This window comes from Neobacillus sp. S1227, assembly GCF_055385255.1.
Genome location: NZ_AP038276.1, coordinates 1,407,843 through 1,464,317, shown reverse-complemented (window position 1 = coordinate 1,464,317; position 56,475 = coordinate 1,407,843). Strand labels below are relative to the sequence as shown.

General features: G+C 36.6%; 67 protein-coding genes, 2 pseudogenes and 1 riboswitch (2 of these 70 running past the window's edge). Of the genes and pseudogenes, 31 read left to right on the top strand and 38 right to left on the bottom strand.

Annotated features, from left to right (window positions below; genetic code table 11):
• From ACZ5AE_RS07445 to thiT, 4 genes are all read right to left on the bottom strand, one after another.
• A protein-coding gene (locus tag ACZ5AE_RS07445) for a FeoB-associated Cys-rich membrane protein (RefSeq protein WP_464570910.1) crosses the window boundary here: on the bottom strand, positions 1-24 show its beginning. The gene continues 135 nt to the left of window position 1, outside the view; only the first 24 of its 159 coding nucleotides appear in the window; its start codon is at positions 22-24; its stop codon lies off the left edge, out of view.
• A gap of 19 nt (positions 25-43) precedes the next feature.
• Complete coding sequence (feoB, locus tag ACZ5AE_RS07440; protein WP_464570908.1) at positions 44-2,047, bottom strand: ferrous iron transport protein B; 2,004 nt, start codon at positions 2,045-2,047, stop codon at positions 44-46.
• Positions 2,048-2,272 (bottom strand): FeoA family protein, encoded by a 225-nt coding sequence (locus ACZ5AE_RS07435; protein ID WP_464570906.1) that lies wholly within the window; start codon positions 2,270-2,272, stop codon positions 2,048-2,050.
• A 138-nt stretch (positions 2,273-2,410) separates the two neighbouring features.
• Positions 2,411-2,998 carry an energy-coupled thiamine transporter ThiT gene (gene thiT / locus ACZ5AE_RS07430; RefSeq protein ID WP_464570904.1) on the bottom strand — a complete coding sequence of 196 codons (588 nt, stop codon included), beginning with the start codon at positions 2,996-2,998 and terminating at the stop codon, positions 2,411-2,413.
• A 71-nt stretch (positions 2,999-3,069) separates the two neighbouring features.
• Positions 3,070-3,177: riboswitch (TPP riboswitch) on the bottom strand.
• 148 nt (positions 3,178-3,325) lie between these two features.
• Between thiT and ACZ5AE_RS07425 the strand changes: the two genes are divergently transcribed.
• The 5 genes from ACZ5AE_RS07425 (at position 3,326) to ACZ5AE_RS07405 (ending at position 7,664) form a co-directional block, all read left to right on the top strand.
• Entirely contained in the window at positions 3,326-3,880 is a 555-nt protein-coding gene (locus tag ACZ5AE_RS07425) for a GNAT family N-acetyltransferase (protein ID WP_464570902.1), read from the top strand.
• Between the two features lie 171 nt (positions 3,881-4,051).
• Entirely contained in the window at positions 4,052-5,359 is a 1,308-nt protein-coding gene (locus ACZ5AE_RS07420; RefSeq protein WP_464570900.1) for a hemolysin family protein, read from the top strand.
• A 149-nt stretch (positions 5,360-5,508) separates the two neighbouring features.
• The gene (locus ACZ5AE_RS07415; protein ID WP_464570898.1) at positions 5,509-5,946 is read left to right on the top strand and encodes a MerR family transcriptional regulator; all 438 of its coding nucleotides are present in this window, start codon (positions 5,509-5,511) and stop codon (positions 5,944-5,946) included.
• A 62-nt stretch (positions 5,947-6,008) separates the two neighbouring features.
• Positions 6,009-7,364: a hemolysin family protein gene (locus ACZ5AE_RS07410; protein ID WP_464570893.1), complete on the top strand. Its 1,356-nt coding sequence runs from the start codon at positions 6,009-6,011 to the stop codon at positions 7,362-7,364.
• Positions 7,365-7,478: 114 nt separating this feature from the next.
• Positions 7,479-7,664, top strand: a complete 186-nt coding sequence (locus ACZ5AE_RS07405) for a hypothetical protein (RefSeq protein ID WP_464570891.1) — start codon at positions 7,479-7,481, stop codon at positions 7,662-7,664.
• 48 nt (positions 7,665-7,712) lie between these two features.
• Here the strand turns inward: ACZ5AE_RS07405 and ACZ5AE_RS07400 are convergent, their stop codons facing one another.
• Positions 7,713-8,009 carry a hypothetical protein gene (locus ACZ5AE_RS07400; protein WP_464570889.1) on the bottom strand — a complete coding sequence of 99 codons (297 nt, stop codon included), beginning with the start codon at positions 8,007-8,009 and terminating at the stop codon, positions 7,713-7,715.
• 233 nt (positions 8,010-8,242) lie between these two features.
• Here ACZ5AE_RS07400 and ACZ5AE_RS07395 point away from each other — a divergent pair, with 233 nt between their 5' ends.
• The 4 genes from ACZ5AE_RS07395 to ACZ5AE_RS07380 all read left to right on the top strand — a co-directional run bounded on the left by ACZ5AE_RS07395 (position 8,243) and on the right by ACZ5AE_RS07380 (position 11,177).
• Positions 8,243-8,548, top strand: coding sequence for a HesB/YadR/YfhF family protein (locus ACZ5AE_RS07395; protein WP_464570887.1), 306 nt, complete (start codon positions 8,243-8,245; stop codon positions 8,546-8,548).
• A gap of 156 nt (positions 8,549-8,704) precedes the next feature.
• Entirely contained in the window at positions 8,705-9,274 is a 570-nt protein-coding gene (locus ACZ5AE_RS07390; protein ID WP_464570885.1) for a DUF3939 domain-containing protein, read from the top strand.
• A 130-nt stretch (positions 9,275-9,404) separates the two neighbouring features.
• Positions 9,405-10,661 (top strand): DUF445 domain-containing protein, encoded by a 1,257-nt coding sequence (locus tag ACZ5AE_RS07385; RefSeq protein ID WP_464570883.1) that lies wholly within the window; start codon positions 9,405-9,407, stop codon positions 10,659-10,661.
• 147 nt (positions 10,662-10,808) lie between these two features.
• On the top strand, positions 10,809-11,177 hold the full coding sequence (locus ACZ5AE_RS07380) for a cytochrome-c oxidase (protein ID WP_464570881.1): 369 nt from the start codon (positions 10,809-10,811) through the stop codon (positions 11,175-11,177).
• Positions 11,178-11,294: 117 nt separating this feature from the next.
• Here ACZ5AE_RS07380 and ACZ5AE_RS07375 read toward each other — a convergent pair whose 3' ends face one another.
• On the bottom strand, positions 11,295-12,113 hold the full coding sequence (locus ACZ5AE_RS07375; RefSeq protein ID WP_464570879.1) for a 5'-nucleotidase, lipoprotein e(P4) family: 819 nt from the start codon (positions 12,111-12,113) through the stop codon (positions 11,295-11,297).
• Between the two features lie 138 nt (positions 12,114-12,251).
• Between ACZ5AE_RS07375 and ACZ5AE_RS07370 the strand changes: the two genes are divergently transcribed.
• Together ACZ5AE_RS07370 and ald are read left to right on the top strand one after the other, a co-directional pair.
• On the top strand, positions 12,252-13,490 hold the full coding sequence (locus tag ACZ5AE_RS07370; RefSeq protein WP_464570877.1) for a PucR family transcriptional regulator: 1,239 nt from the start codon (positions 12,252-12,254) through the stop codon (positions 13,488-13,490).
• A 126-nt stretch (positions 13,491-13,616) separates the two neighbouring features.
• Positions 13,617-14,750: an alanine dehydrogenase gene (gene ald / locus ACZ5AE_RS07365; protein ID WP_464570875.1), complete on the top strand. Its 1,134-nt coding sequence runs from the start codon at positions 13,617-13,619 to the stop codon at positions 14,748-14,750.
• 38 nt (positions 14,751-14,788) lie between these two features.
• On the opposite strand, the gene ACZ5AE_RS07360 is transcribed toward ald, so the two are convergent.
• The 12 genes and pseudogenes from ACZ5AE_RS07360 to ACZ5AE_RS07305 form a co-directional block, all read right to left on the bottom strand.
• Complete coding sequence (locus ACZ5AE_RS07360) at positions 14,789-16,123, bottom strand: UDP-glucose dehydrogenase family protein (RefSeq protein WP_464570873.1); 1,335 nt, start codon at positions 16,121-16,123, stop codon at positions 14,789-14,791.
• 26 nt (positions 16,124-16,149) lie between these two features.
• A complete protein-coding gene (locus tag ACZ5AE_RS07355) occupies positions 16,150-17,619 on the bottom strand; it encodes a hypothetical protein (RefSeq protein WP_464570871.1) in 1,470 nt (489 codons plus the stop codon).
• A 68-nt stretch (positions 17,620-17,687) separates the two neighbouring features.
• Positions 17,688-18,611 (bottom strand): FTR1 family iron permease, encoded by a 924-nt coding sequence (locus tag ACZ5AE_RS07350; protein ID WP_464570869.1) that lies wholly within the window; start codon positions 18,609-18,611, stop codon positions 17,688-17,690.
• Between the two features lie 37 nt (positions 18,612-18,648).
• Positions 18,649-19,404, bottom strand: a complete 756-nt coding sequence (locus ACZ5AE_RS07345; protein WP_464570867.1) for a hypothetical protein — start codon at positions 19,402-19,404, stop codon at positions 18,649-18,651.
• A gap of 100 nt (positions 19,405-19,504) precedes the next feature.
• Positions 19,505-20,266 carry a glycosyltransferase family 2 protein gene (locus ACZ5AE_RS07340; RefSeq protein WP_464570865.1) on the bottom strand — a complete coding sequence of 254 codons (762 nt, stop codon included), beginning with the start codon at positions 20,264-20,266 and terminating at the stop codon, positions 19,505-19,507.
• Positions 20,226-21,719 (bottom strand): alkaline phosphatase family protein, encoded by a 1,494-nt coding sequence (locus tag ACZ5AE_RS07335; RefSeq protein WP_464570863.1) that lies wholly within the window; start codon positions 21,717-21,719, stop codon positions 20,226-20,228. Before ACZ5AE_RS07335 ends, ACZ5AE_RS07340 begins: the two co-directional genes overlap by 41 nt.
• Positions 21,720-21,721: 2 nt before the next feature.
• Positions 21,722-22,654, bottom strand: coding sequence for a lysylphosphatidylglycerol synthase transmembrane domain-containing protein (locus ACZ5AE_RS07330; RefSeq protein WP_464570861.1), 933 nt, complete (start codon positions 22,652-22,654; stop codon positions 21,722-21,724).
• Positions 22,638-23,591, bottom strand: coding sequence for an NAD-dependent epimerase/dehydratase family protein (locus ACZ5AE_RS07325; protein ID WP_464570859.1), 954 nt, complete (start codon positions 23,589-23,591; stop codon positions 22,638-22,640). Before ACZ5AE_RS07325 ends, ACZ5AE_RS07330 begins: the two co-directional genes overlap by 17 nt.
• A 97-nt stretch (positions 23,592-23,688) precedes the next feature.
• Entirely contained in the window at positions 23,689-24,864 is a 1,176-nt protein-coding gene (locus ACZ5AE_RS07320; protein WP_464570857.1) for a hypothetical protein, read from the bottom strand.
• Positions 24,865-25,047: 183 nt separating this feature from the next.
• Positions 25,048-26,142, bottom strand: coding sequence for a bifunctional diaminohydroxyphosphoribosylaminopyrimidine deaminase/5-amino-6-(5-phosphoribosylamino)uracil reductase RibD (ribD, locus tag ACZ5AE_RS07315; RefSeq protein WP_464570855.1), 1,095 nt, complete (start codon positions 26,140-26,142; stop codon positions 25,048-25,050).
• Positions 26,135-26,890 carry a GTP cyclohydrolase II gene (locus ACZ5AE_RS07310; RefSeq protein WP_464570853.1) on the bottom strand — a complete coding sequence of 252 codons (756 nt, stop codon included), beginning with the start codon at positions 26,888-26,890 and terminating at the stop codon, positions 26,135-26,137. The genes ribD and ACZ5AE_RS07310 overlap by 8 nt, the downstream gene beginning before the upstream one ends.
• Before the next feature lie 122 nt (positions 26,891-27,012).
• Positions 27,013-27,660: pseudogene (locus tag ACZ5AE_RS07305) on the bottom strand (SpoVR family protein); the annotation flags it as partial.
• A 192-nt stretch (positions 27,661-27,852) separates the two neighbouring features.
• On the opposite strand from ACZ5AE_RS07305, the gene ACZ5AE_RS07300 reads away from it, so the two are divergent.
• Both ACZ5AE_RS07300 and ACZ5AE_RS07295 read left to right on the top strand, forming a co-directional pair.
• A complete protein-coding gene (locus tag ACZ5AE_RS07300; protein WP_464570851.1) occupies positions 27,853-28,965 on the top strand; it encodes a hypothetical protein in 1,113 nt (370 codons plus the stop codon).
• Between the two features lie 52 nt (positions 28,966-29,017).
• A complete protein-coding gene (locus tag ACZ5AE_RS07295; RefSeq protein ID WP_464570849.1) occupies positions 29,018-29,200 on the top strand; it encodes a hypothetical protein in 183 nt (60 codons plus the stop codon).
• Here the strand turns inward: ACZ5AE_RS07295 and ACZ5AE_RS07290 are convergent.
• On the bottom strand, positions 29,172-29,393 hold the full coding sequence (locus tag ACZ5AE_RS07290; RefSeq protein WP_464570847.1) for a hypothetical protein: 222 nt from the start codon (positions 29,391-29,393) through the stop codon (positions 29,172-29,174). The genes ACZ5AE_RS07295 and ACZ5AE_RS07290 overlap by 29 nt on opposite strands.
• A gap of 594 nt (positions 29,394-29,987) precedes the next feature.
• Between ACZ5AE_RS07290 and ACZ5AE_RS07285 the strand changes: the two genes are divergently transcribed.
• From ACZ5AE_RS07285 to ACZ5AE_RS07275, 3 genes are all read left to right on the top strand, one after another.
• Positions 29,988-30,236, top strand: coding sequence for a hypothetical protein (locus ACZ5AE_RS07285; RefSeq protein WP_464570845.1), 249 nt, complete (start codon positions 29,988-29,990; stop codon positions 30,234-30,236).
• A gap of 248 nt (positions 30,237-30,484) precedes the next feature.
• Positions 30,485-30,730: a hypothetical protein gene (locus ACZ5AE_RS07280; protein WP_464570843.1), complete on the top strand. Its 246-nt coding sequence runs from the start codon at positions 30,485-30,487 to the stop codon at positions 30,728-30,730.
• A 36-nt stretch (positions 30,731-30,766) separates the two neighbouring features.
• On the top strand, positions 30,767-30,916 hold the full coding sequence (locus tag ACZ5AE_RS07275; protein ID WP_464570841.1) for a hypothetical protein: 150 nt from the start codon (positions 30,767-30,769) through the stop codon (positions 30,914-30,916).
• Between the two features lie 319 nt (positions 30,917-31,235).
• Here ACZ5AE_RS07275 and ACZ5AE_RS07270 read toward each other — a convergent pair whose 3' ends face one another.
• Together ACZ5AE_RS07270 and ACZ5AE_RS07265 are read right to left on the bottom strand one after the other, a co-directional pair.
• Positions 31,236-31,844, bottom strand: a complete 609-nt coding sequence (locus tag ACZ5AE_RS07270) for a hypothetical protein (protein ID WP_464570839.1) — start codon at positions 31,842-31,844, stop codon at positions 31,236-31,238.
• Between the two features lie 41 nt (positions 31,845-31,885).
• Positions 31,886-32,401: a hypothetical protein gene (locus tag ACZ5AE_RS07265; RefSeq protein ID WP_464570837.1), complete on the bottom strand. Its 516-nt coding sequence runs from the start codon at positions 32,399-32,401 to the stop codon at positions 31,886-31,888.
• Between the two features lie 155 nt (positions 32,402-32,556).
• On the opposite strand from ACZ5AE_RS07265, the gene ACZ5AE_RS07260 reads away from it, so the two are divergent.
• Positions 32,557-33,153 carry a hypothetical protein gene (locus tag ACZ5AE_RS07260; protein ID WP_464570835.1) on the top strand — a complete coding sequence of 199 codons (597 nt, stop codon included), beginning with the start codon at positions 32,557-32,559 and terminating at the stop codon, positions 33,151-33,153.
• 81 nt (positions 33,154-33,234) lie between these two features.
• Here the strand turns inward: ACZ5AE_RS07260 and ACZ5AE_RS07255 are convergent, their stop codons facing one another.
• Entirely contained in the window at positions 33,235-34,065 is an 831-nt protein-coding gene (locus tag ACZ5AE_RS07255; protein WP_464570833.1) for a hypothetical protein, read from the bottom strand.
• A gap of 492 nt (positions 34,066-34,557) precedes the next feature.
• On the opposite strand from ACZ5AE_RS07255, the gene ACZ5AE_RS07250 reads away from it, so the two are divergent.
• Positions 34,558-35,259, top strand: coding sequence for a hypothetical protein (locus tag ACZ5AE_RS07250; RefSeq protein ID WP_464570831.1), 702 nt, complete (start codon positions 34,558-34,560; stop codon positions 35,257-35,259).
• Positions 35,260-35,352: 93 nt separating this feature from the next.
• Here ACZ5AE_RS07250 and ACZ5AE_RS07245 read toward each other — a convergent pair whose 3' ends face one another.
• A complete protein-coding gene (locus ACZ5AE_RS07245; RefSeq protein WP_464570829.1) occupies positions 35,353-35,694 on the bottom strand; it encodes a hypothetical protein in 342 nt (113 codons plus the stop codon).
• A 197-nt stretch (positions 35,695-35,891) separates the two neighbouring features.
• Between ACZ5AE_RS07245 and ACZ5AE_RS07240 the strand changes: the two are divergent.
• Positions 35,892-36,083: pseudogene (locus tag ACZ5AE_RS07240) on the top strand (IS1595 family transposase); the annotation flags it as partial.
• A gap of 32 nt (positions 36,084-36,115) precedes the next feature.
• On the opposite strand, the gene ACZ5AE_RS07235 reads toward ACZ5AE_RS07240, so the two are convergent.
• Positions 36,116-36,457, bottom strand: a complete 342-nt coding sequence (locus ACZ5AE_RS07235) for a PH domain-containing protein (RefSeq protein ID WP_464570827.1) — start codon at positions 36,455-36,457, stop codon at positions 36,116-36,118.
• A gap of 352 nt (positions 36,458-36,809) precedes the next feature.
• Positions 36,810-37,094 (bottom strand): hypothetical protein, encoded by a 285-nt coding sequence (locus tag ACZ5AE_RS07230; protein ID WP_464570825.1) that lies wholly within the window; start codon positions 37,092-37,094, stop codon positions 36,810-36,812.
• 172 nt (positions 37,095-37,266) lie between these two features.
• On the opposite strand from ACZ5AE_RS07230, the gene ACZ5AE_RS07225 reads away from it, so the two are divergent.
• Positions 37,267-38,676, top strand: coding sequence for a SpoVR family protein (locus tag ACZ5AE_RS07225; protein ID WP_464570823.1), 1,410 nt, complete (start codon positions 37,267-37,269; stop codon positions 38,674-38,676).
• Between the two features lie 307 nt (positions 38,677-38,983).
• Here the strand turns inward: ACZ5AE_RS07225 and ACZ5AE_RS07220 are convergent, their stop codons facing one another.
• From ACZ5AE_RS07220 to ACZ5AE_RS07210, 3 genes are all read right to left on the bottom strand, one after another.
• Entirely contained in the window at positions 38,984-39,364 is a 381-nt protein-coding gene (locus ACZ5AE_RS07220) for a hypothetical protein (RefSeq protein ID WP_464570821.1), read from the bottom strand.
• A gap of 41 nt (positions 39,365-39,405) precedes the next feature.
• Complete coding sequence (locus tag ACZ5AE_RS07215; protein ID WP_464570819.1) at positions 39,406-39,963, bottom strand: hypothetical protein; 558 nt, start codon at positions 39,961-39,963, stop codon at positions 39,406-39,408.
• A 940-nt stretch (positions 39,964-40,903) separates the two neighbouring features.
• Positions 40,904-41,089 (bottom strand): hypothetical protein, encoded by a 186-nt coding sequence (locus ACZ5AE_RS07210; protein WP_464570817.1) that lies wholly within the window; start codon positions 41,087-41,089, stop codon positions 40,904-40,906.
• A gap of 514 nt (positions 41,090-41,603) precedes the next feature.
• On the opposite strand from ACZ5AE_RS07210, the gene ACZ5AE_RS07205 reads away from it, so the two are divergent.
• Entirely contained in the window at positions 41,604-41,921 is a 318-nt protein-coding gene (locus ACZ5AE_RS07205; RefSeq protein ID WP_464570815.1) for a hypothetical protein, read from the top strand.
• 644 nt (positions 41,922-42,565) lie between these two features.
• Here ACZ5AE_RS07205 and ACZ5AE_RS07200 read toward each other — a convergent pair.
• Positions 42,566-43,336: a hypothetical protein gene (locus ACZ5AE_RS07200; RefSeq protein ID WP_464570813.1), complete on the bottom strand. Its 771-nt coding sequence runs from the start codon at positions 43,334-43,336 to the stop codon at positions 42,566-42,568.
• A 130-nt stretch (positions 43,337-43,466) separates the two neighbouring features.
• Here ACZ5AE_RS07200 and ACZ5AE_RS07195 point away from each other — a divergent pair, with 130 nt between their 5' ends.
• The gene (locus tag ACZ5AE_RS07195; protein ID WP_464570811.1) at positions 43,467-43,925 is read left to right on the top strand and encodes a DUF4367 domain-containing protein; all 459 of its coding nucleotides are present in this window, start codon (positions 43,467-43,469) and stop codon (positions 43,923-43,925) included.
• 36 nt (positions 43,926-43,961) lie between these two features.
• Positions 43,962-44,453, top strand: coding sequence for a hypothetical protein (locus tag ACZ5AE_RS07190; RefSeq protein WP_464570809.1), 492 nt, complete (start codon positions 43,962-43,964; stop codon positions 44,451-44,453).
• A 200-nt stretch (positions 44,454-44,653) separates the two neighbouring features.
• Here the strand turns inward: ACZ5AE_RS07190 and ACZ5AE_RS07185 are convergent, their stop codons facing one another.
• Positions 44,654-45,118 (bottom strand): hypothetical protein, encoded by a 465-nt coding sequence (locus ACZ5AE_RS07185; RefSeq protein WP_464570807.1) that lies wholly within the window; start codon positions 45,116-45,118, stop codon positions 44,654-44,656.
• A 259-nt stretch (positions 45,119-45,377) separates the two neighbouring features.
• On the opposite strand from ACZ5AE_RS07185, the gene ACZ5AE_RS07180 reads away from it, so the two are divergent.
• Positions 45,378-45,782 carry a hypothetical protein gene (locus ACZ5AE_RS07180; protein WP_464570805.1) on the top strand — a complete coding sequence of 135 codons (405 nt, stop codon included), beginning with the start codon at positions 45,378-45,380 and terminating at the stop codon, positions 45,780-45,782.
• A 183-nt stretch (positions 45,783-45,965) separates the two neighbouring features.
• On the opposite strand, the gene ACZ5AE_RS07175 is transcribed toward ACZ5AE_RS07180, so the two are convergent.
• Entirely contained in the window at positions 45,966-46,211 is a 246-nt protein-coding gene (locus ACZ5AE_RS07175; protein WP_464570803.1) for a hypothetical protein, read from the bottom strand.
• Between the two features lie 295 nt (positions 46,212-46,506).
• On the opposite strand from ACZ5AE_RS07175, the gene ACZ5AE_RS07170 reads away from it, so the two are divergent.
• Both ACZ5AE_RS07170 and ACZ5AE_RS07165 read left to right on the top strand, forming a co-directional pair.
• Positions 46,507-46,980 carry a hypothetical protein gene (locus tag ACZ5AE_RS07170; protein WP_464570801.1) on the top strand — a complete coding sequence of 158 codons (474 nt, stop codon included), beginning with the start codon at positions 46,507-46,509 and terminating at the stop codon, positions 46,978-46,980.
• Positions 46,981-47,010: 30 nt separating this feature from the next.
• Entirely contained in the window at positions 47,011-47,334 is a 324-nt protein-coding gene (locus tag ACZ5AE_RS07165) for a hypothetical protein (RefSeq protein WP_464570799.1), read from the top strand.
• A 190-nt stretch (positions 47,335-47,524) separates the two neighbouring features.
• Here ACZ5AE_RS07165 and ACZ5AE_RS07160 read toward each other — a convergent pair whose 3' ends face one another.
• Entirely contained in the window at positions 47,525-48,346 is an 822-nt protein-coding gene (locus ACZ5AE_RS07160) for a permease prefix domain 1-containing protein (RefSeq protein WP_464570797.1), read from the bottom strand.
• Positions 48,333-48,683, bottom strand: coding sequence for a PadR family transcriptional regulator (locus ACZ5AE_RS07155; protein WP_464570795.1), 351 nt, complete (start codon positions 48,681-48,683; stop codon positions 48,333-48,335). Before ACZ5AE_RS07155 ends, ACZ5AE_RS07160 begins: the two co-directional genes overlap by 14 nt.
• 385 nt (positions 48,684-49,068) lie before the next feature.
• Between ACZ5AE_RS07155 and ACZ5AE_RS07150 the strand changes: the two genes are divergently transcribed.
• Entirely contained in the window at positions 49,069-49,887 is an 819-nt protein-coding gene (locus ACZ5AE_RS07150; protein ID WP_464570793.1) for a DUF3888 domain-containing protein, read from the top strand.
• A 4-nt stretch (positions 49,888-49,891) separates the two neighbouring features.
• Here the strand turns inward: ACZ5AE_RS07150 and ACZ5AE_RS07145 are convergent, their stop codons facing one another.
• On the bottom strand, positions 49,892-50,107 hold the full coding sequence (locus ACZ5AE_RS07145) for an RNA polymerase sigma factor (RefSeq protein ID WP_464573568.1): 216 nt from the start codon (positions 50,105-50,107) through the stop codon (positions 49,892-49,894).
• A 53-nt stretch (positions 50,108-50,160) separates the two neighbouring features.
• Between ACZ5AE_RS07145 and ACZ5AE_RS07140 the strand changes: the two genes are divergently transcribed.
• Positions 50,161-50,478: a hypothetical protein gene (locus ACZ5AE_RS07140; protein WP_464570791.1), complete on the top strand. Its 318-nt coding sequence runs from the start codon at positions 50,161-50,163 to the stop codon at positions 50,476-50,478.
• Positions 50,479-50,516: 38 nt separating this feature from the next.
• Positions 50,517-50,756: a hypothetical protein gene (locus tag ACZ5AE_RS07135; RefSeq protein WP_464570789.1), complete on the top strand. Its 240-nt coding sequence runs from the start codon at positions 50,517-50,519 to the stop codon at positions 50,754-50,756.
• Between the two features lie 330 nt (positions 50,757-51,086).
• Here the strand turns inward: ACZ5AE_RS07135 and ACZ5AE_RS07130 are convergent, their stop codons facing one another.
• The 3 genes from ACZ5AE_RS07130 to ACZ5AE_RS07120 form a co-directional block, all read right to left on the bottom strand.
• Positions 51,087-51,482, bottom strand: coding sequence for a DUF3888 domain-containing protein (locus tag ACZ5AE_RS07130; RefSeq protein ID WP_464570787.1), 396 nt, complete (start codon positions 51,480-51,482; stop codon positions 51,087-51,089).
• A gap of 582 nt (positions 51,483-52,064) precedes the next feature.
• Positions 52,065-52,580, bottom strand: a complete 516-nt coding sequence (locus tag ACZ5AE_RS07125; protein WP_464570785.1) for a ParB N-terminal domain-containing protein — start codon at positions 52,578-52,580, stop codon at positions 52,065-52,067.
• A gap of 856 nt (positions 52,581-53,436) precedes the next feature.
• A complete protein-coding gene (locus tag ACZ5AE_RS07120) occupies positions 53,437-53,649 on the bottom strand; it encodes a hypothetical protein (RefSeq protein ID WP_464570783.1) in 213 nt (70 codons plus the stop codon).
• A 370-nt stretch (positions 53,650-54,019) separates the two neighbouring features.
• On the opposite strand from ACZ5AE_RS07120, the gene ACZ5AE_RS07115 reads away from it, so the two are divergent.
• Together ACZ5AE_RS07115 and ACZ5AE_RS07110 are read left to right on the top strand one after the other, a co-directional pair.
• Entirely contained in the window at positions 54,020-55,375 is a 1,356-nt protein-coding gene (locus ACZ5AE_RS07115; RefSeq protein WP_464570781.1) for a hypothetical protein, read from the top strand.
• 94 nt (positions 55,376-55,469) lie between these two features.
• Positions 55,470-55,913: a hypothetical protein gene (locus tag ACZ5AE_RS07110; protein WP_464570779.1), complete on the top strand. Its 444-nt coding sequence runs from the start codon at positions 55,470-55,472 to the stop codon at positions 55,911-55,913.
• 344 nt (positions 55,914-56,257) lie between these two features.
• On the opposite strand, the gene ACZ5AE_RS07105 is transcribed toward ACZ5AE_RS07110, so the two are convergent.
• Positions 56,258-56,475: the end of a Cthe_2314 family HEPN domain-containing protein gene (locus ACZ5AE_RS07105; RefSeq protein ID WP_464570777.1), read on the bottom strand. 541 nt of this gene lie beyond the right edge of the window; only the last 218 of its 759 coding nucleotides appear in the window; its start codon lies beyond the right edge, outside the window; it ends in the stop codon at positions 56,258-56,260.

Here is a 56,475-nt window from a genome sequence, read left to right as displayed (position 1 = left end):
TCCAATTACAATGCTAGCAATCATAGAATTTCACTCCTTTTGTTTAAACCAAACCAAACAGCTTGCCGCCCTGATAAACAATCAGCGATAAAACATAAGCGATGACTAATGCATAGCCAATCGTGAAGGCTGTCCATTTTTTTGAACCTGTTTCTTTATAAATGGTTGCGGTAGTGGCTAAGCATGGAATGTACAATAAAATAAAGACCATAAAGCTGTAAGCAGCAAGTGGTGTATAGTAATTGGCCAGCAGTCCCTGCAGACTTGAATCATTCGGGACAAAATAAATAATGTTCATCGTCGAAATGATCGCTTCTTTGGCAAGGAAGCCGGTAATTAAGGATGCCGCCGCCTGCCATGTTCCAAATCCAATCGGTGCTAAAATCGGTGCAATGACGCCGCCGATTGCCGCAAGGAAACTGTCATCCATTTCCACCTTCAAGCCGCCAGGCCCTGCATAGGATAGAATCCAAATGAAAACAGAGCCGGCAAATATGAATGTACCTGCTTTCCGTACAAATCCCTTGCCTTTATCCCATGTGCTTCTCCATAAGGATTGAAACTGCGGCAGCCGATATGGCGGCAATTCAATGACAAATAAGGATGTCTGAGATTTTAACATGGTCGATGAAAATATTTTTGCTAAAATTAACGCGACTACAATCCCTAATACATATAAGCTTAAAACAATGAAAGCTTTATGGGCTGCAAAAAATGCCCCGACAAATAAGGCATACACAGGCAGACGTGCTGAGCAAGACATTAGCGGAGTCAGCAAGATTGTTAACAGTCGTTCGCGCGGTGTTTCGATTGTTCTTGCCGCCATGATGCCCGGAACATTGCAGCCAAACCCAATCATCATTGGGATAAATGCTTTCCCGTTCAAACCAACCGATTCCATAATTCTGTCCATGACCAACGCGACGCGCGCCATATAGCCGGAATCCTCTAATACCGATATGAAAAAGAACAAAATAAAAATCTGCGGTACAAACACAAGAACACCGCCGACCCCGGCAACTAACCCTTCAATAATCAGCGCGTGAATAAAGGCGGACGCATGGACAGCCGTCAGAGCTTTTTCAATACCGGACGCAACCGGTCCAGTCAATAACCCATCAAGTGCATCGGATAACGGAGTCCCCAGCCAATCAAATGTCAGCATAAACATTAAATACATAAGCAATAAGAAGATTGGCATCCCAAGGTATTTATTGGTGACAATGCTGTCAATTTTTTCAGATAATGGCACTACGCCATCACGTTTAGTTGTTGTTTCAGCGATAATACTCTCAATCGCTGCTTTTCTTTTCATATAAATAAAGTTTGGTAATGTCTTCACGTCATACGAATTCTTGATGGACTCTTCCAATTTTCCAGAAATAGCTTGGAGCTTTTTGGTGTCAACAATTTGCGTTAAGTAATTTTTTACGTATTCATTTCCTTCTAAATATTGAATTGCCAGGAAGCGTTTTGAATGCTCCGTTTTACCAGCCATTTCATTGGATAGGTCGGCAATTGCCTTTTCCACTTCGGCACCATAGTTTACAAGGTTCTTTTTCACCGACGTGTACGATTTTGTGGAAATAGTATCAACTAATTGGTCACAGCCCTTCCCGCTTCTGGCGACAACAGGAACAACCGGAACACCCAATTTTTTCGAAAGCTTTTCGGCATCAATCATGATCCCGCGCGAGCTTGCAACATCGACCATATTTAAACCAATTAACAGCGGCTTTTCAAACTCCAGCAACTGCATGGTTAAATGTAAATTCCGTTCTAATTGAGATGCATCCAAGATATTCAATAGCCGGTCCACGGAATCATTGAGGAAGAAGGAAGTGACGACTCCCTCATCTCGTGAAAGTGGATTTAGTGTATATACACCCGGCAAATCTATTAATCTGCCAATATTATTCTTAAAAACGCCGACTTTCTTTTCAACCGTTACTCCGCTCCAGTTGCCGACATACTCATAGGATCCTGTGAGGTTATTAAACAATGAAGTTTTTCCAGTATTCGGGTTTCCAATTAGAGCAATTTCCATTTATATTCTCTCCACTTCGATCTGGACGGCTTCCTTGCTGCGAATTCCGACGCACTGGCCGCAGGACTCAATCATAATAGGACCGCCAAAAGGCATAACGCATTTCACAGATATTTCCGATCCTTCGGTTATTCCTAAATCAAGCAAACGTCTTTTCACAAGGTTGCCAACATGAGAAATATCAACGATTTTCCCCTTTTCCCCTGCTTTCAATGATGTAAACATATATTATCACCCAATCCGTTGTAATTGAGAATGATTATCTTTCTATATTGTCATTTTACACCTAAATTTCAAAAAAAATATTAAAATTTGTGACAAAAAAAGAAAAAAAGAAAAGCACTTGGCTTTTCTTCATTAATATTATTGATATTTAACAACCATTCTTTTCGGCATTGCAGCAAGGACTAAAACAACGATTATGGCACTGATGATAAAGTTTGGCAGCATATAGGTCCCATTATAAATCAATGAATACACGGCAACCGGTTGTCCTTTAGGGGCATACTCGCCAAAGAAAGCAATTCCCGAATACACATGGCAAATATATCGCAGCAAGCTTCCTAGGAAGGTTCCAATGATGGAATAGATCATCCAGCTTCCTTTATTCCCCTCCTCAAGAGCATTCTTAACCTGGCGGGCAAAAATCCCTGCAAAACCGAGAACCGTAAACGCAATAAAATAATCGATAATTCCCTGAATAATGGTGTAGATTTGCGCAAACCCAAGAATGAATTGCAATAATCCCAACAAGAAGCCCGTTAATAAACCACCCTTAATGCCCCAGCGATACGCCATAATAAAGACTGGAACCATCGCAATGGAGATCGACCCTCCTTGCGGCCAAATTTTCAAGGATAAAATACTTGCTGCTAAGTCCAATAGATAAGCGAGTGCCGAAAAGACAGCAACCTCTGCGATAAAACGTGTGCTGTTTGCTTTTTGATTCACACCATTTTCCCCCTTGTTTTAAAAAATAAAAAAGCAATGCAAGACGTAAGGATTGTCTGCATTGCTTTCTAATATCGGCAAAACCACATCCCTACGCTAGCGTTAACTAACAGGTTCATAGGGTCAGAACTCGAACGTTCACTCTCAGCCGCTTATGCGCAGCTCCCCCTGTGGACTATTTACTTGTTTACATAACGAATGATACTACTGTTTAAAAGGTTTGACAAGGAAAATATTACAAATGTATATCCCGCCCTATTTTTCACAAACACAGCCCAAATCTAATTTGCATAGTATATAGAAAAAAACTTTCAGGAGTTTCGCCCTATGTTTACTTTAAAGGTTGATCATGAAATTGAGCTTCTTGTCTTTCAACGCCAGCATGCATTACAGCTTTATCAGCTTGTCGAGGAGAACCGTGACCATTTGCGAACATGGCTTCCCTGGGTCGATAGCATGACCACTCCCTATCAATTTGAATCTGTGATCCCCCATTGGCTGAATCAATTGGCAGAGGGCAGCGCCTGCAACCTTGGCATCCTTTATAAAGGAAAGCTTGTTGGGTCAATAGGACTTCATCAAATTGACTGGTACAATAAAATGGCCAGCATCGGTTATTATTTAGCGAAGGATGCAGAAGGTCATGGGATAATGATCCGCTCCGTTCATGCTGTGCTTAATTATGCATTTTTAGATTTAGGCTTAAACCGGATTGAAATCCGCTGTGGCGTAAAGAACACCAGAAGCCGTGCTATTCCCGAAAAACTAAGATTCCGAAAAGAAGGTATATTAAGGGACGGAGAACAGTTAAACGGTTATTTTCATGATATTATCGTATACAGTATGCTCGCCCGCGAATGGCAGCAGCCCCCCAATTATTAATCGCCTCTCACCAGCTGCCAGACGGCAGCTTTTTTATTAGTTTTTTCATTAATTTGCTCAAGAAGCATTTTTTTGAAATAATAAAACTATACACAAATACGTGAAGGCCAAAAGAAGAATAAGATTATTTTGTAAGTGAGGTGGCATACCTTACGCATCGTAAGGTCCCCAATGATTTGGATAAATATCTTGATAATAGCTCTGCTCATACTGTTTACTGCATTTTTTGTCGCATCCGAATTTGCAATCGTCAGAGTACGGACAACCAGAATTGACCAATTGGTTGCCGAAGGAAATAAAAGAGCCCAAGCCGCCAAGAAAGTCATTTCTAATTTAGATGGATATTTATCGGCCACTCAGGTCGGCATTACGATTATTTCCTTAATATTAGGTTGGCTTGGTGAGCCAACAATCCGAGAGCTGTTAAAACCTATTTTTGAATGGCTGGAAGTCCCGGCTTCCCTAAGCCACATTATTTCCGTTATTATTTCGTTTATTGTCATCACCTTTGTCCATGTTGTCATTGGTGAATTATCGCCAAAAACGTTTGCCATTCAAAAGTCGGAGGAAATTATCCTCCGTGTTGCCAAGCCGATGATTTTGTTTTACAAGCTGATGTACCCGTTTATCTGGGCGTTAAACCGGTCCGCCCGTTTTGTTACCGGACTGTTTGGGATTAGGCCGGCCTCGGAGAGTGATATCGTCCTTTCCGAAGAAGAGTTACGGCTAATCTTATCGCAGAGCTATGAGAGCGGCGAAATTAACCAATCGGAATATAGCTACATGAATCGGATCTTTGAATTTGATGATCGCATCGCAAAGGAAATTATGGTGCCGCGGACGGAGGTCATCACCTTTTCCAAAGATGCCTCTCTTAATGAAATTATTGAAACTGTCCAGGAAGAAGGATACACCCGTTATCCCGTCATCGATGGGGATAAGGATAACATTTTAGGTGTTGTCAATATCAAGGAGGTGCTGACCGACTGCATCCAGCAGAAATGCAGCGGCGAAGAACCGCTTGCTACCTACATAAAACCTGTTATTCATGTGATTGAAACGATCCCCATTAAGGAACTTTTAGTAAAGCTGCAAAAAAACCGCTCCCATATGGCAGTTCTATCCGATGAATATGGCGGCACAGCCGGGGTTGTAACGGTCGAGGATATTTTAGAGGAAATCGTCGGGGAAATCCGGGATGAGTTTGATTTGGACGAAGTACCCCTTATCCAGAAAAAGGGGGAAAATCATTTTATTTTAGATGGAAAAGTTCTCATCAGCGAGGTCAACGACATTTTAGGTACCACACTCGAGGATGATGATGTTGATACCATCGGCGGATGGTTTTTGACCCAGAAATTTGATGTCCAAAAAGGCGATACACTCGAAAGAGATGGCTTCATCTTTCAAATCAAAGAAATCGACGGCCATCATATCGGCTATATCGAAGTATCAAAATTACCAGCGTCTTCCGAATAAGGGGGGACGTCTTTTTATTTTTCAAATATTTTGACATTTGTATTCATATTACCTATAATTTTCCATAAAATATAGTTAACAATGCCTATAATAACCGAAACGTTTGACTGTATGGTTTAAATTCTCTATAATATTGTTAATTTATATATATGTCGAGGTGGTATGATGGGGCTGTTTATCGAATTGGCGAATTAGCGGAAAGAGCAATGGTTTCCAAGAGAACAATTGATTACTACACGTCTATTGGACTGCTCAAAGCAGATCGATCTAAGTCCAATTACCGCATCTATACGGAAGAATCATTACATGATTTAAAATTTATCGAAGAATGCAAGAGTTTGCATTATCCATTAGACGAGATTAGAAGAAAACTAGAAATGCGCAAAGCAGCAGGCAGCATTCAGGCTTCAGAAGTGGAAAAACATGTGTCTAAGCTGACCCAGCAAATGCTCAAGCTTCACAATGATTTATTTGACATCATCCCATATATTGAAAAATTGGATGAAAAGCAAAAAGAAACGCTGACGAATAACCTAAGTCTGCTTAGAACCGCATTATTGAAATCGCTTTTAAAGGTTTCAAGCTAATCTTTGAAAATACCAGGAGGTGACTACCTTACTCGTCTAAACAACGAGTTAAGGGAACTTATTTGGACATATTTAATTTGGTTTTAATAGCCATTTTAATAGCATTAACTGCTTTTTTTGTAACTTCAGAGTTTGCGATTGTGAAGATTAGAAGTTCAAGAATCGATCAGTTAATCGAAGAAGGAAGTTCGAAGGCCGTTTCAGCAAAAAGAGTAATTTCAAATTTAGATGAATATCTTTCTGCCTGCCAGCTTGGGATTACGATCACGGCTCTTGGATTAGGTTGGATTGGGGAATCAACGATTGAACATTTGCTTGGTCCTCTCTTTGTTTCCATTAATATTCCCGATAATGCTGTAAAAATATTATCCATTTCGATCGCATTTGCAACGATCACATTTTTACATGTCGTAATCGGAGAACTTGCGCCTAAAACATTGGCCATTCAAAAAGCAGAATGGATTACCCTTAAGGTAGCTCGCCCGCTCATTCTTTTCTATAAAGTAATGTACCCATTTATTTGGGTACTGAATGGGTCTGCTCGAATCGTTTCGAGAATCTTTGGGCTTAAACCTGTTTCCGAAAATGAAATTGCTCATACTGAGGAAGAACTTCGAATTATCTTATCGGAAAGCTATAAAAGTGGCGAAATTAACCAATCAGAGTTCAAGTATGTAAATAAAATATTTGATTTTGATAATCGAATCGCAAAAGAAATAATGGTACCGCGAACCGAAATCGTCTCATTGTCTAAGGATGATTCACTTGAGATCTTTTTAACAACGATCCGGGAAGAGAAATTCACCAGATACCCTGTTATTGATGGGGATAAGGACCATATCGTCGGGATTGTCAATGCCAAGGAAGTCATGACTGATTTTATTGGAAACGAACAGTTTTCGGCTCAAACCCTTGAGGGCTTCATCCGCCCTATCATTCGAGTGATTGAAACGATTCCTATCCACGATTTGCTTGTTAAAATGCAAAAAGAGCGGATGCATATGGCAGTTTTAATGGATGAATACGGTGGAACTTCAGGTCTGGTAACGGTAGAAGATATCCTTGAAGAAATTGTCGGGGAAATTCGCGATGAATTCGATATGGATGAAATTCCTGAGATTCGTAAAATAAATGAGAATCATTACATTATCGATTCAAAGGTCTTGGTAAGCGAAGTCAACGATTTATTGGGCGTTGAAATTAATGACGAAGATGTTGATACCATCGGCGGCTGGATTTTAACCGAGAATTACGATGCCAAAGAAGGCGACATTATTGCCCATGAAATGTACACCTTTAAAATTATTGAAATGGAAGACCATCATATTAAATATATAGAAGTCATGAAAAGTATAAACGACGGAGAACCAACAAACCTCAAGCAGGTGTCTTTATCCAACTCAGAGGTTCTTTACTAACATATTTAAACAAACCTGAAAAAAGGTTTGTTTTTTTTGTCCTTTAAATCAGGACAATTGACTATTCCAAGATTTGTCTTGCCTGCATATCCTGCTATCAAGGAGGGGATGAAATTGAACCAAACAGCTATTCTTTTCTTGGCCTGTATTTTGGCTGGCTTCGCCTTAGTTAAAATGCCGACCATTTCATTTTTAGCTGGCCTGTCATCATTATTTCATGTTATCGGTGCACTTGCCATTCTTATCTTCGCGCTTGCAACACTTTACCTTGGTGTTAAAGCTTTCTTCAAAAAGCTGTAAGCGCATTCGCCTCTGGATAGAAAAAGACCAGGTGTCCCTGGTCTTTTTTTATTTTGACCTTAAAATCATAGTTTCCTCTTCTACTTTCGCAATTTTTATAAGGTGGGAATCAAGGCGGCGATTGATATGCTGGATATCATTTTTTTGCGATTCCTCGATCCGTTCTAAAACTTCTTTAATATCGGATAAATCGATTTGGTTAACTGCGACGCGATGTTCTATACTATCCATTTTCTCTAATCTTGAAAGTCTTTGTTCAATGTTTTCTAAAGTTTTGTTAAATGTATTTATTAGTGACTTCATGTCGTTTACGTTCTCATTTAATTTCTCAAATTGCTTTTCCACCAACAACATCCCCTTTCATGTGGTTATCATATCACCATTTTCACCATAAAGATGTTACAAAAACAGTAACTCTATAATCAAATGGATAAAAATGAACATTTTATTACATTTAACCTTTAACATAGCTTCATGTGAATATTATCATAGGCAATTTCCAAGAAAAAAACGTAACCTTTTAGTAAAGATAATTCTTTCGGATTGTAACCTCATTAGAAAAGGTTGGTGTTTGGAACATGTTAATTTCTATTGATGAAAAAGCAGTAACATGGTTTGCAGGAGAATTCGAATTCACAAGGCCCTTTAGCATTCGTCTGTTCCCGCAATATGCCGGCTTTGGAGAAAAGCACAAAGGCTATTGTCTTGCATTTTCAATTGAAACACCAGCAAACTCTGCGTTCTCCAAAGAAGTTAATGGAATGAACTTCTATATAGAAGAAAATGATTTATGGTTTTTTGAAGATACCGAAACCTATTTATCCGTTAATGATTTCCTTAAAGAGTTACAGGTGACATACAAGGAAGAAAATTTCGTTAATTAATCTCCTGAAATGTTTTCGGGTATCCAGCCAATTGGATACCTTTTTGTTTTTTATCCAAAACCCTCGACATTATCTCCAAGAAATGGCAGAATTTTATAAGATGGATTATCAAATTTTGAAAGATATTATAATACAACCAGATAAAATAAGGGGGACATGGACATATTAATTTACACGATCTTAGGTATTGGAATAGTCGCAGCCGCAATATATTTATTCTTAAAACATATTGGCCGTAAAAAGGAAGAGAAGGAACAAAAGGTTCCAGTCAATGGTAGAGCGGAGGAAGGACAATATCCGATTATTGATGCAACGTTAGAGGATATAAGAAATACCGTACGTGAATTTTCAAACAGCTTACCTAAAGGGGTATATCGAACTATACTTGTTAAAGAGGATAACAGCATCGATTTTAAACAGCTTTCCCATCTTCTTGGCGGGATTCCTGAAAGAAAATACTATATGTCGAAGGAAACTTATGACATATTCGAAGAACACGAAAAACATATCCCGAAGGAAATGGATATAGTTCAAAAAGCAGTCGACCTATATGTCAAGGAGCACAATGAATATCCGATGCTGCCGTTTGACCCGGAGCGCAGGGTAAACTATTATCAGCTAATCCAGGACAAATATTTAAAATCAGCTCCAGAAATACAATTCTATATTACTGATTTAGACGGGTTGATTACCCACAAAAAGCCCTCGAAAAAAACCTCCTCATAACCTGCGAGAAGGTTTTTTTCTTTCTTAACAAGAATAGGATTTTTTGATGGGTTTTTTTTGCTTTTTTTTCTACAATATTGAGATAATAGCATTATGACTTTATCTTTATGAAAAAATGAGGGGTAAAATAATGGTTAATAAGAAAACAAATACACGACATCTGGCCACCATTTCATTAATTATTATGGCAGCCGGATTTCTCGCTACAATTCCAATGCCGCCATCCATTTGGAGAACTGTTCTCCAAGGCGGTTTTGAAGCTGGGCTGGTAGGGGGACTAGCCGATTGGTTTGCAGTGACGGCCCTTTTTCGCCATCCTCTAGGGCTGCCAATCCCGCATACTGCACTTTTGCCAAAAAATCGCAGTAAAATTATCGCAAAAATTATCTCGATGCTGGAAAATGATTGGCTGACGAAAGAAAGTATCCAGCAGAAAATAAACGATTTCCAGTTCACTGAGAAAATTTTTTCTCTCGTCAATGAGCAAATACATGGCGATAATCTAAAAAAGAATAGCATAAAGGTTATAAAACATTTAATTAAGATGGTAAACCTGCAAAAAGTTGCCCCGGTCATTGAAAAGGAGCTAAAATCACAGCTGAATAACATAGATACAAAGCAATACCTCCCCCTCCTTATTGACCAGGTTACAGTCCGGAAATATGATGAAAAGGCACTTGATTTGGTTTTGAAGGAAATTGATGTTTGGGCCAAAAAAGATAGCACTAAATATCGGCTCGGCGGAATTGCCGTGGACATGATTGAAAATATTCCAGCCGACGGCATTATGCAGTTTGCGATCCGATCATTTAGCAATCTCGTGAATGAGGAAAAGCTCGGCAATATCATCCAGAATCTAATCATAAAGGGTGTCGATAGCTTTCGTGACCCCTATAACCAAAACAGGCAAACCCTATTGATTCACATCCACCAGAAACTTGAAAGCCTGAAAAGTGATGAAAAAATGTATGAAGAATTGGAACGACTTAAATCCCAATTGATAGTTAAATGGGAACCTGAAGAAAAAATCAACGAATTCCTGGCGAATGCTCAAGCTAAAGCACTGGACTTTGTTGAAGACCCTGCTTTCTATGATGAATATCTTCTTCCTTTCATAAAGGATGGACTAAGTGAATTCGGTTCAGATCAGGTAAAGATGGGGCAGCTTGAAGCTTGGATTAAAATGCAAATAGCCGGGTTTGTTGATAAAAACCATTCCAAAGTCGGACAACTGGTCAAAGAAAATCTTGAAAAGCTGGATAATAAAACGCTCATCTACATGATTGAAACCAATGTAGGAAAAGACTTGCAATGGATCCGTGTCAATGGAGCATTGTGTGGTTTTCTCATCGGGCTGGCACTAGTTGGAATAAAAGCGTTGTTTTAAATCTAAAGCACCTTTCTGGGTGCTTTATTTTTATTACTTTAGTATCAGAAAAAATCCGTTCACTTCCTAGAAATGATAGTTCTACATTGAAACAGTCCTACATATTTAGTACTATAGTCATTATTTTTAAGGGAGGTAGATAAGAGTATGGGTGTTAAATTTATTAAAGTTTCTGTTTGCTACTTTGTCATTGGAGTTTGCCTCGGAATGTACATGTCGATGACGGAAAACTTTAATTTTACTCCAGTTCATGTCCATATTAATTTATTAGGATGGACAGCGATGACGCTTGCCGGTCTTATTTATGTTGCCTTTCCTCAAGCCGCGGAAACCACAATGGCAAAAGTTCACTTCTGGCTTCATAATATTGCCCTTCCAGTCATGATGATCTCACTGGCACTGCTAGTTTCAGGTAATGAGTCTGCCGGTCCAGGTGTTGCTGCTGGCGGTACATTAATGGTACTCGGTATTATCCTTTTTGCCATCAATATCCTTAAGAATGTAAAAGCAAACTAATATGTTGTCATAAAACATTTTAAACAACTAAATTCCTGTATTTATATTTCGACATTCCTTTTACAATTTCAATATAAAGCGCTGCGCTTTTTTTCCGCAGCGCTTTTTAAATAAAAATTATGGTTGAAAGCTTTGAAGGCTGTCTTTTCTTATTTTCATATATTCTGCAGGAGGTTTCTTCAAATCATAATCGTAGATGGCCCCTTCCCAATCCCCATACATTGGATTCGGAAAGACGATAAACTTTTTGCCGAACTCGGCATTTAGTTTATCAACTGACTTCATCCTATCTACTGCGGATAATTGATCAAATCCTTTAAAATCGCCGAGATTATCCCCAAATAACAGGACAATATCGTAATCTTTCGCCACCTGTTCCCTCCGTTTTTCCTTGCCAATTTCTTTTTCCTGCTGTAATAAAACATGCTGCTCATCCGCTTTCGGAGCACCGACCATATGTAAATTTTTGATTGTTGCTTCCTTTTGTGCTTTCTTCCGGTTAGAAATATAGAAAATCTCCACTCCCCGTGAATCAGCATACTTTAGGAAATCCAGCGCACCTGGCAGCGGCTTTGCTTCCGCCCTGTTAAACCAATCCCCCCAATCAATCGGGTCACCTTTTCCATTCTGAACCATCCAGGCATGATATGGACTGTTGTCCAGTACCGTTTCGTCAATATCAAGCACAATAGCAGGTTTTAACCCATTCCCTCTTTCCTTATTGGTTAGAATTTCATCAAGTCTTAGTCTTCCTAGGTAGTATCCCTGATAATATAATGCTTTGGCCTCACCAGACTTTTGAAACCATAGGACTGACATGGTATTCTGCTCATATAGGCTTTCATGCGGACTTTTTTCATTCTGCGCCAATCCAAGTGTATTTGGGAAAATCAATAAATACAAAACTGCGGCAAATAACATGGTCAGTTTCCGCATCGTTCATTCCTCCTTTAAGCATATATTTTTAGTATGTGACAAAATAAAGCATTCAACCTTATCTTGTAATTTTGTAAAATAAAACAAAGAGCATCATGTAACAGAAAAGGTTTCTATAGATAAATGGAGGTCAACAAATTGGAAGGTAATCGATATGACCCTTTTAAGGCTCCCTTTGATAGTTTAGATGAGTTTGCTGATTTGATAAGTCAGGTGCTTAAATGCCCGATTACAATTGAAGATGCGAACCATCGTCTGCTTGCCTATAGCACCCATGACGAGCGAACGGATCCGGCTAGAATTTCCACCATCATTGGCCGCAGAGTACCTGAGAAGGTTATTAATCAATTATGGAAAGAAGGAACGATTCCTGCCCTTCTTAAAACCCAGGAACCAATTCGGGTAGAAAATATGGAGGATATCGGCCTTGGTCATCGGGTTGCGATTTCGATCTGGAAGCAGGATGAAGTATTAGGATTCATTTGGGCCCTTGAAACTGATCGGTCTTTGACAAACGAGGATTTTATCTTATTAAAAAATGCTGCGGACGCAGTCAAAAACAAACTCCTGCAGCTTCAGACAAGAAAAAATAAAAAGGAAGAGCGTACCCAGGAATTCTTTTGGAAACTGTTAACCCGGCATTTGAACTCTTCTAGGGAAATTATGGAGCACTTCCATTCTTTACAAATAACACCCGCTAAATTCTTTGCCGTACAGGTTTATAAACTGCCGCACAACATTACAAACAAAGAAGAGCAGGCTATTTCCTATTTATTAAAAACGACTCAGCGGGTCAAAATTTTGCTTTATGCCATTGATTGCAACCAGCTTATCTTACTGACCGCAGCTGATTATTTTGAAAACCCGATCCCAGAACTAGATCATTTTGCGAAAATGTTTGCCGCCAAATTGGATGACCGATTCGGAATTAAAGAGATTACCCCCGCCTGCAGCGGCATTTATGAGGATTATTCAAAAATCAGCAAGGCTTACGACGAGGCAAATGCAGTATTAACTGTAAAAAGCAAATTCCCTAAGGAAACAAAAAACATCATTAACTATCAAAAGCTGGGGATTTATCAGTTAGTTGATTTGCTTTTCGAAAAAAGAAGAAATGAAGAATACGAGAACTATTCCTTAAAAAAGCTTCACGAATATGATCAAAAACATAACAGCAATCTTGTCGAGACATTGGAAAGCTTCTTAAATTTTGATGACAATATAAACGATGCAGCTAAGGATTTGAATGTACACTCCAACACTTTGGCTTATCGACTAAAGCGAATTTCCGAAATTGGCGACATTAATTTTAAAGATCCTAATCAAAAAATGATGCTCTACCTTGACTTAAAGCTAATGAAATACAAGGGGATTTAAACTTTTTGTGCAAATCCCCAAAATGATAGTTAATTATTTTTCTTTCCTGACAATGAAATTCTTCCCCAATCCTTTTATACTTTATCCATAGGATTTCTGAATGAAAGTTAGGGAGGAATTTATTATATGATTATCGGGGTACCAAAAGAAATCAAGAACAATGAGAATCGAGTAGCACTTACTCCAGCAGGTGTTATTTCATTTATTAATGCTGGTCACACAGTATTAATTGAAAAGGACGCAGGAATTGGAAGCGGTTTCAGTAATGAAGCATATGAAAAAGCCGGGGCTGAAATTATCAATAGCGCAGCACAAGTTTGGACAAAAGCAGATATGATTATGAAGGTAAAAGAGCCGCTTGCAAGTGAATACCAATACTTTAGGCAAGGGCTGATTTTATTCACTTATCTGCACCTTGCTGCTGAGCCTGCTTTGGCACAAGCCCTTAAAGACAAAGGAGTCATTGCTATTGCCTATGAAACTGTATCTGTAAACAGAACACTTCCATTGCTTACGCCGATGAGTGAAGTGGCAGGCCGAATGGCTGCACAAATCGGGGCAGCATTCCTGCAAAAAAATAACGGCGGCCAAGGCATTCTTCTTGCTGGTGTACCGGGAGTGAACCGTGGAAAAGTAACCATCATTGGCGGCGGTGTTGTTGGAACAAATGCCGCTAAAATGGCCATCGGCTTAGGTGCTGACGTAACGATTATTGATTTAAGTGCTGACCGCCTTCGCCAGCTTGATGATATTTTCGGAAATCAAATAAAAACATTAATGTCCAATCCATATAATATTGCTGAAGCTGTTGCTGAAGCTGATCTGTTAATTGGGGCAGTGTTAATTCCAGGTGCAAAAGCGCCTAGGCTTGTCAAAGAAGAAATGGTTAAAGCAATGAAGCCGGGGTCAGTTATTGTTGATGTGGCAATTGACCAAGGCGGCATCGTCGAAACAATTGATCACGTAACCACCCATGATAACCCAACCTTTGAGAAGCATGGAGTTATTCACTACTCTGTTGCCAATATGCCAGGCGCGGTCCCTAGAACCTCTACAATTGCCTTAACGAATGTTACGGTTCCTTATGCCCTTCAAATTGCGGATGATGGCGTTTGTAAAGCGATTTCGGAAAACCCAGCATTGAAACTTGGCGTAAATGTAGCAAACGGAGAAATCACTTACGAAGCAGTTGCCCACGATTTGGGATATGCTTATGTACCAGTTGAAATTGCATTGGAAAAGGAACTTTCTTCTAATTAATCATTCGCCTGATTACAAAAAGGAAATCCCATTTAAACTTACGGGATTTCCTTTTTCACTTTTCCATATACACTGGGTCTGCCAATAGAGTGATATTCGATTGGATATTTTTCAATGATATCAAGCTGAAAGCAATTTCTCCCATCAAAAACAACCGGCTGTTTCATGAGTTCAGAAAAAGTGGTTAAGTTAATCGTTTTAATTTCCTCCCAATCCGTTACGATCAAAGCCAAATCAGCCCCCTTAAGTGCCTCATTTAGTGAATTTGTATAGGAGATGAGCTCCCCTAATTCCAATTTGGCATTCTCTGTTGACACAGGATCAAAGGCAATGACAGATGCCTCCTTCTTCACCAACTGCCTAGCCAGCTTGATTGCAGCACTCTCACGGACATCATCTGTATCAGGTTTAAAGGCAAGTCCTAATATCGCAGCTCTCTTCCCTTTTAAATTAGGAAATCTGGTCTGTGCCTTTTGAAATAGTCGTAATTCCTGCCTTCGATTAATTTGTAATGCTTCCTCCAGCAGTTTGTTTGGCTCTCCTGCTTTTTTGGTCATATTAACTAGTGCCTCGGTATCTTTCGGAAGACATGAACCGCCAAAACCGATGCCGGCATTTAAAAACGACATCCCAATCCGATTGTCCATCCCCATTCCCACTGCAACATCTTCAATATTCCCTCCGATTTGTTCGCAGTAATTGGACAGGGAGTTCACATAACTAATTTTCAAGGCCAAAAATGCATTTGCAGCAACCTTAATTAATTCGGCACTGCTTGTATCTGTTTTCATAATCGGAATGCCAAATGGCTTATATAAATCCTCTAAGCAATTTAAGGCATACTCACTCTCCGAACCGATAATAATCCTGTCCCCATGAAACATATCGTAAATAGCTGAACCTTGACGAAGAAACTCCGGGTTGGCCGCAATATGGAAATTGAGTTTTTGGGGAATAGTTAACTTGATCCATTCCTTAATCTTTTCACTAGTTCCTGCAGGCACGGTACTTTTCGTTACAATAATGACATTGGGACGAACAATGGATTGGCCGATTTCGATTGAGACTTGGTTAATATATTGTAAATCTAACAATCCATCTATTGTTTTCGGCGTTCCCACAGTAATGATAATTATTTCTGCATCCTTATAGCCCTCAGTAGAACTGTCCGTAAATGAAATCCTGCCCGCCTCCAAATTTCTCTTTAGCATCTCTTCCAAGCAAGGTTCATAAATCGTTGATTTTCCTTTTTTGAGGATTTCAATTTTAGCCGATTCTTTATCAACACAAATGACCGAATGACCAACTTCTGCTAAACAAACCCCTGTGACCAGCCCAGCATATCCTGTTCCTGCGATTGCAACTTTTTTCAATGCTTAAGTCCTTTCTATTACATCAATTAATGGTCGATCCATTTATATAAGGTTATTTCATTATAAACTGGGTCATAAAGCTCTTGAGACTTGAAGCTCTTTAGCTTTTTTATTTTCCCCTTAACCGAACCCCCCTGTGAAACAAACCCTTTTACTACTTTGTCCGTCAGCAGCACCGTTCTTCCTTGATAGTATTTTGTTTCCATTTGAAATAATTGGTACGTGTTAATCCTTTTGTGGGTGTACGGTGCATGTAAATACTCCAATACCCTTGTTTCCTCCCATGTGTAAAGAATAATCGGTTCATTCATTTTTTCAATATACGCGTTCATTTGATAAACGGCAGGCAGTTCAGCCGCTTCCGCTTTTAATAACTTAACACTTTTTACTGTTTGAAATCCAAGCAAAATAACGGCTAAGACAATGATGAACCAGGGAATCCTTTTTGCGAAAAGCTGAATACACAGATAGAAAATAAGCAGTACCGCAAGCGGGAGAATGTGTCTGGGTTTCTCAATATTTTGTGCCAGTAGTGCCCAAAAAAAATAACTGAAAAACAACAGATAAATTACATTCACAAAAGGCTTTCTTGCCTCATGCTCTTTTTTGGGTATCCTGCTAACTCCTAACTTTATAAACAAGCTAAGATAAATAACAGCAATTATGTACTCTTTTGCGGCAATACCTGTCCAAAAAATATTATCCCATAAAAATATCGATAATCTCTTCAATAAACTAATTTCAGATGTTTCGACTGCTCCGCCCCAATCTGTGAAATGTCCACTTGTAAAGGCTAAAGAAAGCTTAATAAAACCTATAAGGCTTCCTTCTGAGATAATCAGAGCGACACCCCAGCAGGCTTGAAAGACAAGCCCAAATAGGGCATAATAACTTGCCTCTTTTAATGTTAGATTCCCATTTTTCCATTTCCAATAAAACAAAAAACAGATGACCAATGCAAAGGGCAGATAGGAAAGACGGATACCTAGCATGATACTTAAAATGCCTAATGGCAATAGTATAAATGAGGAATTGTTTCTTTCCATAGCTAGAGAAATACTCCAAACATACCACCAAAATACAGCAAGCGCTGCCCCTTCAGACATCGGTTGATTGACCATGATCACAATATAGGTTTGCGAAAAAATGATGGCAGTTGCCAGCCATGAAAAGTGGACAGGTAGTAATTTTCGAAATAGCCGATAAATCGGAAAAAGCGAGCTTGCATAAGCCAGAATATTAAACATGGTCAGGGCCTCTGCTGGATTCTCTAAAAAAGGATAAAGGATTTTCCCCCCCATTATAAAGAAGGGATATCCTGGAAAATGTGGCTGCATAGCCATTAAATCAAAACGAATCACTGCCAGGGAAAAATCAACCTGATCCCATGTTGAGGCGAATGGATTTAAAAAATAAAGCTGGGAGGCAATCACAATGATGATCGTTACCATGCTTATTGCAATTAGAAATCCACGATTGAATCCTGCTAACTTCATATAATCACCTGCTTTTGGTAAGAGAAAAAGTACAAGGCGCCCGCCTTGTACTTCTGAGTTTCGCTGAACTATTTTGCCTGTGGTTTAAGCAGCTTGGCTGATTGGGTTTTTTCTTCCTTTTTTGCTTTTGCCGGAACATTTTTTGAGGAAGTAAGCAATAAAATAACGACAAAATAACCAATATAGGCAAGTACCTCTTCAATCGAAGGCATCGATGAATAGCCGAATAATGCCTTTAAAAAGATGCCAATATCCCCAGAAAGGAGCGGCGCAGTACCATGATCACGGAGGTAATGGCTATAATCAATCGGATGCTCAGGTAAAAACCAAGTAAGGTCATATACATGTGGAATGACACTGCCGATAATGTTTAAATCCTGCATCATCGAAATCGCCTGTACCAATAACCCTGCGGAAATTAAAATAATAAATGCACCAGTTAGTTTAAAGAAAGTGCTTAATGGAATTTTCATTGTTCCTTTAAAGAAGAAATACGAGACAATTGCGGCGATGATCACCCCGGTTATTGCACCCCAGCCCTGCATTGCAGCGCCAATATTACCGCCGGTAATCGCAGCAAAGAAAAATACTGTTTCAATTCCTTCACGAAGGACGACGAGAAAGGAATGGATGACCATGCCAACAACGTTGCCAGTGGTAATAAACTTACTCATTTTCCCTTCCATGTTCCCTTTTAAATCACGAGCATGACTGGCCATCCAAAACACCATTTGCGTGAGGAGGACGGTTGAAACTAGCATAATCCCGATTTTAAGATACATCTCGCTTCCCATTGCCGCAAATCCAGTAAACACGACCTGGAATAACAGAGCCGCCCCAAAGCTCGCCAGGACGGCAAGGCCTGCTCCCAACCAGACATATTTTGTGTATTGCTTTTGGTTTACTCTTTTTAAATAGGTCGTAATAATCCCGACAATGAGCAATGCCTCTAAAACTTCCCGAAATGTAATCAGCAGCGCTTGAATTTCCACAGCCGACTCTCCTCTCTCCAAAGGTGTCTTTTCGTTTTTATTTTCTTCTTCTTCTGACAACAAATATGACAACTGCAATAATCACTGCAGCAATTAAGACCAGCGGAATCCAATTTCGAATATTCGAAACATCTGTCCAATCCTTTTTGCCACCGGCATTAGATTCTGTCGCACTCTCAGAAAAATGTCCTACATCAAGGCTTTTTATTTTAAATTCTGTTTTTAAAGTATCCAAAATCTCATCTTTATTTTGCTTAAAGGAATCCAGACTAGCTTCCTTTTTCCCTACCCCAAACAAACCAGGGTTCCCCAATGCTTGAAGTGCCTCATCAAAATCCGCTCGGATTTTCTTATCGTTTTCCGGATGCTCAGCTTCAACCTTTGGTGATAATGCTTCATATGTAGCAAATCCTTTAGCAAGGAGTCTTTTCGTAGTCTCATACTCTGAAAAATTACTTTCAATATTATCAAGGCGTCTCGCGATATTTAAGACAAGAAGCTTTTCCATATTATCGGTTAGCGCCTGTTTATCTTCATCAGCCAAGTTTTTCAGAATAAGCTTTGAGGGCTCAGGCCCCATGTGCATATCAATTTCTTCTTGAACAGATTCATAAGACTTTTTGGCAGCTGTATAGTTTGGAGGATTCTCATCAAGCTTTACAAGCATTTGTTTGTATACTTCAGCAACCTTCTCTTCGTTGGGGTCACCGTAGGAATAAGCTTCCACCCCGTGAATGGAAAGGGCATTCATGATTAAAAAAGTAATGAAAAACAATACTGAAAATTTCTTCATTAAAAAATTTCCTCCTCCATTGATAATGATAATGATTATCATCCTCGCTGTCAATCCACAAAATTAGAAATTCACATAAATAACATATTTATAATACTTATTAATCCTTCTTATTATTCATTAACGGAAAAACACTGCCTTGTTCAAGATAAACCCTTCTCTTTCTAACAGGTCTTGTCATCTCTTTGATAATGGCCGGCAGGACTGAGGTCATATAGGCCCTAAACTTAATAAATGATTCTCCTGCTTTTCGAACCTGATAATGAATCGGAATTTCTTTCATTCGAAATCCTTTCCTTATTAAATTTAATGTAAGCACTTGGGCATAGTTATAATCATGAATGATTTCAGCCTCCAGCATTGCCTGTCTAGAGAAAGCCCGCATGCCGGATTGACCATCATAGATCCATTTCCGAAGTAAGAGTGCTTGAAGCAGCGTAAAACAATAATTTCCAAGTCTCCGGTTCCACTTCATCCCCTTAATTGTTCCCATGAACCGTGACCCCATAACATAGTCGCTAGTTCCAGTTAGGATGGGCTCAATTAATTCAGGAATCTGCTCAGCAGGATACTCATTATCCGCATCAATCATGACACCGATATCCGCCTTTTTCTCTACACAAAGCTCCAATCCTTTTCGAACAGCTGCCCCTAATCCTTGATTCTTTTCAAATGTATAGATATGATCTGCTCCAGCCCTTAGAGATTGTTCAACCGTTTGATCACTGGAGCCGTCATTGACAACTAAAACTTCTACTTGCACACGTGGATTAAAATCTCTAGGTATCTTTTTAATAACCGCCGCAATTGACTCTTCCTCATTATGAGCTGGAAGAAATACGATCACCTTTTGCTGCATCATTTATTAATACTTCCTTCCTAATTGCTTCGTTTAATACTGGCCCACGGGCTTTATTTGGAAACGGCGCCCCTAATAAATAGGAAATGGTTGAAGCAAGGGAAACAAGACTATGCTTTTCTTCGACAACCTTTCCACTCTCAATCGCCTGACCGTACATGAAAAATGGTACGAACCGTTCACCTTCATCGAGGTGACCGTGACCGCCAATGCCATCCGCCTGGCCATGATCCGCACAAACGATGAACGTGTAATTTTTCAGCATTCCTTTTTCCTTCAGCCAATCAAAATACTCCTTGACTAGCGCATCGGCTTCCTCAATCTTTTGAATATATTCCTCGTATAATACTCCCCGGCTGTGGCCGGTTTGGTCGGTACTGATTAACTGGACTATTTGCAAATCAGGATTTTTTTCCTCCATAATCAACTTTGCCCTCTCGATAATTTTTCGATCGACAACATCGTTATGCATGACCGCCGTGAAGGTATCAACATCACTGCCAAACGAATCAACCAGATGGGCCACTGCCAAAAGAGATCCCTTTTTACTAACCTTTCTTAAACTATCAAAAACACTTTCAACTTTAATTCCCAGCTTCCACACCATATTTGATTTAATCCCATGTTCAAATGGATAGGTTCCGGTAAACATAGACGAAAAACAAACAACGGTTCGAGCAGGGTAGACCGTTTCCATCCGGGCATACTCTGTTCCATTTTTCCTTAAAAAATCAAGAAACGGCGTATTCGCTTCCTCAAACCGTTCCTTTCTCATCCCGTCAATGACCATCACAATAACTTTTTGATTAATTGCCCTTGTTGTTGCCACAACATTAGAGGTGTAGGTTGGAATAACCTTTGGTTTCCAATCAAAAAGATTTTTGTGAAGAATCCATGAAAAAAGAAGGACTCCTACATAAAACAGGATAAGCTGTCCGATTTCAGCCACTGACCATGTATGTTCCGAAATCGAAAAATTCCATAGTGATAATAACAAAAGAAACTTTGGCAGCTGTTCCTGAGCATTGCCACTGGTAGAATCGCTGTTCTTCAAGACTAGCTTCCAAAAGCGAGTAAAATTAAGCCATGAGGTACCAATTCGTAAATGATAATAAAAGGTGCCCCAAAAAAAGACGGTAAAGAAGAAATATAATCCTACTGCCGTAAACAGTAATCCTAGATTCACATTGTTCCAAATAATAAGATAGGCAACTAGCGGAATCCATAAATAATTTCTTAAAAATAACGGGAAATCAAAAACGTAATAAATAACTAGCAACGGCAAAATGGCTAACAAGCCTAGCAAAAAATCGGCTAGAAAGCCGGAATTTCCGAGGTTTGTAACTGAGTAAATCGCCATTGTCCCAACTGTAAAGATTGGTGTAAAGGGCTTCCCTTCGTTTAAAAGATTCCAGCATCTTGCTGCTGCTTTTTCAAAAGATGATGCTTTTTTCATTCTTATAATCCTCTCCTTGCTAGGATTTCTTTAATTTGATTAATTTTTGAGACAGGGGAATGGAGGAGCAGAAGCATTCCAGCCAAATAAGAAAAGACAAATTTATAGCTGTGACTGACAATGGCCGCCATATAGCCGTCTTTAACAGAAAAATGAAATGTTGTTAAAGCTGCCGTCATGACAGATTCATATGTTGAGATGCCACCAGGTGTGATTTGAAAAATTTGTCCGCCAACGGTAATAGAGTTAACCCAAATAGCCTTATAAATCGAAAGACCACTGCCCATGGAAGCAGTAACGCCCCATATGACAACCCCTTCTAATGCCCAGCTCAAGGCAATCATAAGAAAAATAAGCAAGGCATTCCTTCCTGATAAATTGGTTTTAACTAATTGAATTTGCTTGTGAACAAATGTGGGAAGAAAACTCCACAACAGGATGCCTCCTACCAGACAAGCAATCGCTAAAATGACAATTACCAAAATTGAATACCGGAAAACAAACGCCTTTGCAAAAACAATCAAGCCAATAAAAGAAAAGAACAAGAGCATGGCCATATCGATAAACCGAAGTATAACCACAGATTGAAGGGATTCCCCCGGGCTCACCTGTTTTTCTCTTAAAGACAAAACGCCTATCCTCACGACATCGCCAAGCTTGATGGGGGTAATATGGTTAACGAATAGGCTTAAGAGCACTCCCTCGAGGCAACTATAAAACCTGACTCTATTCCCAAAATACAATTTCCAAGCTTCAGCCCTGAGTATAAACGATAAACTATAGCAAATCGTCACCCCAATAATCAGATAGGGGCTCTCCCAAAAGAACCGTTTCGTTTCTTTTAAAAATTCTCCAAAATGAAAATAGCGGATGGACAAATAAATAAAGATGCCAAAAAGAATGACCCCTGCTATGTATTTAAATCTCTTTTGCATGCGCCTTTGCCCATTCAATTGTTCTGCTTAGTCCATCCGTAAATGACATAGACGGGTAAAAGCCAAGCTCGCCCTTAGCCTTCGAAATATCTGCCCATGTTGATTGAACATCGCCCTGACGAAATCCAGCATGTTTGACCCTCATTCCGGGAAAAAAACCACGCAGCTGCTCGATTAACTCTTCAATCAGGATTGGGCTGCCTGATCCGATATTAAAAATACCGTATTGATCTTTTTGCTGAAACGCACTCATGATTCCAGAAACGCAATCATCAATATATGTATAGTCCCTGGCTGTTTTACTGCCAAATACGATAATTTCCTGGTCAGCCATCAACTGTTTAATAAATTTCGTGATCGCCATATCGGGACGTCCCCATGGTCCATAAACCGTAAAAAATCGCAGAATCGATACCTGATAATCATAAATGGTCGAGTAGGCATGACAAAATGCCTCTGCGCCGTACTTAGCCGCTGCATACGGGGAAACTACCTGTCCATTAGCCATTTCCTCTTTTAGCGGAATGTTTTGCTGGTCTCCGTAGACCGACGATGACGAAGCGAATATAAACTGCTTGGCACCTGCTTCGCCAGCAAATCTTAATACGTTAATAGTTGCCTTGATGTCATAATCTACATATTCATTGGGAACCAAAATCGAGTTTGGGACTCCCGGAATGGCAGCAAGATGAATGACAGTATCAGGCTTAAAAAAATGAAAAAGCTCCCTTACTTCCCCCTCATGATGAATCAGGCTCTTCTGATAAAAGGAAAATTCCCCGGCACGATTAATCATTTCAAGTTGCCGCTTTTTCCTTTCAACGGAGTAATACGGGTGTAACTCATCAATGATAAGCACTTGGTGCCCTTCTTTTATCAACCTGCTTGAAAGGTGGGAACCAATAAATCCAGCCCCGCCAGTGACAATTATTTTCAAGTAAAAACACCTCTACAACACAGTAATATGCCCATTTTCTCATAAGTGGAAACAAAAGGAAAAACCTTGCGTCTTTCATCAAGGTTTTTCCTGAAGATTATTTCGCCTTTTCTACGATCGTGTTCAGAGAAGCGATAAGTTCATCTACCTGGGCAACACCTGCATCCTTATCTTTCGCTTTTGCTGTTTCAACATATTCTCTCGCTTTATCAGTTAAGGAATTATACTCTGCTTCGCCAATAAGCGCTTTAATATCTTCACCAATCAAATCGATAAATAAAGCTCCCTCTAACCCGGTAATAACACCTTTATCTTCACCAATCGTTTCTTTACTTTCTTTGTATTCATCAATGGCAATTTTCGCAAAACCACGAATAAATGCTTTATTAACAGCCGCAGGATCAATGGTTTTGGCATCTGTTTCAAGATTAAATTGTTTTTCAATAAAGGCAGTTTCATCAGCAGCATGCTTGTTTAAGTAAGTATATATCGATTGGAAGAAAGCCCATCCTTCAGCCTGTTCAACCTTTGCAAGAGCAGCGTCCTTTTGTGCTTCAGCCGCTGCCTTTGTTGCATAGCCGTTTGGAAGCGCACCGGTTGCAAGATAGAACGTCTTCATTAATGTTTTATCGATTACTTGCTTACCTAAGTTAACTGCCAGTTGGTCATTATTCTTAATACCATTTTCAACTTCGCTAAAGCCGCCATCAATGGCGCTTACCATATTTGTTCCATAGGCAGCATCGCGCTTTTCAACAGTTGATTTGATGATGGCATAGAATTCTTTTGCTTCTTCAACCTCTTTATTTACTTCTTCGGTTTTGCCCCAGTTTTCACCAACCTCTGTGAACTCATGTTTGATTGTCGTATAGAATACCTTTTGCATTAATTTATCAAAAATTTGCCTTACAACCACTTTGTCCATGGACCCATCTTTACCTGCAGCTAAAGCGGCTGTTATTTTTTCGTCCAGAGTATCTTCGAATTCAGCATCACGTTTCTTAACTAATTCTTGTAAGTTTGCATTATACAAATCTGTTACTTTAGCAAAATCTACCTCTTTGCCTTCTTTGGCTTTATCAAGCTCAGCAATAGCTTCTTTATAAACATCTGCATATTTTACTTCTTCTTTTTCTGCGGCTTCTTTCTTTTCTGCCGGCTTTTCTTTATTTTCAACCTTCGGCTTGTTTTCTGTCTCTTCCGCTTTTCCACATGCACCAAGAATAAGTGAAATGGCCGCAAGCGATGTAATAAGTTTTAATTTTAGTGACATGTTGTAACTCCCCCAATTAATTTTTTATGTAAACCATTTATTTGATAATGATTATCATTCACATAACTGATTATAGGGAGAATGATTCTCAATGTCAATGTCCATTTTTTAGTTTTCACAAAATATACACGATTATTAGATAAAAAGACTGCCCTAATGAACTATTAAGGCAGTCAACTTTTTTTAAAATTTATATTTTGGATAACCAATGAATTTAAAATCTTTTCCCATTGGTGTAAAAGAACTGTCTGTTAATTCAACAGCATCACGCATTTTTTCTATACCGGTCCCTTCAAGGAAGGTTGGTGCATTAGTACCGCCAATTAGTTTAGGGGCAAAATATAGCACCACCTTATCGATCAGCTTTTTTTCAAGGAAAGATGCATGAACAGCCCCTCCCCCTTCAATAAACACCGAAGAAATTAGATTTTCACCCAAAATACGGACAACCTCTTCAGGACATACACGATTTGACCCATTTGTTTGAAAGACTTTGATTCCCAAATCCTCCAATCTATTGCGTTTTTCCTGATCATATTGTTCACCGGTAAAAATCCAGGTCGGCGCAAGGTTGTCTGTAACCACCTTAGCATCCAGTGGAATTTTTAAGGTAGAATCCAAAATAACTCGGAGCGGATTGCGTCCGTTCGGAATGCGTGCAGTCAATTCCGGATTATCCTTTATGACAGTATTGATTCCAACAAGAATGGCCATATGTTCATTTCGCAGTTGATGAACATCGTGTCTGGCTTCCTCTGAAGTAATCCATTTGCTGTCAGAGGTATGAGTGGCAATTTTCCCATCCAGGGTGGATCCAGCTTTCATTGTCACAAATGGCGTTTTTTGAACGATAAACTTATTAAATACCTCATTCATTCGGTTGGATTCCGCTTCCCGAACTCCAATCATTACCTCAATTCCAGCATCTTCAAGGATTTTAACGCCATTTCCCGCTACCACCGGGTTCGGGTCGAGGGTTGCGATTACTACCTTTTTAATCCCTGCTTCCACTAAGGCAACAGCACAAGGGCCTGTTCTTCCGTAGTGAGAACATGGTTCAAGGGTTACATAAATGGTCCCGCCCTTGGCTTTCTCACCTGCCATCCTTAAGGCGTGAATCTCGGCGTGCGGTTCACCGGCCTTCAAGTGGGCGCCGATTCCAACCACCCGGTTATCATTAACAATCACCGCTCCCACTAATGGATTCGGGTCTGTCTGTCCCTTCATAGCCTGTGCGTTTTTTAATGCCAGGTCCATATAAAATTCATGGTTAGTCATTAGGGCAGGTCCCCTCGTCCTTTAAATGGCCTGAACGGTTAATCTTTGTTTGCAGGTATTTCTCATTGTATTCGGATACATCTCCCCATAACGGTTTCCTCCCGGAAACAGGCAGCCCAGCGTCTTTTAATGCATCTAACTTTTTTGGATTGTTTGTAATCAAGGTTACCGGTTTAGAGCGCAATGCTTTAAGTACCTGTATGGCATCGCTATAATTTCTGGCATCATCCACAAACCCAAGTGCATGATTCGCTTCGACGGTGTCATAATTGTTTTCTTGAAGGATATAGGCCATTGCCTTGCTAAATAAGCCAATTCCACGCCCTTCATGATTGGCCAAATAAAACAAGGCGCCTGTCCCATGTTCGACAATCATTTTCATGGACCGTTTCAATTGAAAGCCGCAGTCGCATCTTTTACTGCCAAAAATATCGCCTGTGTGACAAATCGAATGCATTCGCATAATGGCATCCTCGCCGTAAGTGAAGTCGCCATAAACGAGAACGCTTGATTGTTGGAACTCGGCTAAGTTAACCGAAGACAATTTATCAATGATCCGTTCAAAATCCTCGGTTACCTCATGGCAATTCAGCCAGCAATACCACTTAAATATAACGGTTTCACCGTATAAATTTACAGGAAGGCGAATCGGGCCAACTAAATAGATGGCACCTTCTTCTGTCTTGATTAATTGAATTTTATCTTCAAGCACATCAAGCACTTTAGAATCCAATTTGGTATCTTTCATTATTCAATCCCCCTTAAGATTAGTTTGGGTAAAGGTATGTATTTTCATTTATAACACAAATAAAAAAGAGACTGAACTTTTCAGCCTCTAACATGATATCATGTTTGTTAATACGTGCATATTTATAAGTACTTGCGGTGAACTCCTTTACCATCATAGGAAAACAACATGGCCCTGTCTTCAATGGTAGTTTCCATATGGACAGGCCTGCCCCAAAGCTGATGAACATATGGCAGAACCTTCTCAAGATATTTGACATCAAGTTCTACACCCTCAAACCAATGCTTTAAATACAGCTCCCCATTTTTCATATAATCGCCATCATTCACAGTGATATATGGAAATCCGCCATTTACCCGCATATTTACCAATTGATCACGGACATGCTCCCATTCTTTATCAACAATCTTATAATCGCGGCCTTGCTTTTGGAAAAGATACATATCTTCCCTAAAGACTAAATCCTTGGTTAAATAATTCCGTAAGAAGGAAATATCCGATTCAATTTCCCTGACTTCAAAGATTTTCTCACGTCCTGAATTTGGCTCAACACCTCGTCTTTTCATTTCCTCAGACGGATTATTATATCTTTCCTCGATGTCTTCGAAAATTTTCAGACCAAGATAATAAGGGTTAATTCCCGTTTTCGACGGCTGAACAACCCCGGCATTTAATTTGGCAAACTCAATGGATTCTCCGCTTGTCAGATTCATTTCCCTTAATATCCTTTGATGCCAGAAAGAGGCCCAGCCTTCGTTTCGCAAAGGTGTTAAATGGTTTCTTGAGGCTTTTAACCTTTGCTGGAATATATGGATTCAATTTATCTGTTGATGAAACCCGGCAATCAGTGCTCGAAAAGGTTAGAAAAAGTGTAAAAAGCCCCTTGAGTTGTTCCTAAGGATTTTGTGTCGTTATAAAATCTTAAATTTTTGGTTAGAATGTTTCTGTGATTTATGTATTATGTGAAAACCATTGAGCTTGTTTTATGGCGATTTATATCACATTACAAATTTGGAAAAGACCTAGGAAAAAATCCTAGGTCTTTCATTTCAAAAATTCAGAAATGCTGCAGTCGGACCTCTACTATACAAGACCTTGGAGGAAATATGTCTATAAAGAAATATTTAAGAACAAAATTTATATCTCATTTTTATGCCTTTGGTATTATTTCAATTTGCATATGGATGGGGATTGGTCTTGCATTACTTGGATTAAATAACTATAAAGAAGACCCTTCAAAGCTTTTTCTGATAAATAGCGCTAAAACACCTAACCAAGGTAATGAACAAATGACCGATAAAACAAATAAATCGAATCAAGCCTCTAATAAAAATAAATTGGAAAGTAATAAGAGCGAAAGTTGGAGTGATTTGTTAATCAAGCCAATTATAACGTCGGAATTCAATCAAATAATTTTTAGAGGACTATTTTTATTGCTAATTTGGATTTTGTTCTTCCTTTTAATTCCAATAGCATCACAAAAGTTAAAAAGATTTAAACTTGGTAATTTAGAAATTGAAGTTAATCCAACAGAAATTGCGGTTCTACAATCAAACGAAATCCATCTTGTTGTGACCTCATTCCTATACAATTTAACAACAAGTGATGTAAAAGGGAAAGCGTTTAGTTTTGTTAAAAGTCAATCCGTTGATTATATGGGCTTGATGAATTTTTTACTACAGGAATACAAAAAATATTATGAGGAGAATTTAGATAGTCGCTTTGATTACGAAGTAATTGAGTACAACAATGATCAAAATTACAATCCTCAAATATTAAATATGGTCCTCTCGTCTAAACAAGAAAAAATTCCAAAAACTAAAAATACACCAAACCCGTTTATTGAAAATCGTTTGATTCTTTATATTGAGTTCAACTTTGATGAATCCAAGGTTGAAAACGAAGCTTATTTCATTCACCTGCACAGTTATTCTTACCAATTTGATTTATTTGACAAACATACAATTCAATCGATTGTTAATAATTTTGATTCCTTGGTTGATTTGATTACTCAGGCAATGACAATTGATGTTTTATCAAGTCAAATATCAAATTCGGAGAACCCTATTGAGTAAATTGTCCTTTATAAAGAATTAATGTATAATATTATAAAAGGAGCGATCAAATATGAAAAAAGTTCCGGATACTTTAAACATTGATAATGTGATAAAACGCGCCAGAAAAAATTTAGAAGTCGGAAAAGGCTTAAAAAATAAAGAGTCCGTAATAAGACCCTTTAAGGCTAATTTAACTCGAGATGATGCGAGCGTAAAAAAAGTGTTTAACGCTTTAAAACAACGTGTTTATTAAAACCTTCTATTACATTTGAAGGTTTTTTTTTGTTTTTATTAAAGTAATACTTTTCAACTATTGCTTGTAGTGTTTCGTTGTTACCGATGAATTCACTTGGTTCTCTGAATTCCATCATTTTAGAATTTATTTTAGATAAATCATTGAATTGATAACCGTTTAAAAACTGTTTGTATATTTGACTAATTCTCAAAATACTTCACTCCTCCCATAGGCTATTCACCTTTATTTCTATTCCTTTTATTCATAATTTATATTTGAAATCCTTGAAATTAATACATTTTGGTGAGAAAAGACTAAGAAGCCATTTTTAGATTTAAATCGCAAGCTTGTTCTCCCCTATTATAATGTGCAGCTCGGAGGAATTCGTCGAAAAACTCCATAATTAGAGCATAAACAATTAGACTATAGGCAGTGAAATTCCCAATTAAAGCAAATATCCTTTTAGCTAAATTTTCATTGCTGAACATTGAAACAATGCTTAAAGGAATGCAAAAAACAGAACAAAGAAATCCAGTAATGCAAACATTCGAAGGATAGGCTCCGCGATATCGTACGAAGTTCTTGATGAAACAAAAATTGATATCGGCATAACAATTATCGTAGCCAGGGCTGTAAAGAAAGATATTTTAGTGAATATCTCCAACTTTTTCCTTTCAAATAAACTCACCTCAATTTAGAAAATCAAATCACAATGATTTGTGTATTTAATTTCCACTTTTAAATATATATGTAATTAACAGCATGACATTGACAATTGAAAAGGTGATTTTATGGGGGGATTTGCATGCAAAATAAAATAAAAAAGAAATCATATAATTCCAGATTAGAAGAAATAAAAGAATTATTTATGCGCTTGGACACAAAAAAAGTTGGCGGCAAAGATTTTAAAGAAATTGCTGAAGAATTAATAAATCTTGCAGGTCTAATTTATGTTACAACGATGGAAGACGATACCCGGGTTGACATCTCTATCGAAAAAAAGTTAACCGCAATAGAAAAGAAAATTAAAAATCAATTCAGGACGATAAGGTGATTGATTCAGCTTTTCCCCGTAATAAAAAAAGAGATGATTACAGACCTACAACAAAAGCGCCTTAATAAAAGACGCTTTTTTGTTTAGTAATTTTCAATGATAAATCGTGTCGATTTAGATAATTCCAGCTCAGTGTTTAATATGACAGATAATTGGTTTGAAATAGGGTATATTCCACATTAAAGGAAAATAATACAAGGAATAATAGAAAGTTATGATAAAATCAAGGAGGGGGGATTTAATTATATATGAATAAGTTTGGAATTTTTTCAATCGTAATGGTGTTGAATAGCGTTCTTATGTTTTTAATTCTCAGAGGTCCGAACGCAAATTTGCCGTTAATTATTATAATTTTAGGTTCTCTTTCACTCCTCGGAATAATTTTTGCTGTAATTTCTAAGAACTGGGTATCGGGAGTTATTGGCGTTGTATCTAATGGTGGGGTGTTAGTTTGTGTATATCTCTTATTATTAGCTTACGGAATAGCTGGATAAATTTCACTTTGTTCAACAAAAGGAGGTATTATGGCGATGTTTGGGTTGCTAAATCTTGCAAGCCTCGTGCTTGGACTAATCGCTTGGATACTTCCTGTTGTTAGTCTAACACGTGAGAAAAAACAGGAAAATAAAAATTGGGTTGTTTTATCCATTATTAGCATCAGTGCTTGCGGTATTTCATAATGTTTCCAAATTTTTTATACCTATCATAAGGTAACAGTTGAGGATTGGGGTGCTCTTATGGACACAATGTACGCTGTGGCGTTCGCCTCAGCAGCTCTTCTTATTGTTACTATCATATTAAATGCAATTACTTTGAGTGTATATCGGAACAAAACGGCAAAATAGAGTCAATTTAATGCTAAATTAATAAAACATCGGTGCTAAAACCGATGTTTTTTGCATATCGCACATTAATGATAATAATCATAAAATGTGGTTTTAACTTCCGTTATTCGTTCTTCATCTTAAAGGAGAGTTACTTAGTAAATTAGTTGTTCATTTAAATAACAAATTCAAAACCGGTCGGTTTTTCGAATGGAATTTTATATTCTTTAAAGACAAATTTAAGTTCTGAATTATTGTCCGGTAACGCTGGCGATACAATAAAAGTAAATGATCTATGCCCTCTGGAGCCTCCGCCTCCTTCGTTTCGGCAGTCGTATTCAGTCCCTTTTCCGTCCTCTATTGAAAGACCAAACCAGGTATGGTTACGCTCTCGAAAATCTCCAGGAGACTCGTTAGAATCATCTCTATCGATGGTAAAATGAACAATGCTCGCATTTTCAAATTGGCGCATAAATGTTACCGAATAAAACGAATCATCTTTTTCAAATGATTTTAAGATTGGTATGTTTTTTAGAAAACCTTGTGGCTCTACAACAGGCTTATACATCTCTTCGTTTAAAAAATATGCGAATACGCCATTTAAAAAGTCTTCATAAGAACCATATTTTTTAGACCATTCTGAAATAAGATGTTTAGGTGGAAAGCCAGGATTATTATTTGAAAGGTCTTTCCGTTGTTTTATTAATTCACAAATTTGTTCATCAATGGTTTCAATTCGATCATCATAGTGTTCTGTGGGTGGTTCAAATGGCAATCGTTTCATATTTCCGCCTCCAAAATGAATTAAATTTAATCAGGAAAAATTTAGCTAACCGGTTCCATATTAACTATCTTTTGTGAAAGCTGCATTAAATAATATTCATTGTTTTTATTTATCTGGAACGTTGCTTCATCAATTATATTAGAGCTTATAAGTATATTTTTAAATTTTAAAAGGAATAATTTTTTAAAAAACAAAGAACGATTAGGTTCAATTTTAGCAGAGATATCCCATAGCCATTTTTCAAGACCAATGCTAATCGATTTTTTTCTAAAAGATTCATTAATATTTAATGTCTTGCTTCTTACCGGCTTCCTTTCTGTGTTTGCGCCTAATAATCTGTTTTCATAAAGTTTTAAACTTAAATATACTTCTCCGTATAACTCAGATACTTCATCGGTATCCTTCATCAATTTTTGGACGATTAGATAATTCTTTATTTCTTCTTTCATTAAATCACTAAAGAATTTGGATCTGTTTTTTTCAAATCGGTCAATCGTTTCCCATATCCAACATTCAAGATTAATGCTACTGATAGTTTTCCTTGATTTTTCTCCCATACTTCCATCCCAATTATTGCAGCGTTTAAGTTAATTTTTCATCATTTTACAATAATAGTCAAAAAAAATGCTTTCCTAAGCGTAAGATTGGAAAAACTCAACGATTAGGCAGTCTATGTGATAAAATAGGACTAAAACTGCTAAAGGAGAACTCCATGATTTGGATTTTGGTGCTAGTCGTTCTGTTTGCTTTTTTGATGGGATTTTTCCAGGTTCCCATCTGGATCATGTATAGCGTATTGGCTGTTGCTATTGTTTTTATCTTTTCTCGACACCCACTTTTATTTGGAAAAGATGCCGAAAAAATAATGATGTATTTAAAAAAATCCAAATCGCCACATTTGCAATTCCTTTACCATTTTCTTCAGGGGAACCTACAGGCGGCTGAACAAACCGTCGGGAAAATCCGTTCCAAAAAATTAAAACGAAACTCTGAATTGATGCTCTTAATGGAACGGAAACAATACGAAAAAGCAAAAGAGCTTCTTTCGCAAATGAGTGGGCATAAAACAAAATGGTACGCTTTGTCGGATATCGCTATTCAAGAAGGTGATGTGGAAGAATTCAAACAAAATAAAGAGAAGATAACAGACACCTTTTTTTTAAATATGTTAGAAGTCGATCATGCCGTTTATGATGGGAAAAAGGAAGAAGCGGTTGCGCAGCTCGATAACATGATTCCTAAGCTAAGAGGTTATAAATTACTGACAGCCGTCCAGTATCGAAAGCAAATACTTGAAGGAAGAGTCTAAAGCCCGAAAGCAAATGATTTCGGGCTTTTATAAAAGCATCAATATTATAAGCAATTCCTGCACATTTATTTACCATGATTGCTATCGGTTCCCCTCTTCCAAAAAGAACCTAACAAAATCTCTTCCAAATTGGGATATTTCCAATTTATCTTTTGATTTAAATTTTGGCACCTTCAATCTTGGCAGTGAACCCTTAAACTTTGGATTTGTTAACTTATCTAGATAAGCATATAAATCTTTAAAGATTTTAGAAATTTCATCTAAATCTTCTGTAATATTTAGCTCAGTTATAGTCGTAAGAAGTCCGATTCTTAACAGATTCCTACGCACCGAATCGTATTGATCATAAGTAATTCCGTGCCGTTCCATTATATCCCGATAGGTTTCGTTATTTTCATTATCAAACCTATACTTTACAGAATACATTAGCCTTAATACCGAAATATCAATCATACGGAGTTCTTTTAGCACATCGTAATACGTTAGGATAAAATCATCCGTCACCTGCTCATGTTCCGTTATATTAACAAATCCATTTACCATAAATTGAATTTTCTCTTCTTGCTGTTCGTCAATCACAAAATCTATCACGTATTTAAACAAGTCATCTATTCTATTTTTCTGTTCTTGCGATTTGCTCTCCAAATTTAATTGAATCTCATTAAGCCTTGCGAGGAATTCATCGGTCATCCGTTTGATGTTCCTTTCAAACCGCGCCCTTTTATAACCTGTAATTGCCCCGGAAACCCCGGGAATTAATGAACCGGCGGTATCAATTAATATTTCACCGATAATGCTTGTCAATGATTCTTTTGCAGCATCTGTTAATGAGTCACTCCCAACATCCAAAATTGTTTCTATTATCAGATCTTGACCCGTATCTTTTATGTCTTTCTTTTTACCATAATCCAAGGACATTCACTCCATTGTACCGATTTCCATAATCTGTTTTATTTTATCAGCTGAAAGAATAATTAGACAAACATAATATTAATTTATTTAAAAGGTACATGGAAATTTATGCCAAAATTAAATTTAAAGTAATCGCATTTAAAGGATTATAGCGGTATGAGAAAGGGGGAATAAAATGCTAATTTTTTCTGTCATCGCATTTTCAGCCTTATTTGTTGCTATTGTATCAAACAGTGGGTCTAACCTTTATACCTTTAATTTTGGCAATTGGATACTCTTTTGGCTGGATAAAGAACAAAATGCACAGCGCGATATTTCTTTGTTTAGGTGCTTTATGTAGACGATGCTGTGCTGTTTTTCCCATTTAGATTTTTAAGCTAATGAATAAAAACAGCTCAGAATAAGTCGGTTATTCATCACTCAGCTTTTATCATTATATCCACCCGAAAAAAGTGTTTCAAAAATTCGTTAATTATAAAAGGAGCGCTGCCAGTGAAAAAATGGTTTGTCTTAATATTGTTATCGGTTTTGTTAACAGGCTGTCGATCATCACCATTTAGTGGTAATGCCATAATTGATTGGGTTGATTTTGTCAAATGGGATGGTAAAAGTTACGAGGGAATTTATAGCGGTGCTTTGGCTGACGAAAAATACATTGGCGAAAAAATGGGGACGGTTAAGTTCAAAGTCGCCGACAATGTCACAAATACAAATTATAAAACTAGAGACGGAGATGCAGCATTCCATGAAAAAGGAACAGAAATCTTTGCAATTAAAGGGTATCCAAATTTTATCGCAGTTAAATCTTCTCGTGACATAAATGGATATCGGATATATTATTCAAGCGACGATTCAGAATACAAATGGCATTATAAGGATATGCCTATTGAAACGATTGTTCGAATAGAAATATATCAAGCCTACACACCGGAAGGCGCCAAAAAAATTGTAGAATTGAATAATGTTGAAGATGTAAAGAAATTCCTTCAAATTTTAAATAATGGCAAGATAGAACCGAACTTCCAGCCGAAAACGGAAAAAGGGGATCCAATTTATTATCAAATGCTTTTTTATGCAGATGGACCTATTGCTTATAAATATGACCTCCAATTCGATGGATACACATATTTCTGGCATCCTTGGGATACTTCTATTTTATCGAAAGAAATTGGGGTGTTTTTACCAAAAAACTAAGATTCGATTAATCTTGATCAAAAGAAATTCAGATAATTACGGAGAAAGTCAGTATAAAAAAGCGCCATCCGGCGCTCATATTTGTTCGTTGATTTATTCTGAATATATCAACTCAGCATCAGTAATAACGTAGGAATCCTCCATGATAAAACAATCATCATCGAAAGCTGTTTGGGTTAAAAATCTTAACCGATTTTTTCGAGCAAAAGGTTTTAAAAATTCGATATGATTTGCTATCAGTCTGTTGTATAGTCTGATTTCATCATCCTCTAATTTCAAGCGTTTTATTTCATCTGGATGAGTATACACTTCTCCTAGTATCCAGTCATCGGTGAAGGCAAGAGACACAGTTATCATTCCGCTAGGAATAACAATCGGCAAACGAATAGTCTTTGTCTCAGTGCAACAGTCATCAGCTTTAGTGACATTTTTCATCCTCCTTCCGTAATAAATTGCCCAATCCTCATTTGCTCAATCGTGAATAATTCATATACGATGAGAAAAAATGTTGGAAAACGAACAACAAAGAAATGATGGTGACCGACTTAGCGAATCTTGTTGCATTGCCCGATGAAATGGATGTTACAGTGAAAACGTTTTGATTTGTAACAAAAAAAGCGCCTAAAGGCGCATATAATCGACTCAAAAAATGGATGGAACGTTTTCAAGGAGTTGCAACCAAATACCCAGATAATTGCCTTTATTGGTTCCGTTGGCTTGATTTAGGAAAGAACCTAGCATTTAAAAAACAAGTGGAACAAATGCTTATTTCAGCTTGTCAAAAATCTAATTATACTACAATTGAGATGCTGAGAAGTGCATAAAAAAGACCTCAATCAAAAGGTCTAAGTTGATGTTATAGAGTTATTTTTGACTTAATGGTAGCAACAAAATCTTCTACATTATCACTTGTTAAATGAGTAAATCTTACTGTATCTTCTTTATGTTTAATTGAAATATATTTGTTCATTAACCCTTTTTTTAATGAAATTTCACTTATATCTTTGTATTGGTATTCAACAAATTCGCTTCTAGTAAAAGAATCTGCACAAAAAATAAGTTTATTTTGGGTTGCTGCGAGTATACCTGGTCTCATCGTGTTTCTATGTATTAACACTTCTAAAGAACACCGTATGTTTGCTAAAACCTTATCACCATTATCCAATTTTTGTTTTATAGTTTCTATATTTGCTTGCATTTAAAATCGCCCTTCCTTACTTTCGATAAATCTTAATAATTAGAATTACAAGGCATTTTATCATAGAAATCAAAATATGCAAGGCTAGTATCTAAAAACAACAATCTTTTAGAAAACAGCTATTTAAAAAGAGCATTTTTATTTAGCTTGTATGGAATTGCATTCCATTGAATTAACAGAATGGTAACGTAATCTAGTTCCATACTTTAATTTACTGATTTCCTTAGAAGTTAGTTTCTGGTTCTCCATAAATTCACCTCTTGGATTAGCCTTTAATATGAATTTATGTGGAAATAACATATATTAGAAGCGCAAAAAAAAGAGGGGTTGCCTCCTTTTTTGTGCTTGCGAACTAAGCCGGATCGTTCAACAATTTATATACATGTTCTCCCATATACTCTTCAAGCTGTGAACGGAATAAATCATCTTCAAGCACTTTCCCGAAGAATCCTTGGTTTTTTTCATATCCTTCAACGACGTATTCCATGAAGCGTTTTCTGAATCCTAAAATAAAATCGTCGTACGGATTGTTCTGTGCTTGCGTTTTAAGCGTATCATCGCTTGCAGCGATATCAACAATCTGCTGTATGTTTAACTTTTCATGTTCGCCGAATTCTGTGCCATTTTTCGAATTCAATCTCTCTAGTATAATCGTAAGTGGATCTTTTGGAGAAACAATAAATCACCTAGCATACAGAACGGTTTCGGATACAAAGTAATAATCAAGCTGGTAAAAAGTATCAACTTGTCTCATCATTCCTGACTTTTCGTCATACATTTTGTTAAGGAGTTCAAAGGGGGAATGTTTTTTGAACAGGGAAGAACGTAAAGCGCTCGAGTATGCAATCGATGAAATTACGGAAATAGCAAGTGGCTTTGGTTTAGATTTTTATCCGATGCGTTATGAAATTTGTCCTGCCGATATTATTTATACGTTTGGAGCATATGGGATGCCCACTCGATTTTCCCATTGGAGTTTTGGCAAGCAATTTCATAAAATGAAGCTTCAATATGATTTTGGGTTAAGTAAAATTTATGAGCTGGTGATTAATTCGAATCCATGTTATGCCTTTTTGCTTGATTCCAATTCACTGATTCAAAACAAACTAATCGTTGCCCACGTTCTTGCCCATTGTGACTTTTTTAAAAACAATGCACGTTTTCAGAATACGAAGCGTGACATGGTTGAAAGTATGGCAGCAACAGCGGAAAGAATTCATCATTACGAAATTGAATTCGGAAAAAAAGAAGTGGAAGCCTTCTTGGACGCCGTTCTGGCGATTGATGAACATATTGACCCTTCTTTGGTACGACCTAAACTGGCTTGGTCGATGGACAATGAGGACGAGGAAGATGAATTCCAAGTTGTCACACCATATGACGACCTTTGGGGCTTAGATGCAAAGGATAAGCAACCAAAGAAAAACCCAAAGAAGAAGAATTTCCCGCCCAAACCAGAAAAGGACTTATTATTATTTATTGAATCATATAGCAGAGAACTTACCGAATGGCAAAGAGATATTTTGACAATGATGCGGGAAGAAATGCTATATTTTTGGGCGCAGTTAGAAACCAAAATTATGAATGAGGGATGGGCTAGTCTATGGCACCAGCGCATTATAAGGGAATTGGATTTAACGACCGGTGAATCAATAGAGTTTGCTAAATTAAATGCTGGAGTCGTACAACCGTCCAAAACGGGAATTAACCCTTATTATCTTGGTCTCAAAATCTTTGAAGATATCGAGGAGAGATACAATAACCCTACAGAAGAAATGAAGCGAAGAGGCATCATTCCAGGTTCAGGCATGGAAAAAATCTTTGAGGTTCGGGAGATTGAATCCGATATATCTTTCCTTCGCAATTATTTAACCAAAGACCTTGTGATGCGGGAAGATATGTATCTATTCCAAAAGCAAGGGCGTGATTATAAAATTGTCGATAAACAGTGGGAGCATGTCCGCGACCAGTTAGTGAATATGCGCGTCAATGGCGGATTCCCTTATATCACGGTTAACGATGGGGATTATTTGAAAAACGGCGAAATGTATCTAAAGCACTGGTATGAGGGGATTGAACTAGACATTAAATACATGGAAAAGGTGCTGCCATATATCCACCAGCTATGGGGGAGAACGGTTCATATGGAAACAGTCATCGAAGAAAGAAGAATGCTTTTCACCTATGACGGAAAAGGTGTTCATCGGAAATACTTATAGCCATATTGATTAAGAAGAGCTGCAATCTGCAGCTTTTTTTTGTGATGTTTTACTATGATTACTGCCCACGACTGGCAGCCGGACCTATAACTCTTACGCCATAATATTAATGACGGGTTCACTAATGGTTTACATAAAATAAGCCCTTTGACGGACGTCAGTTAATCCTGTTTTATAAGGAAGTCGATACAGTTATACAGCGCTGCTGATTTGTCGCACATCCTTTCCACCAACAAAAAAGCGCCTAGCAGGCACCCTTAAAGTAAATCGATTTCTCGCTTGACTGAATTTGAACGGTAATGAAATGCTATTCTATTCCTCTTCTTCTACGCCATTCCGCTTCTTCAGCGTCCCAGCGGTCGTGTATATCCTGAATGATTTTATATCGGGGACTGGACTTTTCTATCGGTAAGCCACGCAAAAAACATTCAATAACATAATCAACAGAGGGTACATTGTAAAATATTTCATCCCAAAGCCACTTGTCATCAAAGCACTTTAAATCCTCTGCCCAAAAATAAGGGATGTTATGAAGAGTGTCCCAGTAGTCTTTAATTTCATCTTCATGGAAAATCCCTTTACGCGAATCCAGTAAAAAATGAACCAAGATACTTAGATATCCCTTCTGTTTTTCTTGAAAAGTTAATTTGTCGAGTATAGACATCATCTCATCTTTAGTAATTTCCATCGCTAAACCTCCTGCTCTATGTTGTTACCAGTTAATCTGAATCACGTCCTGTCATCTACTAGGTCAATCTCGATTTTGGCTATTCTCTCACCACTCCTGCGTGTCTGCTTGTATGTAGCAAAGACGTTATAAATCCCTCCACAGATAAGTGTATCGAACACGACAGCCATGGCGTCCCCTAGCTCACCTGCCATGTCCTCACCAGAAGTGATGCAGTCGATTTCTTCCCAAACACCTTTCGCTGGCGAGGGGATAACGACGACATTCTCCTTTATAATTTCGGAATAGCTCCTTATGGTCTTCTCTATCACCTGAAGCTCTTCTAACTCGTCTGCCTCAATTCTAAAAATCCCTGTCGAGTGCTCGTCGTCATCCTCTCCCTCGGTCTCCGTAATCACTTTAAACCCATCGACTTCAAGCATCTTTGCCACTTGTTTGGCACCTTGCCCCCAGAAAGTGACAGCCTTCTGGGTTTTGTCGAACCTCCACTGCTCGTTGTGAAGACGAATCCAGTCGGGGTCAATAATCATCACCTTTCCCGAGTCAACTTCAATCTGACCTATTAGCGCTCTCCTCATGTCATCATTCTGAATTGCCATCCAAATCGTCCCCTCTTTCTTTTAACGCTTTTTGTCTTCTGTTTTTTTATAAAAACTTTTTTGTTCTTTTCCCTTTTTCGAAGTACAATGTTCTTCATTTCTTGTACAGCATTCAAATTAATTTAATTTATTCTACGATTTAAATTTATTTCCTCCGTTTTTATTTCGATATTTATTTGCCCGATTCGTCATTTATTTTAAGATTATTAAATGTCAAGAGTATCTAATGCCAATCAATCCGAGATAGGATAGCGCTTGACTGGCTGGAAAACAAACAATTTAATACCATTACAAATAATTTTTTCAAGTATCGTAACTTTGGTTTTAATAAAAATAGACCACCAACTAGGCGGTCTATTGATCAATATTGTATTGACAGGAAAGTTCTATGTATAGCTATGATTTAATACCAGCCTCCTTTTGTGCTTCAATTTGCACCAGGGAGTTCTGTTCATTCAGCAACACTAGTGTGTAGCTAGGCTACATATCTTTTTCCTTCTATTACAGTCCTAAAAAGGGGCACACCTTTCATTGGCTAACTCTTTAATTTTCGGACCCTTTTTCTTAAGGTTTTTATTATTTTCATACTAAAATAACGACATCTTTTTGATTCCTAAAAATTTATCCATTAAGCGGTCGTTTTTCGAACACACTTAAAATATTTAATTTTCATTTCGGAATTCCTATTGGATATTTTAGGCAATTATCTTGATAGGAGTAATTGCATACAAAAACGCTCAGATTTTTGCGCTCTAAGCGTCAAATTTTTAGTCGGTTCTTCAACTAAAGCACCCGTTAGCCAGCCATGAATCAACACTTCACCACAGAGAATGAAAGATAATTACGTTCTTTCATGGAAGCTTAAGTAGAAAATATCACAATCTTAACTAACAGATTAGTTGTCTTCATTAAATCCCTATGAATGGCTATTTTGTACGTGTTAAAACGAATTATAGACTAAAGGAATTATAATCAAATATGCACTTACTATTGCCATTACAATATATGGTGCAGACTCCCCATTAGGTTTCTTAATAGCGTTAATAATCCCAATAATAAATGTTAACGGTGTAATAAATACTGCGAGTGCACCAATTCCAGCAATAAATTCTAATACTTCTACCATATAAACTCCCTACTAAAATTTGATTTAGTACGCATTTTTTTACTAATGCATAGCACATTAACATCATAATACCATAATAAACTATATGGTTATTAAAGTATCCTGCCGGTTAGCACAAAAAGCAAAAAAGACCGCAGCAGCGATCCATTCTTGAATTCTTGCACCCGTTAGTTTAAATACTTCTATTCACAAACTTAAGTCTTAAGCGAGCAACTACACCAGAATTCATTACTTATGGTTAACGGGTGTCCAAAAACAAGTTTCCATTGTCCATTTTCATTCGTAACAGATAAAATTTGCATATAGCTATGGTTTGGATATTTGATTATCATTTACATTAAGGAATTAATACTATACTCCTTAAACAAGTGGCTTTTTTACAGGAAAAATATGATGTACGTCTTACATTTTATGTGAATAAGATCACGATTTTTATTATTTTGCAATGCGAAATGGTAAGTTATGGTACCATTTAAGTATACAGAAAAATTCAAAAAGAGGGGAGTTAATTATATTGAAAAAAAACTTAACTATTGTTATTACTTTATTGGTATTAATAGGTTTAAGTTTCGGATTATCGCATTATGTTCATTCGAATTTCTTTGATTATTCCTGTTTCGTAGGATTAGCCGTTACCTTAATAATTTGGTTTTTTACTTCAAAGGGAGGGGTAACATCGCGGTATCTTGATGATACAGTTCAAGGAACCACCGGTATAAAAACAGAACGCCAAAAATTTGAATTTTCACCCAACCTGGCTTTTATTACATCGTTGATTTATACCGTTGTTACCTTTGCCGCAATGCTTTATCAATACAGAGATTATTTATAATAAAGTAAATATAGGAATTTAAAAGAGCTTGGAAAACCACGCTCTTTTGAATTCTTGTTTTTTGAGAGTTAATTATCCTTGCAGGATAATAGAGGTTTCCATTCTTAACTAATATCGCTCCATGATTTCAATTGTATCAATCCCCAAAAACTAACAATTGATTTATAAACGTTTTCACTGATAAGTTGGATAACGGTTCCTAAACAGAAAGCAGGGGGCATTTTTTTTGTTGGTAAAAGGAAGCAAAGTAATATTCGATTCAAAAATGTATGTAATTCATTGGATATATGATAGCGGGTACTGCGAAATTAAAAACGATGACTATATTAAGTTAGTTAAACTTTCAGACCTTACACCACTAGAATAAGCATCAATCAGATTTTTCTGATTTGGGAACCATTAAGCACTCTCTAAACGGGTGCTTTTTTATTTCCAAGATACATCTAATACAAAATCTATTTTGTTGTTACCTATTTCTTATTACAGGAATGCTGTCCGTTTGTTTAAAAACAAAGCAGCCACTTGGGTGATTCCATTCCAGATAATCGGTACATATCTTTAATATATATTTGCCGAAACCTAATTTTATAAAAATAGACCACCAATAATAACATGGTGGTCTTCTGTTCAAAATGACTCATTCATTATTTTATTTCGATCGATTGACCAGTCCTTGGAATAAAAGAATTGGTTAACGGATGACCAAAAACCAGTTTCCATTGCCCATTTTCGTTCGTAACCGGTAAATTCTTCATATAGCTATGGTTTGGATATTTGATTTTCACTTGTACAATCGCTAACGAATCCGAAATATTATTTACTCCATATGTCATTATTTCTGGTGTCGGCTGCTCGCTTAAAGCTTGTAGTTGATCATCAATTTTTTCACTCAGAGACTCAGGCAAAATTTTAATAAAGGATTTCATTTTCTCCATATCCTGCTCTTTTATGGCGTCAGTGTAATCTTTAAACAGTTGTGCGACTTCTGCTTCCTTGGCTGTTCTTTTTGTTTCATTTGTATTTTTGACTCCAGCTGGCGGAACGCCCATGACTATTTTCCATTTTCCATCTTTTTTTATGACAGGTGTTGTTCTAATATTTGCCGTTTCTTCGTTGACTAGGCTAAAATTCTTTATTTTGGCTTGTTGTAGCGGGTTATGCTGGCAGTATCTTGAGTACATTTCCTTTAGATTCCCTATATCTTTATGGAAATATTCTGACCTATCCACCATCATATCCACATTACAATTTTTTTGTGCTTTAAGGAAATTTTCGACCGCTGTTAACGCTTCATCTTTTGTTGCTGCTTCTGCGCTTAAACCATAAAAGGAAAATACCAGGAGCAATGCAAAGCATAGCTTGGCTTTTATTTGCCTCTTTATATAATCAGGCATTTCCCCCACCTCATTCATCATAGTTCATTCCTATTATTTTTCTCATAAATTTTTAATTTATGTACAATTTCTAGATACATCAAGGAAATAATACTACTAAATAGTAATTTGAATAGAGGTGGTAAATTGCCCTTTTTTAATCCGTATTGCAATGATTCTTATTTTGTTAAATAGTCATCCGGTGATTACCATGGCGGAAGAAATTAAATATAACCACAACAGCCCAACTATTTCAGAAATAAAGAAGAAAACTGATTTTACCGTCCTAGTGCCGAAAAAAATACCAAATGATTGGACGCTGGAAATCAAAACAACCCTTGGTGTCATGCTCCATTATATGAACAGTCAGGATACAAAGCTCATGGTCGCGATTCACCAGAAAAAGGAAATTCCAATATCCGATGCCGATTTCCCTGATGCAGAGATTGAGGATATTAATGGATGTAAGGGTTATTTTCAGGAATGGATTGATAACGGTAAAGTGGATAAGCATGGGGAGATTGTTTCCGGCGGTTTACTTCAATGGGCACAAAACGGAACAAATATCATGATGACTAGCTGGAGCTTATCGAAAGATGAAATGTTAAAAATCGCAAGGTCTATGGATTAGCTAGTTTACAAATTCATTGAATAAAGGAGATGAAATATGAGCAAGAGGTTTTCCTTTTTATTACTTATTCTCGGTATCATATTTGGTGGAACAAATAATGTAACGGTATTTGCAAAGAAGCCACCTAAAAGTGTATGTATAGAGGAATCAGAAAAGCAATGGAAAAAATTTAATAGCAAAGTGCTAAAAGATATTATCAGGAGTTATAACATAGATTTATCCGGCTATCAAGAACTTACGTACCATGACCTTGCTTTAAAAGTAGGGGATAATCTTTATGACCATTCCGATAAAATCACATTACAGCATTTATTTGTAGGCTCTAGTATTGGATCGATGAGATTGTTCTTAGAAAATGGCTTAGAAGGAACCAAGGGTTATTTTCTTTATAAAAGAATTGATGGTAACAATGTAGTAAAGGTATTACACAAAGAAGGTAAAGTTTGGGTTGTCATGTCCGTACACGAAACGAAAGCAAATAGCTTTTACTTAAAGCCTTTCAATTGGAATATATGCTCTGAAAATTAGAAAAAGCAGCTATGATATTAGCTGCTTTTTATTCATTAACGGTCACGCCCTTCACTTTTTTTTCTTCTAGTATGATCAGCAATTTTATGGCAGCCATACGAGAATTGCAAGAGATAAAAAACTGATTGCAGCTGCATCAAAAAAATGGTGACAATTTTTGAAATAAAATTTATAGATTAAAAAAAGGACCCCTTCAGAGGTCATTTTTTTTGTACTTCTTCATGTTCGTACTTAATTAACTTAATTTTATTAATACCTTTAGGAACTTTGGTTGTATTTAACACCGATGGCTCAACAGCAAAATATAGAGTGTCTTTACCAACAACAGTTCCATTTTTTGCAGAAGGAAGCAATGTAGCTTTTAATATATAACTAAATTGGTTTTCAATATCTTCATCTAGATTTCTTGTTGTACGTATAAACACAGAACCTTTATTTTCCTGCATTCCATAACCTTGAATATTGTTATCCTTATAATAATTTTGAACATAGCTTAGTATCTCTTTGTGGTAAAGATCAAGCATAAAGTATCCAAATATTTGATTATTTACTTCAGCTGATGGTGGAAATTCTATTGTTTGAGTATTGCTTGCGTTGGTAATAACCGTAAATGAAAATATACACAACAAAATTGCTAAAAGTGAACTTATAATTATTTTATTCACATTAACACCTCCATTTATAATATTTGTAATAAAATATTATTTATACAAATAAATAATATGTATTTCTTCCATTTAAATTACATTTTTTATATATTTTTACATTTTTTTGAAGGAATTACGTAATTAATAGCGAATTTTTAATATTACAACTCAGAATTTAAATTTATTCATAGAATCCCTATAAAAGGAGAGTGGTGATAGAATTTTTAAAACTTAGGTATTGTTTTGTTTTAAAACTAATACAAAGGGGGAAATTTAAATGAAAAAGTTAACACGTTTTATTATTATGGGGTTACTAGCAATCACGCTAATTCCTACTCAAACAAGCGCAGCCTACATAGGATATGACACTTTGTCAATGACACCATTGATTTGGGACTCCTCTAAAACTTTTTATACTCCTAGTGGAACTGTTACAGCATGTGTAAGTGGAGTTGATAATTCTGCTAATACTTATACAATAGATGCTTACGAGGATGACGGTGTTGGTGCAGGTCTAACAAAATTAGGTGTTATTAGTGTTAATAGTAATCCTAATGGATGTGTTACTTTTCCAACAAAAGCAGTAGCTGATGGAGATAATGGTACAGCAGAAGTATGGCTTCGAATTGGAAATGTTCGATATTCTGATAGTTCAGTAAGATTGGAAGTTTATGTTAATTAAAAATGTTTTCGAAACCCCTTAAACGCTAAGGGGTTTTTGTTGTAACGATGTTCATTACTACCTATATTTTCATGTAGAACCCCTTCCTTTTGGATGGTTTTTGCTTGACTTTATGCCAATAACGCATTTTAAGGCGGTAGCCAACTCCGCCGACCCTGGATTCCCCATACTTATCTGCACGGGCTAGAACGGAGTTGATATCCTTAAAATAAGTTTTTTCTCGAATGTTAGCTTCGCATTTTCAAATTCAACATATTGTTTTTTATCAAGTGACTGATAAAACGAATCGGGATCTTTGAAAGTGGCAGCGGAATTATCCGGGTATTTTCTCCATGGTTCATCGTTTTGTGCTGCATGTACCATTTGAATATTGAGAGCCAAAAATGAAGTCATCATTACCCATAGAGTCAGTGAAACAATTCTCTTCATTCTAAAACCTCTTTTTTTTAATTAGTTTTCCAAATTGTGCAGAAAATTATTGACTCATGACCCTGGTAGTAGGATTGCGGTCGGATAAAGAAAGTCAATTGGCTAAAAAATAATGATTTTCTTGAGGGGTATACATCCTTTATTGGGACATCGCGCAAAGCATATACAAACATTTCTTGGGATACAGGTGAAGGTTCCCTGTTGATGAAAAATTACGCTTGTCAGTCATTTGTGATTTTAATAGTCTCGAATAATATTCATTGAAGTTACAAATACTAATTGTAAAATTACAGGAGTGAGCGCCATCTTAAAGAAAGTATGGACTTGTTTTTTCTTAATTTCTGTAATTATTCTTACAGGTTTTGTTAAAAAAGACCAAGATAAATGCCTTCATTGTAAAGAATGTTATGATACCGCTTGGGATGACGGGTATAGGACAGGTATGGGTACAGGAGCCGTTAATGAAAGGTATCGAATCACAAGAAGCTTTATTCTATTGAGAAAAACGGACGAAGAGCTTGTTCGCTTGATACCAACAAGCTATGTGGAATTAAAGGACGTTAGAGAGCAGCTCAAACTATATCATGGTTATTTCGAGTTTGAGGTAGAAAGATACACGCAAGCAAGAACACTCTTAAAAGAAGGTAAAACAAACGAAGAAATTGTTGAAAAAACACACTTAAGTTTCTATGAATTAGAACTGGTGAAACAACAACTTAAGCAAAATAATGGAAAATTTATATGGGAATTGAATGGAGTACAAAGATAGAGCAAAATCACCGACTTAGGAGTGAACATCATGAAGAAAATTTTATTAATTTTATTAATAGTATTATTCTGTGTTGGTAGCAATGCTTCTGCAGAAGTTACAGGTAAAGGAAAAGTAGTAGAAATAAAATACCAACTAACAAAAACATTTATGTACCAAATACTATCGAAACCATACTTATTACATATTGCGTCAGATTTTTACCATAAAAAATACAATGCGAAATCAATAGGATGGGGAGAGCTTGAATCAGAAAAAATTCGTATCTGGATACAAGAAGCTAAACCCACACCAGGTGAGGATAGCTATACCCACATTGTAAAATTATATCCCTTACGAAAAAATTATTATTAACGATAAAAAAGAAATAAAAACAGCTGATACGTATGTTTTTGCAATCAATGGAGATATGTTTTCACTTTGTTCTGAGTCAGGAAAAACGGAAAATCAAGTTAAGCTAATAAAACATTATCATAAGGAACAGCGTTAAAAAATAAGACCATCCCACATTGATGGTCTTATTTTTTAAGTTAACAGTGAATTGTTAACCAATAGTCGTCGACTTAGCCCTCTTACCGGTAAAATAATAAACTATAAATCCTAACACATTGAATAAAGCAAATATAATGATCCAGCCAATGTTCAATCGTTTATGATGATAGGCGTTGACCGTCGCCCAAATGGTGAACAAAGTTGCATAAATTGCTAACCCAGAAAACAAAATTATTGTCATTGGAGTACTGATATGTCTCGTTTCCATCTCAACATACCATTTCCCATCGCCATTTCCATACGGGAAGAAATCAGCCTGTAACCATTCAGGAGCCCAGACATTTCTTTCATATTGGTAGTCAGGCTTTGTTTTTTCTACATAACCGAATACAGAGTTAACTCCGACATTTTTTACATTGTATATTTTTACTTTTGAAATCTGGTCTGTACTGTCCGCTAATTTAACGATTTCATTCTTCATATCATTAGAAATCGTTTCTTTTCCTTGTAAAATATCGAATATTTCTGAAGCGACAACTGAGTTTTCGCTCGCATTTTCTTCTTCTGTTGTCCAAATGAACCCAAACACAGTTAAACTAAGAACAAGAACTGATACCGCTAAGTAAAGAACCCATTTTGCGAATGTCTTCTGTGCCTTAAATAATTGACCAACGATATAGCGCATTTCTTTTTCTCCGCCAAAACGGTCGATTGCTATTTCAATCGCCTCTTGTTCTGACTTACCTGCTGTTTTTAAATCATGCACAGCCTCTAACAGGTGACTTTTCATTTCCGCCTTTAATTCTTGGATTTCTTTTCGATTCCCGCCTACATTTTGATAAACAGCATCAACAAATGATTCAATTTGTTTCATTGATTTCTCCCCCCTTTAAAAATGAATCGATAATTTTTTTTATGAATATCCACTCCGAACGCTTTTCTTCATACCCTTCTTCGCCTAATCGTGTAATCTTATAATATTTTCTTCTTCCCCCAGGTCCCTGCTCATCGCCCCAGTAGGATTCGATCCATTTATTCTTTTCAAGCCGTTTTAGCGAAAGATACATTGTTCCTTCCTTTAATTCAAATTGTTCTTCGCTTTTTTCACGGACAAATTTTGCCAGCTCATAACCGTACATATCTCTGTTATTTAAAAGGGAAAGGATTAACGTATCGATATGCCCTTTTAAAACCTCTTTGTTAATTTCCAAATTCTGCACCTCCTGTTTGTACTATAATTCACATTACCTAATAATGCAAGGTATTCCTTGAAGAAAATTGGAAAAAATTAAAAAATGGTAAATGAGTATAAAAAAAAGCCATTAACTGGCGTTAGTTTACTTCTTAGCCATTTAATTTTACCGCGATCGCGTATCGCCATTTCGTTCATCTCCTTAATATCATCATACACGAACGAATGTTCTGTAAGTCAACAAAAAATAAAAAGATCTGATTTTTGAATGACACCTCAGCAAGGCAGCTATGTAAACAGTGTTGCTTTTTTGCTTATTACAAAAGAATGGCAATCATCAAGATTTTTAATTGAGGAAAAATAATAAAAAAGTATTTGAAGCGCTGCAATGGTGGTGAAAAATAATGAAAAAGGTATTCATATTACTCCTGGTCTTTACTGGAATTTTTCTTCCGGTTCAACTAACAAAGGCAAACGTCTTAATGAAATGGGAAGATGTTACATCTATGCAAATAAACCGTACTTCCGGAGGAACGCGTACTTTCAATGAAAATAATGGTATCGAATCGTTCGTCATCCAAAAAGTGATTGAATGGATGAACACAGCAAGCCCTGTAAAAGAAACAGCAGAATTAGATTATAAAAAAACTCCGATTGTCGTATTAAAAATAAAAATGAAAAACGGTGATGTTGCTATTGTAGAACCTGCTTATGACTGCAATCAACAAAATCGAACAAAGATATGTACTTTGGCGGACGCCGATGTCATCCTTACCCGAAATAATCAAAAGATTCGATTGAAATCAATTGAACTTTTTGATTGGCTTCTGACAGGTTGGAAACATGAAAGTACTGCGCCACCTCAAGATACGAAAGAGATGATGGTCAATGATATCTTAATGCTTTTATTAGGACCAGAAATAGATAAATCGGTAAGCGATTATTATTCTAAATATTTCACGGAAACTCCATTGGTGTATCCGTACCAAATTGACATCGTAAAGGTAGAAAGAATTGGTGGATTCCGTACCTTTCATTTTTTAATCATATTAGAAATTACACCAGTAGTTGGACCACATATTTCTGTTGGAAAAGACAGATTGACTTTTGAAATCGCTCCAACAATAATTCCTGGTCAAATTAAATTAAAGAAATTTGAACATCTTGAAACACATGAACTCCCTTCACATTGGCAAGACATAATAAAACAGAAAGCCCGGTAAATTTTCAAACCTCCAAAGTCATCGAAAATTTATATTTATTTTTTATCATTTTTTTGGCTCTATGTATCCGAGTTTTTACACACTGAATATTTATTTTTAGTTTTTCGCTTATCTCTTTATAAGTATGATCGTTAAAATATCTCAGAACAAAAGGATCCTTATAGTGACTAGGTAAAGAACTAACGACCTTTTGAAGGTGAAGATTTTCCCACCTTTCAATATCATTTGACTAACTCCAAACTTATTCATCCTTAACATAAAGTATACCAAAAATTGGAATCAATTCGCACTTCTATTCTTCAAATGGCAGCTCCCTTCTTAATTAAGCGAAAAAACACAAAATTTTCATATGCTTATCAGGCGCGCTACTTTTTAAAAATCCAATACAATAAAAACACCCCACCAATCACCATCGCTAAAGTCAAGAAAAGAATTAAACCTGGTACGCCTATATTTGATAACATATTTTCTGCCCCCCCATTACCTTTAATGATAGCCCATACCTTTAATAAAGGAATGAAGAAGTTTGAAAATTTCGTGTCATATGTTTATGTGCCGGAGACCTTGTTGACGAATTATCACCAGTTATAAATTTTTCTTAAATGGGAAAATTAAAATGAGGTGAAAAAATGAAGAGATCACTAACCATGTTTGCTATTTTAACTGTTTTCATAATATTTTTAACAGGAAACATAGCTAATGCTAAACCTCCAGAGCCAAAGGAAATTAAACCATATGCAGAAGACTGGTACGTCACTCCAGAAGATATCATTCGGGATATTGTATTTCCGGCTATTGATAAAAGAGTTACAAAAGATTATGGGAATATTAACTGGCAGCAACAGAGGATTCTGGGGTATTGTTTGTAACAACAATCATTCTTATGATATTTCCATAAGAATTCTAATTCCAAAAAACGATAGTCCATGGGAAAATACAGAGGATTTCGTTAAAGTAAGAGTATCTCCATCCTGTGACAGTCCCAAAATTGGATGCAGCCATGGTTATAATGTGGAAGTATTAGAGTATAAGCATGCGTCAAGATAACCTGCAATGTTCAAAAATGGGAAGAGCTTACTCTTCCCATTTTTATGATTAATTTTCCTTAGGCGCATAAGTAACTATAACGTGATATCCCGTGGTAGGTTCTATATCAAACGTAAAATCTAATATAAAACCGCGGAAGCGCTGCACCAATTTCACAAAGGGTGCATGCACTTAGTTATTTCGTTTGGCTTTAACCTTTTTCTTTTGAAATCAATAGCCCGCCACTCTATGGTTTTTTCATTACTAAAAGTGATTGTCACCAAATCATTGGGAGGACCGTGAGCACCTTCAAATGTTGGTACCTGCACGGTGACATTAAATAAGTAAGTGCCTATTGGCAGCTTCTTAATTTGGGTTATTTTACCACAATAATTTTGTTTAACTTCACCATATTGCTTCTTCAATTCCTGTTGAATTGAGGGATAAAGCAAAATAAAAATCAAGTCATCACGCAACTGTATATCATTTTTGGTTACGGCTTCAGCTTGGACGGGAGAATAAGAGAAAAGAGTCAAGAAGGCTATCCATATTAAAAGGCTTTTTTTCATAGAAATCCTCGCTTATAAGCTTTTTCTTAATTTGCCCAAGTAGAGAGAAAATTAGCAAAGTAACGAGTTGCCGGGTATCCCACTCACTGTGCATGCAATAATGTCTGCGCCCCTTCATTTCGATGAAATCTCAATATTACGATTGAACCCTTCGGACCATAGTACGAAGGGTTTTTTCCATTAAATCAAATAAAAGGAGATTTAATTGAATAGAAAAAATAATAAGATGAGGTGTGATAATGAGAAAATTATTTATTAATGCATGGGAGAAAGATTTCGAATTTCTTGATTTCAAACCAAATTCCATTTTTTTGATGAATACTCTTAACGAAAAAGAATATTTGGATTTAATACATCGATTTAATAATTGTGACATTTATGATATTTCTCATATTAACGCCGTGTATCCAAGCTTAGAGAAAATCAAAGGTGTTATTAATTTACATGGAGAATTTTTTTGTACAGCTGATCAATATCTTCTTAATGAACATCCAGGGATCGATTATTTGTTGTGTTCCGACAGCCAAATGAACGATCCTCTACTACAACAAAAAATATATCTATGCAAACCAAAAAGGATAATCATATCAACAAAAAGTCGTGGAAACTGTGTAATTGAAAAAAAACATGATATATATCATGTTTGGATGGGAAAAGTTTTCGTGGATTAATTATTACAATTTGACTGTCTATCCTGCACCTGTGCCTACCATTAATCACTGTATTCCCATCTACTTTGATGGGTTCGATATCGGTATATGAACCCAATTGACGGATGTCGCTATATAACTTTGATGGGTCAGGATAGCCATTTTTGTTTGAAAAATTAGCTAATTCCTCATATAACTCCGGATATTTATCCGGAAATTCATAAACACTGGTTTGCTCAATTTCACTGTCTGAAATGCGCTGAAGAAGCCATTTTCTTGCAACCCAACTATTTTTAATTCCTATACAATAATTACAACCATTTTCTTCTTGGAAAATATCCCCGATCAGCATGCAGTCCTGTTTGTTTTTCTTCCTGCATCGTGAAGGTATCTCATTACTGAAAGGGTTATTTAAACTTTTTGCTGGCATTATAACTCGTTTGCTCATTGAATTTTCTCCTCTAGGAAAGATACTTGTTTATTTTTTTGCAAAATAAAGAAAAATGAATAAGTTATCCAAAGTTGTCTCCATATAAATGCTTCTTTATACAGATCCACTATTAAATAATCATCTCCTGGATTAATTCAGCACTGATACGGTGAGTAGTTTGCTGAAAGACAAGAACCAAGTGACGCCCGATTTCTCTGCCATTCTATTAAAAGGGCTGTAATATTATTGGAGTAAAATTACAATTGTTATGCCCTTTTATGGGTTGCACTCAATTCCAATATTGTCTTTATAAAATTACTTAAGTAAATACATTAATACGAGCGTTCGGTGAATCATTTCAATGAAACTGTTATTCTTGCTAAAGTAATTTTACTAGAGTATTTACTCCTATGCCGAACCGTCTTTTAACATTCCTATCCCCCTGCCGAACCAATCTTTCCTTGAGGCGTAATATTTTAATATCAACGGTTGGAAAAGCCTTGATATATAAGGGTCAAGCCTTTTTTTCGTTCAAAATTTGTTCGGCAAAGGGATAGTTGAGGGATCCCTCAACTATCCCTCCACCGAACCAATAAAATCATTATAAAGCCAGAACCTATCCGTTTGCCGAACTTTTTAGCGTGTTTGAATAAAAATAAGTGGCTGTTTTAGTATTTTAATAATTTTACGGTAATAAAATTATCCAAATCTATAACTTGACGGTGAAGCATAAATAATTATCCAATAAAAAAACCCACTAATGTGGGTTAAATAAATCACTCAGAAATATGAAAAATTGTGGTATGCTTCATCCAATGAAATGTACCATCATAGACATAGGTTTTACCAATGAATGGCAGACTGTTTAGCGGCTTTATCTATAATAAGGATATAATCCTTTTTTAACATTGTCCAATGAAATATCAACCCTACCACTGACCGGTGCACATCCTTCTGCATATAACGTGTATTCAAAAGAGTATCCTGGTAAAAGATCTATGTTCGAAGTCTCCATTAATACTTTATCCTTAATTCTAACGGCTGAGTCCATGGTACATACCGATAAAAAGGTTTCAGGATGAATCACATCATTTGCTCCGCCAGTGAACATAAAACCATTAGCTTCGCGGTCTTGGTTGTTTATGGAGAGGGATATTATTTACCAATAGGTGACATCAAGAATGGTAAATATTATAGAACAGCAAACTTGAATTCTTTTTCTAATGTAATTTACTCTTAAGGTTTATCTAGGACTTATCTCCTGCTTTTAATTCGCATCTCACCATACAATATTACCAATTTTGTAAATATTTGTTGAAACATACGTAGATATGTGAAAAAATGTAATAGCCGGCAAAAAATGTAACATATTTACAATTTATTAGTCATATTTAAAGCAAATATTGCAGTACACCATAAACTATATTTTAGCTTTAATCAATCATAGGAGGTTTATAATGAATAAAAATAGAAACTTAGCAGTGACTTTTATTCTTTCATTGGGTATATTATTTTCGTCTGAACCTATTGTTCAAGCTTCAAGTATTAACAATGTTGAACTTGAAACAGAGATATCAGCTGTAGAAGGTACAAGAGATATCTCTTTATTATGGAAGATGAACGGGAAAAAGTTCAAAATTTATCGAGATCAAAAATTGATTTTTGAAGGAACGGGTAATAGTTTTAAAGATTTAAATCTGAATCCGGATCAAATTTACAGTTATCGACTAGGTGCATATAACGAACAAGACCAATTGGTGGAAATTTCAAATTTAAAAACTTCAACATTATCTGAGGAAGCACAACCATCGGATGCCAAACAAACTACAAAAAATATAATAGAAGCAAATGTTGGTACTAATTATGTTAATTTAACTTGGAACAAGGTTGAAGATAAAGATGGCATTTATGAAATCTATAGAGATCAGAAATTAATCGCAACGACATCAAAGCTTAGTTACAGAGATAAGACTGTTGAGCCGGATACCTCTTATACATACGAAATTGTTGCGAAAACAGATGTAACCGAACAAAAGAAACAGGAATTAAGTGAAGCTGCTAATAAGAAGGGTTTAGTGCTTACACAAAAAGAGAAAGAAGAACTCTTTGAACAACAACAATCTTTTATTAGAATTCTACATACAAATAAAGAACAGAGTGAAAAAGAACTTAAATCAAAAGATATACCTAAAATAAAAGCAATTTCAACTAATGGTGATAAAAAAGAAATAAATTCATTATTGGCAACATATGATTCTACATATTTTTTTAGGTATACAACATTTATACCTGAAAAAACTGTTCCAAACCCATTAAGACCGGGTACTTATCTCCATGGTGATTACAGAGGATTTAATGAATTTTCAAATAAATACCGAACAAGAGCTGATGTTTATGCTGGTTGGCTTTGGGGAGGTAACGATATCGATCTTGATCGGTCTGTTGGTGAAAGTATACTTTATGATGACGCAGCAGGGACACAAGTTGTTGATAGAGGCACAGCAAGTGCAGATGGCATCAGGTTAACTAGGGATTTGCAAACCAGTTCTAAACTTATGTGGAGAATTAATCATGATGTCGGTGCTCCATTTGGTGCTATTTATCCAAATATAAATTATTATTATGAAGGAACTCAATATAGTAATGGGAGTTTTAGTGTGAGAGGATCTCATGATAAAGCACCAAATCATGAATTTTATTGGGCTGTTGCATATACCGATCTACCTGGAAAAACTATTTTTCAACATACAGGAGGATCATATTTTAATTTAATTCCTGGCGCACCACAAACTTATTTTGAAGTATCAATGTAAAATTAATGTGATATTGAGAGCCATGGTGTTATGGCTCTTTTGTGTTTCAATAAAAAAAGTTTGTGTGTTATTACATGTAGGGTGGTATAAAATTATGAAAAAAGAAATTAAAAAAAAACTTATAGTAAGTTTAGTAACTAGTCTAAATTTCGGTTTTTTGTTTATAATCGCTAATCCAACTAGTACTCAAACAACTGTTGACAACTTGGCTCAGGTTACCTTTAATGCTTTAATATTGACGTTATTAGTTTCACTTATATATGTATTCCCAATTATTTCAATAATTGGACTCCCTTTATCAATTACTATAGATCATCTTGTCCGAAACTGGGTTTATAAAAATGCGTTTTCATTGATTTTGCACATAATTACTGGAATTTTTGTGACGATAACTCTTTTCTATATATTATCTGGGTTTCCCAGATTGGATGATTTATTTGTAGTAGAGGGCTATTTAAAGTATATTTTTGTTTTTGTGTATCCAAGTGTATCTTTCTGGATAATAAACTACTTAACTTTCGATAGGGGAACGCGCTGATGAAATCCGTAAATTTGCGGAACAATATCCTATTCAGCATAGCAATTTATTAGATTGACTGAATCCATGCAAAAAGAGGGATAGTGAGTCCATTGATTCGAAGGTGTTTGCCACTATTAAAATATCTTCAAAGAAGGACCGTGCGGTATGCCCGGTTTTTCTTAAGGTCCGGATGGAAAGACTTTGGAGCAATTATTGTTCAGGCACAATTTAAATAAAAATCATCAACCTAGCAATAATGAGTGTTTTCAACAAGATCTGTTTAAAGCCCTCTCGAGTATTATAGGATCCTGAAATGAAATCGTCATACAAAGTAAAGAGGAACCATCCTTGGCTCCTCTTTTTTAATTGCTCAGCTCTTTTAATGGTAAGTGTTCTTCAAGCACTTTAAAAGTTGCTTTGATACTTCTTAAAAGACCAATCATGACCTTCTTGATTTCATTTGAAGTTGTGTATTCACCTACACCTAAATAGACTACTCCTTCTGACTTTGAGACTCCAGAATCTATGCGGTATGGTGGGTGATTGTGCGCAATGTCGTTCCTCATACGGACTCCAAATT

Bases quoted from the DNA above. Each gene is read 5' to 3' on its own strand.
- ACZ5AE_RS07135 (WP_464570789.1), top strand. From the start codon at position 50,517: ATGAAGAGATCACTAACCATGTTTGCTATTTTAACTGTTTTCATAATA.
- ACZ5AE_RS07260 (WP_464570835.1), top strand. From the start codon at position 32,557: ATGATTTGGATTTTGGTGCTAGTCGTTCTGTTTGCTTTTTTGATGGGA.
- ACZ5AE_RS07415 (WP_464570898.1), top strand. From the start codon at position 5,509: ATGTCGAGGTGGTATGATGGGGCTGTTTATCGAATTGGCGAATTAGCG.
- feoB (WP_464570908.1), bottom strand. From the start codon at position 2,047: ATGGAAATTGCTCTAATTGGAAACCCGAATACTGGAAAAACTTCATTG.
- ACZ5AE_RS07395 (WP_464570887.1), top strand. From the start codon at position 8,243: ATGTTAATTTCTATTGATGAAAAAGCAGTAACATGGTTTGCAGGAGAA.
- ACZ5AE_RS07390 (WP_464570885.1), top strand. From the start codon at position 8,705: ATGGACATATTAATTTACACGATCTTAGGTATTGGAATAGTCGCAGCC.
- ACZ5AE_RS07160 (WP_464570797.1), bottom strand. From the start codon at position 48,346: ATGAAACAAATTGAATCATTTGTTGATGCTGTTTATCAAAATGTAGGC.
- ACZ5AE_RS07420 (WP_464570900.1), top strand. From the start codon at position 4,052: ATGATTTGGATAAATATCTTGATAATAGCTCTGCTCATACTGTTTACT.
- ACZ5AE_RS07335 (WP_464570863.1), bottom strand. From the start codon at position 21,719: ATGAAAAAAGCATCATCTTTTGAAAAAGCAGCAGCAAGATGCTGGAAT.
- ACZ5AE_RS07150 (WP_464570793.1), top strand. From the start codon at position 49,069: ATGAAAAAGGTATTCATATTACTCCTGGTCTTTACTGGAATTTTTCTT.
- ACZ5AE_RS07220 (WP_464570821.1), bottom strand. From the start codon at position 39,364: ATGGAAATTACTAAAGATGAGATGATGTCTATACTCGACAAATTAACT.
- ACZ5AE_RS07245 (WP_464570829.1), bottom strand. From the start codon at position 35,694: ATGAAAAATGTCACTAAAGCTGATGACTGTTGCACTGAGACAAAGACT.
- ACZ5AE_RS07320 (WP_464570857.1), bottom strand. From the start codon at position 24,864: ATGTCACTAAAATTAAAACTTATTACATCGCTTGCGGCCATTTCACTT.
- ACZ5AE_RS07265 (WP_464570837.1), bottom strand. From the start codon at position 32,401: ATGGGAGAAAAATCAAGGAAAACTATCAGTAGCATTAATCTTGAATGT.
- ACZ5AE_RS07340 (WP_464570865.1), bottom strand. From the start codon at position 20,266: ATGATGCAGCAAAAGGTGATCGTATTTCTTCCAGCTCATAATGAGGAA.
- ACZ5AE_RS07175 (WP_464570803.1), bottom strand. From the start codon at position 46,211: ATGAAGAGAATTGTTTCACTGACTCTATGGGTAATGATGACTTCATTT.
- ACZ5AE_RS07345 (WP_464570867.1), bottom strand. From the start codon at position 19,404: ATGAAGAAATTTTCAGTATTGTTTTTCATTACTTTTTTAATCATGAAT.
- ribD (WP_464570855.1), bottom strand. From the start codon at position 26,142: ATGACTAACCATGAATTTTATATGGACCTGGCATTAAAAAACGCACAG.
- ACZ5AE_RS07270 (WP_464570839.1), bottom strand. From the start codon at position 31,844: ATGAAACGATTGCCATTTGAACCACCCACAGAACACTATGATGATCGA.
- ACZ5AE_RS07130 (WP_464570787.1), bottom strand. From the start codon at position 51,482: ATGAAAAAAAGCCTTTTAATATGGATAGCCTTCTTGACTCTTTTCTCT.
- ACZ5AE_RS07200 (WP_464570813.1), bottom strand. From the start codon at position 43,336: ATGATGAATGAGGTGGGGGAAATGCCTGATTATATAAAGAGGCAAATA.
- ACZ5AE_RS07110 (WP_464570779.1), top strand. From the start codon at position 55,470: ATGAAAAAAGAAATTAAAAAAAAACTTATAGTAAGTTTAGTAACTAGT.
- ACZ5AE_RS07165 (WP_464570799.1), top strand. From the start codon at position 47,011: ATGAAGAAAATTTTATTAATTTTATTAATAGTATTATTCTGTGTTGGT.
- ACZ5AE_RS07115 (WP_464570781.1), top strand. From the start codon at position 54,020: ATGAATAAAAATAGAAACTTAGCAGTGACTTTTATTCTTTCATTGGGT.
- ACZ5AE_RS07195 (WP_464570811.1), top strand. From the start codon at position 43,467: ATGATTCTTATTTTGTTAAATAGTCATCCGGTGATTACCATGGCGGAA.
- ACZ5AE_RS07310 (WP_464570853.1), bottom strand. From the start codon at position 26,890: ATGAAAGATACCAAATTGGATTCTAAAGTGCTTGATGTGCTTGAAGAT.
- ACZ5AE_RS07280 (WP_464570843.1), top strand. From the start codon at position 30,485: ATGAATAAGTTTGGAATTTTTTCAATCGTAATGGTGTTGAATAGCGTT.
- ACZ5AE_RS07285 (WP_464570845.1), top strand. From the start codon at position 29,988: ATGCAAAATAAAATAAAAAAGAAATCATATAATTCCAGATTAGAAGAA.
- ACZ5AE_RS07375 (WP_464570879.1), bottom strand. From the start codon at position 12,113: ATGCGGAAACTGACCATGTTATTTGCCGCAGTTTTGTATTTATTGATT.
- ACZ5AE_RS07125 (WP_464570785.1), bottom strand. From the start codon at position 52,580: ATGAGCAAACGAGTTATAATGCCAGCAAAAAGTTTAAATAACCCTTTC.
- ald (WP_464570875.1), top strand. From the start codon at position 13,617: ATGATTATCGGGGTACCAAAAGAAATCAAGAACAATGAGAATCGAGTA.
- ACZ5AE_RS07425 (WP_464570902.1), top strand. From the start codon at position 3,326: ATGTTTACTTTAAAGGTTGATCATGAAATTGAGCTTCTTGTCTTTCAA.
- ACZ5AE_RS07190 (WP_464570809.1), top strand. From the start codon at position 43,962: ATGAGCAAGAGGTTTTCCTTTTTATTACTTATTCTCGGTATCATATTT.
- ACZ5AE_RS07355 (WP_464570871.1), bottom strand. From the start codon at position 17,619: ATGAAGTTAGCAGGATTCAATCGTGGATTTCTAATTGCAATAAGCATG.
- ACZ5AE_RS07275 (WP_464570841.1), top strand. From the start codon at position 30,767: ATGTTTGGGTTGCTAAATCTTGCAAGCCTCGTGCTTGGACTAATCGCT.
- ACZ5AE_RS07330 (WP_464570861.1), bottom strand. From the start codon at position 22,654: ATGCAAAAGAGATTTAAATACATAGCAGGGGTCATTCTTTTTGGCATC.
- ACZ5AE_RS07385 (WP_464570883.1), top strand. From the start codon at position 9,405: ATGGTTAATAAGAAAACAAATACACGACATCTGGCCACCATTTCATTA.
- ACZ5AE_RS07380 (WP_464570881.1), top strand. From the start codon at position 10,809: ATGGGTGTTAAATTTATTAAAGTTTCTGTTTGCTACTTTGTCATTGGA.
- ACZ5AE_RS07235 (WP_464570827.1), bottom strand. From the start codon at position 36,457: ATGCAAGCAAATATAGAAACTATAAAACAAAAATTGGATAATGGTGAT.
- ACZ5AE_RS07210 (WP_464570817.1), bottom strand. From the start codon at position 41,089: ATGGTAGAAGTATTAGAATTTATTGCTGGAATTGGTGCACTCGCAGTA.
- ACZ5AE_RS07295 (WP_464570849.1), top strand. From the start codon at position 29,018: ATGAAAAAAGTTCCGGATACTTTAAACATTGATAATGTGATAAAACGC.
- ACZ5AE_RS07435 (WP_464570906.1), bottom strand. From the start codon at position 2,272: ATGTTTACATCATTGAAAGCAGGGGAAAAGGGGAAAATCGTTGATATT.
- ACZ5AE_RS07215 (WP_464570819.1), bottom strand. From the start codon at position 39,963: ATGGCAATTCAGAATGATGACATGAGGAGAGCGCTAATAGGTCAGATT.
- ACZ5AE_RS07180 (WP_464570805.1), top strand. From the start codon at position 45,378: ATGAAAAAGTTAACACGTTTTATTATTATGGGGTTACTAGCAATCACG.